Genomic DNA, 56,654 nt, shown 5'->3' on the forward strand with positions numbered 1-56,654 from the left:
GGTGTCGGATTGCGGGGTGTCAGCCGCATGGATGCGGCTGCCAAGCCTACAAGGACGTACTTGCGGCGTCCCCGCAATCCGACACCGCCCCGCCTCCCACGGAATGCCAGCTGTTGCTGTTGCTTCGGCCTCTGCGGGTGCCGGGCGCCGCCCGGCCGAACCCCCGTTACCTCAACAGCTGCGCGGTCATGCCCAGCGGCCGTGCATGCTCATCCATGTGCAGGGTGATGGCCTTGGCACCGAACATCTGTTCGGCAAGCTGATCGCTGGCACCCAGCGAATGGGCGATCTCCGCACGACTTGCGTCCTCGTGCGGGCCGCGCCGTTCCTTGCCGGAGAAGCGGTAGCGGTTGTACTCGGCCCAGGCGATCAGCAGCAGCGCACAGCACGCCAGGATCACCGGCAGGGCGATGATCACGAACGGGTCCAGATGCTGCTTGCGCTCGTACAGCTGCAGCCACGCCAGCTGCCCACCGAGCAACCAGGACACCAGCGTGACCAGCGGTGCCCACAGGTAGAAGTAGAACCCCCAGAATGCCAGGGTCACAAAGCCCCAGGCAGTGCGTTGCAGGCGGGGCTGCTTGCGCGGCTTCTGGATCAGGCGCGAGTCGAAGCGGTTGGACGGCGTCCTGGCAGTCGTCTGGCGATGTGCGTTCATCGGATACCTCTGTCTGGGCTGACCCAGGTGGCTCGCTTGCCACGCCGCCGGAGAAGGGTCTTCGGCAGCGCCACCAGCGTGGTGAACAGGCTGATCAACCAGTACGCCATCGGGTACCAGATGACCCAGAAATAGTTGCGGCCGATATGCGTTTCGTAACGCCTGTCGATGATCAGGCTGCTGGCGAACTGCAGCAGGCAGACCAGGGCCAGGATCACGCCATGCCATTGCGGCAGCAACGTGTCGATGTACAGCGACGGCGGCATCGGGATGAACTTGCCCACTGCCCACAGCAGGATGATCACCAGCATGGTGTAGGCCCACAGCACGCTGAGGATGTATTCCAGCAGCACGCCCCACATCCGCCGCTTGCGCCAGCTGAACAACGAGGAGCCGTGGCGCAGCAGGACTTCCACGCCGCCCTGTGCCCAGCGCAGTCGCTGCCGCCACAGGCCCTTCAGCGTTTCCGGCATCAGGATGAAGCACAGCGCATTGGGCTCGTAACGGATGTCCCAATGATCCAGCTGCAGCCGCCAGCTGATGTCGATGTCCTCGGTGACCATGTCATCGGCCCAGTAGCCGATGCGATGCAGGGCGGTGCGACGGAACGCGGCAATGACGCCGGACACGGTGAAGATGCGGCCGTACACGCGTTGGGCGCGCTTGATCATGCCGATGATCGAGGAGAACTCCGCCACCTGCAGGCGGCCGAGCAGGGTGGAGCGGTTGCGGATGCGCGGGTTGCCGGTCACCGCACCCACGCGTGGGCCGCTGGTCAGGTGCCAGACCATCCAGTGCATGGCGAACTCTTCCAGCATGGCATCACCATCGATGCACACCAGGTACTCCGATCTCGCGGCCAGCGCGCCCATGCGCAACGCGTTGGCCTTGCCCAGGTTGCGGTCCAGGTGGACCACGCGCAGGCGCGGATGAAGCGCTGCAAGCGCGTCCAGGCGGGTGCCGGTGTCGTCGGTGCTGCCATCGTTGATGGCGATCACCTCAAAGTCCGGATAGCGCTGGGCCAATGCCGCGCCGAGGGTGTCGTCCAGGTTCGCCGATTCGTTGTGGCACGGGATCAGCAGGCTGGCGAACGGATACTCCGCCATCGGTGGTGGGTCGTTGCGCGGCCGCGACTTCCGCTCACGGCGGAAGAAGTAGTACAGGCCCCCGGACATCCAGAAGAACGCCATCACCATGGGGTAGAAGAAGGCGAACTGGAACATGGCGTTGAGCCACGGATTCATGTCCACGTCACTTCTCCGGGTACGGGAAGTTGCGCGCGGACATCGCCGCGCGTGCATCCTGGGTCGACGGCTTGTCGGCGATGAAATCGTCCGGGTACCACGCGAAATGGCGCACGCCCTGTGCCTGCAGGCGGCGGATCTGCGCGCGCAGCTGTTCGCCGCTGATCGGCCGCTGCGTGCGCCAGTCCACGGTCTGCAGCTCGAACATCGTGTGCTTCAGCTCGGGGTCGTGCGCACGCACGGCCACCACCAGCTTGTCCAGCCAACGCTGCGGGCGGCGGCTGCCTTCCATCCATGGCATCGCCATCAGCGCGGTGCGGTCGTAGGCCTTGTTGAACAGGTCCAGGCGCTGGGCGAACCACGCCGCGCTCTGCGGCTCCAGCACCGGCTGCGCGTACAGGTTGCGCACGGTGCCCAGCTTGGGGCGCCAGCGTTGTGCGCTGTCACGCAGTTCCAGGGTGAAATCAATCAGCGCCTGGGTGCGGCCGCCGTCGCTGCCTTCCTGCGGCAGCTGGGCCAGTTCGGTATCGCGCACGTAGCCGTCATCGTGGAACAGCAGGCCTTCGAAATACGAATTGATCGCCAGGTCTTCGTAGATGTCCTTGATGATCTGCCGTGCCTGCGGCTTGGTGAAATCCAGGCGGTACATGCCATCGCGTTCCGGGCTCTGGATGCCCAGCGCCGCACGCTGCGCGGCGTCGGGCAGTTCATAGCCCAGCACCGGCAACCACGCATACACCTTCACCCCGGCACGGGTTTTCAGCTGCCAGGCGACGCGGTTGAACAGGTCCGCGCGCATCGGCAGGTGGCGGTTCGGGAAGTACAGGGCATCGGCGGTGTTGTTGCCGTCCGGATCGGCGAAGGCCTGCAGGTAGACATGGGTCGGGCCGATCCGCTTCACCCGCTCGATCAGCGCATCCAGGTTGCGCGCCTGCTGTGCAGGGTCACTGTCGTAGACCGAGTCCATATCGATCTGCAGTGCACGGGTGCCGTCCAGATTGACGTTGCGGCGCAGCTCGAAGGCCAGCGAGGTGATGTTCGGATTGCTGGTCACCAGCAGGCGTGCCAGGCCATGCAGGTCGGCCGTCACCGGCGTGCTGCGACCTTCCAGGTCGAAGGACACCGGCATGCCCAGCTGCTCGGCGATGTCGTTGCTCAACTGGTTGTAGGCGGCATACGGCCAGACGATCGCTTTCGGGCGTACACCCAGTTCCTTCTCGATGCGCTGCACGCTGCGGCCGAGATCGTCGCGCAGGCGCTTCTCGTACTCCTGCGCGCTTTCATAGCGCTGCGCCTTGGGGTCGTAGATGCGGGTGATCACCGCCGGGGTCTGGTTGCCCTGTGGGTTGGACTGCACGCCGTGGTGCAGGTTGTCGGTATGGCTGGCTAGTTCGATCAGGCCGCTGGCCTGCATCTCGCGCAGCTGGTCCCAGGTCAGGAAGTCGTCATGGCCGAAGGGACGGTAGCCGTAGTCGATGGTGCGGCCCGGTGCCATGTCGACGTAGTCGGTGATCACCGCCACCAGCGCCGGATAGTTGTACGCGCGCAGCAGCGGATAGACGCGGCTGTACACGCTGCGCAGGCCGTCGTCGAAGGTCAGCAGCACCGGCCGCGGCGGCAGCGTTGCTTCACCGCGCGAGGCCTTGATCAGCTGTGACAGCGAGACCGGGTGATAGCCATGCGCGGACAGCCAGTCCAGGTGCGCGGCGAAGTTCTGCGTGCTGACCGCGTAGGCATCGCCGTCGGATTTTTCCAGCACATCATCGCGCACGTCGTGGTAGCTGAGGACCAGCAGGCCGTTGTCGGCCGCGTCCAGTTCCGCGGCCGAGCTGGCGCGCTGGGCTGCGGCAGGCAGGGCGAGGGCCAGCAGCGCCAGCAGCAGTACGGTCGTCAGGTTGCGAAGCATCCGTTCCATCTCATTCTCCCCAGCGCAGCGCGGCATCGAAGCCGAAATGTCGTTCACGTTGGCCGTCGTAGACCGGCCGCGACCAACTCACGCCGTACTCGAGGATCCGCCCTTGATCGAACTGCCATTCGTGGCGATAGGCCACGGTCGGAATGATTGAACTGCCAAAACCTTCCTGCCAGTAGTTGCCCACCGACACCGTCAGGCGATGGCGGAAGTGGCGCTCGTAATGGCGCCACAGCTGTTGGTCGATGCGCAGGCCCACTTCCACCGAGCGATCCCGCGAGGGGTTGAAGTAGGGCGCATCGTCGCGGCTGCCACGGCTGGTGTAGACGCTGCCCAGGCCATCGATCAACAGGCGCGGGCGGGTCAACAGCCGTTGTTCGATCGCACTGTTCAGCGTATCGCGGCGGTTGCCATCGTCGTAACGGAACTGGCTGCCACCGAAGCTCCAGTGGGTGCGCTCGTTGCGCGTGTAGTCCACTGCAACCGCAACGCTGTCGGCGGTGATGCCGGCCACGCGTGCCTGCATCGAGGCTTCCGGATCATTGCGGGCAGCGGTCACGCCGGCGTGCCAGCGATCATTGAACTGCCAGCCGAAGCCGCCGCGCAGGCCGGTGTCGCCGATGCTGTCGTTGGGGCGCATCACCGCTGCCTCGGCATCGAGGCGGTCGAAGCGGTAGCGCACGCCGGCGCCGATCCACAGCGGATCGATGTCCTGGTCCTGGAAGCTGACCGAACGGCGGTCGGCGAAGGCAAACAGGCGCCAGCGGTCGTTGAGAACCGGCGAGGCCACTTCCACGCCGTAGTGCAGGTCGTCGTTGCCCAGCGGCGAGGTGCCGCCACCGCCGGAACTGCGGCCACCCTCGACCTTGGCCAGCAGCTGCCAGCCGCGATGGGCGCGCCAGTCGCGGTCCATGCGTTGCACCGCCGGCTGGCTTGGATAGCGTGCCAGCAGGTCGTCATGCAGCGGCCGCGCCAGGTCGTCGCGTTGCAGCTGCACGTAGGATTCGTACATGCCCAGGCGCGGCGCGATGTCACGCGGGTCCAGGGTATAGGCCATCTGGTGGCGCTCAAGCGCCCGCCGTGGCCAGCCGCGCATCTGGTAGACGCTGCCCAGTGAAGTCTGCAGGCTGCCATTGCCCGGGCCGACCTCGACCAGGGCTTCCAGTTCGCGCTGGGCCGTGGGCAGGTCGCCGCTGTAGGCCCGCACCATCCCCAGGTTCAGGTCGGCCTCGTAACGCGCCCAGTTCTGGAAGGGGGTCTTGCCGCCGCCCCAGCGCCAGGCCGGTTCGTCCTTCTGCCAGGCCTGCAGGTAGCCCACCGCCTTCTCCGCCTGCTCGGTTTCCAGATAGGCATAGGCCAGCTCCGAGCGTGTCTCGAAGCGTGAGGGATCGTTCTTTGCGGCGGCCTCCAGCAAGGGAATGGCCTCCTCCGGGTTCTGCGTGGCCATCAGCGAGTCGCCTACGGCTGGCAGCACGTAATCGGGCAGGGCATGGCCTTCGCGCTGCAGCGCCCGCGCCTCGTCGCGCACCTGCGCGTGGCGGGCCAGGCGGTTGAGCAGGATCAGCCGGTCCATGCGGATACGCAGCGGCGCCTGCGCCTGCGCGGTGCCATCGCGCTCGACGTACTGCTCCATTTCCGCCAGCGAAGCCTCGGCCTCGACCAGCCGGGTGTCTTCGCTTTCCCCGTAGGCCAGGCTCCAGTTGACCAGCTTGGCCACGTAGTTGGCCTCCAGCCGCGCTTTCTGGTCCTGGTCGAACAGGTTGGGCCGGGCCTGGTAAAGCCGCCAGGCGCGATGGGCGTTGCCGATGTCGCCCAGGGTCAGGACCTGCAGCTTGTACAGCAGGTCGTCGTTGGGCTCGCGCAGCTGCGCCCGCTCGATCGCTGCCAGTGCATCGACCCAGCGTGCCTGGTCACGGTAGTGCCCGATCTCGGCGAGCCGGTCGGCGCGCGTGATGACGGTGGGCGGCGAGGCCGCGTGGGCCCAGCACGCCAGAGTGGCGCAGGCCAGGCCGACGCACAGCGCCAGCGGACGATGAACAACCATGAGACCCCCTAAGCATCCATTGCTGAACGATGTGCTCAAAAGTGTGACGCACATCACATGCCAACTATAGCTGACGCTCTGCCAAAGCGCCTACTTCCTATCCGTACCTTGTTGACGGAGAGTCCTTGGATGACCGGCCAGCCCTGTCGCAACGCGTTGTCGCGCATACACTTTTCTGCTGTCCACTGTGGAACGGCGCGGGGCAGCCCGGGGCCGCCCTGTGGGGGCGTACCACGCTGGCAGGGCCGGTTCTGGACACGAAACGGGTCAGCTTTGGACACGCTACGTCACCCGCTGCGGTGGCGGTGTGTAGATCGCGGTAGTGGGGTGTGTGGGTCCAGCTTCACGGCGGCGGGCGTCAGCCCGCCGGTCCGGTCACCACAGGTCTTCCAGCTTGCGCGGCTTGCAGGCCACCCACGAGGCGCACAGCATCAGCAGCGCGCAGCCGAACAGGAAGGCGAAGGGCAGGGTCCAGCCCTCGCTGACGGTATGCAGCCAGCCGACCAGGAACGGGCCCAGGCAGCTGAAGCTGTAGCCCACGCCCTGCATGAAGCCGGACAGGGCCGCCGAACCGGTGGGGGTGCGCGTGCGCAGATTGATCAGGGTCAGCGCCAGCGGGAACGTGGACGGCCCGACGCCCAGCAGGCAGGCCCACAGCAACGGCGCCTTCATCGGGGCGAACAGCAGGCCGGCGAAGGCGATGACGAAGGCGGAGAAGCCGATCAGCACCAGCGGGAAGGGATTCTGCAGGCGCACCGCCAGCGATGGGATCACCAGCGATGGCAGCAGGCCCAGTGCCGAAAACACCGCAACCATCACCCCGCCGAAGGCGGGCGTGGCGCCGGCTTCGACCACGATGCGCGGCAGCCAGGTGAACATCGAATAGGTCATCAGCGAGGTCATGCCGAACATCAGCGTCATGCTCCAGCCCAACGACGTACGCCAGACCTTGCCGTGCGGCTGCGCGGTGGGGTCGTTGCTGTCCAGTACCGGCCTGGGCGCACTGCGTGCCAGCAGCATCCATGGCAGGGTCGCAGCCAGTGCCAGCAGCGCCCACATGCCCAGCGACACCCGCCAGCCTGCGGCGTTGGCCACCGGCACCGCCAACAGTGCCGGCATCATCGTGCCCAGCTGCAGCACGCTGATGTACAGCGTGCTCATGGTGCCGACCTTGTTGGCGAAGTAGCGCTTCACCAACGGCGGCACCACCACGTTGCCGATGCCCATGCCCGCCAGTGCGATCACCGAGCCCAGCAGCAGGGTGCCGACATTGCCGGCGCTGGAGCGCAGCAGCAGGCCGGCGGCAGCCATCAGCATCGCCAGCAGGGTGGTGCGCTCAAGGCCCAGGCGTCGTGCCAGCGCCGGGGTGGCGACGCCGAACAGAGCGAACGACGCGGTCGGCAGCATGCCCAGTACGCCGGTCATGGTGGTGCCGAAGCCGAACTGCTGGCCCAGCACGTCCAGCAACGGGGTGATGGAGGTGACGGCGGTACGCAGGTTGACCGCCGCCAGCAGGATCGCGGCGAACGCCAGCACGCGCCCGTGCAGCAGTGATGGCGAAGGGGAGGTGGGCGAGGTCATGCGGTGTTCCTTGCAGGTGGCGCACGCCATGCAGAATGACGTGCAGCGCCCGCACCGGGCGCGGCCGGTGTGGCAGGTGGGGGAGTGGCGGCCATTGTACGTGGCCGGGCCGGGTCAGGTCCCCGGCGGCATCTGCTGATGGCGGCGTAGCCGGGTGTCCCGGATTCCAGGTACAAAAAAACCCGGAGGACACTGATGTCTTCCAGGCTTCTTGGTGACCACCGGAGTGGTCGGGGAGACAGGATTCGAACCTGCGACCTCTACGTCCCGAACGTAGCGCTCTACCAGACTGAGCTACACCCCGAAGGGAGCCGCCTATTCTAGCCATTTCCCCCGGTGGCGGCAAGGGGGAAGACCGTTCTGCTTCGCTGCCGTGGCAGCGACTCCTGCGGGAACAAAAAAGCCTGGAAGACTTCACCAGGCTTCAATGCGACCACCGAAGTGGTCGGGGAGACAGGATTCGAACCTGCGACCTCTACGTCCCGAACGTAGCGCTCTACCAGACTGAGCTACACCCCGAAGGAGCCGCCAAGAATACGGTGTGAAGGCCGTATCGGCAACCCTTTTTTTACAGTTTCAACGCACTTCCTTGTCGGCGCGGGCGCTTTCGCGCGCTTCGAACCACATCCCGTTGAGGATGGCCACGACCGAAGCCAGGCCGGCGCCGAGAATCCAAGCGAAATACCACATGGTCAATCTCCTGTGTGCGAGGGGTGTGCCGACCCTGGGCCGGCACACGGGCAATCAGTACGCGTTGGGGTTGTCGTCCATGTCCTCGACCGTCGTCTTGCCCTTCAGCACGCGGTACACCCACGTGGTGTAGGCGAGGATGATCGGCAGGAAGATGGCCGTGGCCAGCAGCATGACCCACAGCGTGAGGTGGCTGGACGAACTGTCCCAGACGGTCAGGCTGGAGGTGGGCTGGCTGGAGGACGGCAGCAGGAACGGGAAGATCGCAAAGCCGACGGTGAGGATGATGCCGGCAATGGACGCGCCCGAGGCGATGAAGGCCAGGCCGCCACGACGCGCGCGAAGCAGCACCGCGCTGGCAAGCGCACCCAGCAGGCCCAGCACCGGGAACACCAGCGTTGCCGGCATGCTGCTGTAGTTGCGCAGCCAGCCACCTGCGGCGGACCCCAGTTCGGCGGTCTTCAGCAGCGGATTGGTCGGCCCGTCGGTCACCACCTGCGAAGTGATCTGGTAGCCCGGCAGGCCGAAGGCCACCCAGGCGCCGGCAGCGGCGAACAGCACGAAGCTGATGATGGCGGCGATGCTGCCATAGCGCGCCGCACGTTCGGCCACCGGGCCGTCGGTCTTCAGCACCAGCATGGCCGCACCGTGCGACACCAGCATGGCCACGCTGATCAGGCCGGCGATGAGCGCGAACGGTGTCAGCAGGCCGAAGAACGAACCGGTGTAGGTCACGCGCAGGGTGTCATCGAAGTGGAACGGCACACCCAGCAGTACGTTGCCCACGGCGACGCCGGCAATCAGGCCCGGCAGCAGGCCACCGACGAACAGCACGCGGTCCCAGTTGTCGCGCCAGCGCTTGGACGGCAACTTGCTGCGGTACTTGAAGCCGACCGGGCGCAGGATCAGCCCGAACAGCATCGCAAACACCGCCAGGTAGAAGCCGGAGAAGCTGACCGCATACAGCGGCGGCCATGCGGCGAAGATCGCGCCGCCACCCAGCACCAACCAGACCTGGTTGCCTTCCCAGACCGGGCCGACGGTGTTGATCACCAGCCGGCGTTCTTCATCGGTCTTTGCCACGAACGGCAGCAGCGTGCCGACGCCAAGGTCGAAACCATCCATGACGGCCCAGCCGACCAGCAGGATGCCGAGCAGCAGCCACCAGATCACGCGGAGCGTGGTGTAATCAAGTGCAATGAATTCCATCTGGATTCTCCTGCCTCAGGCCTGGCCGGGGGCAACGGCATTGGGGGAAACAGGGCGGATGTCGGCCTGCAGCGTCGGCAGGATGTCGTCCGGGCCCTTGCGGACCGCCTTCAGCATCAGCTTGATTTCGATGATCAGCAGCACCGTGTACAGGCTGGTGAACACCGCCAGCGTGGTCAGGATTTCATGCAGTGCCAGGCCCGATGCCGCGTAGAAAGTGGGCAGCACGCCATCCACCGCCCACGGCTGGCGGCCGTACTCGGCCACGAACCAACCGCATTCGATCGCGATCCACGGCGCCGGCAGGCTCCACACCGCCAGCTTCAGGAACCAGCGCTTGTCCTGGAAGTTGTTGCGGCACGAGAAGTAGAAGGCCAGCGCGAAGAAGGCGATCAGGTAGAAGCCCAACCCGGCCATGATGCGGAAGGTCCAGAACAGCGGCGCCACGCGCGGTACGGTATCCATCGCGGCCTTGGAGATTTCCTCCGGCGTCGCGTTGAGGATGTCCTCGCGGTAACGCTTCAGCAGCAGGCCATGGCCGAGGTCCTGCCAATGGCGATCGAACATCTCGCGTGCTTCGAGATCGTTCTTGTCCTTCTTCACCCGTTCCAGCGCACCGTATGCGATCTGGCCACCGCGGATGCGGTGCTCCGCGCGCTCCACCAGTTCCAGGATGCCCGGAATCGGCTGGTCCAGCGAACGGGTGGCGATCAGGCCCATCAGGTACGGGATCTTGATCGCGTAGTCGTTGGTGTGGGTGTCCTGGTTGGGAATGCCGAAGGCGGTGAAGTCGGCCGGCGCACGCTCGGTCTCCCACATCGCTTCGATCGCCGCCAGCTTCATCTTCTGGTGCTCGCTGGCGGCATAGCCGCTCTCGTCACCCAGCACCACCACCGACAGCGAGGACAGCAGGCCGAAGGCTGCGGCGACCGCGAACGAACGGCGGGCCATGTCCCTGTGCTTGTTGCGCAGCAGGTACAGGGCGCTGATGGACATCACGAAGATCGCACCGGTCACGTAACCGGCACTGACGGTGTGCACGAACTTGGCCTGCGCCACCGGGTTCAGCAGCACCGCGGCGAAGTCCACCACTTCCATGCGCATGGTTTCGGGGTTGAACACCGCACCGGTCGGGTTCTGCATCCAGCCGTTGGCGATCAGGATCCACACCGCCGACAGGTTGGTGCCCAGCGCCATCAGCCAGGTCACGGTGAGGTGCTTGACCGGGCTCAGGCGCTTCCAGCCGAAGAAGAACAGGCCGATGAAGGTCGCTTCCAGGAAGAACGCCATCAGGCCTTCGATGGCCAGCGGCGCACCGAAGATGTCACCCACGTAGTGGCTGTAGTACGACCAGTTCATGCCGAACTGGAACTCCATCACCAGGCCGGTGGCCACGCCGATGGCGAAGTTGATGCCGAACAGGGTGCCCCAGAACAGGGTCATCTGCCGCCAGACCTGCTTGCGGGTCATGACGTACACGCTTTCCATGATGGCCACCATGAAGGACAGGCCAAGCGTGAGCGGTACGAATAGGAAGTGGTACATCGCGGTCAGAGCGAATTGCAGCCGCGACAGTTCTACGACTGTCTGATCAATCATGGCCTGGCTACCTCGTTGGATAGTGCCGTTGCAGGTGGCGGGAAGGGTGGTCTACGGGGTGAATGATGTGACCGACTACTTCAAACAGCCTTGATCCAGATCAATGTATGAACAGGTATTCAGGAGGATCGTATGCCAACCCGATGAAGACTGCGACCGCCGGCCGCAGGGGAAGGCTGTTGCCTGCGCCTACAATGCCGTCCATCCCCCTGCTGCCTGTGAAGAGCCTTGAGCGCTGCCGAACCGACCGCTGACGCCCCTGATCGGGATGAAGAATCGACCCACCTGCGGCGTGTGCGTACCGCCTGGCTGGCCGATCTGGCCCGTGCCGCGAAGGGGCGGCAGCGGCTGGCGTCGCTGTGCATCAGCGTGTCCGGTGCGCTGTTGATCGCTCAAGCTGCCGCCATCGCCTGGCTGGTGCAGCAGGTGCTGGTCGAGCGCGTGCCGCTGGCCCAGGGCCTGCCGGTGCTGGCCGCGTTGGCGGTGATCCTTGTCGTGCGCACCCTGCTGGGCAGTGCCACCCAGGCCGCGGCCGGTGACGTTGCCGATGCCGCACGCCTGTCCCTGCGCGAGCGTGTCTTCGCGCGTCTGCTCGGGCACGGCCCATTGTGGCTGCGGCAGCGCCGTACCGGTGAACTGGGCGAGTTGATGCTGCATCACGGCGATGCGATCGAGAATTACTACAGTGGTTTCCTGCCGGTGCGCACCGAAGTGGTGGTGGTGCCGTTGTTGATCCTGGCAGCTGTGGCCTGGGTCGATTGGGTGGTTGCACTGATCCTGCTGTTCACTGCACCGCTGGTGCCGTTTTTCATGATGCTGGTGGGCTGGGGCGCCGAAGCCGCCGGGCGCGCGCAGCTGGGCGAGCTGGCGCGGATGAGCGGGCACTTCGCCGATCGCATCAAGGGCCTGGGCCTGCTGCGCCTGTATGGCCGTGGGGAAGCCGAACTGGCCGGCATCGAGGCCGCGGCAGAAGGTGTGCGCGTGCGCACGATGAAGGTGCTGCGCATCGCCTTCCTGTCGTCCACCGTGCTGGAATTCTTTGCCTCGGTCAGCGTGGCGATGGTCGCCTTGTATCTGGGCCTGAGCTATCTGGGCCTGATGTCGCTGCATGCGACCGTGCCGACGCTGGGGGCGGGCCTGTTCTGCCTGCTGCTGGCACCGGAGTTCTACGCACCGTTGCGGCGCTTGGCCGCGCACTATCACGACCGCGCCAATGCACTGGCCGCCGCCGCCGAGGTGGAGCGCCTGCTGCAGGCGCTGCCGGAAGAGGAGGCCAGCACAATCGACGGCACTGTGCCGCTGACGCCGGAGCCTGCCGAGGCCGCGTTGCCGCCACTGCAGGCGCACGGTCTGGTATTGCGTCCGTTGGGCGCTGCGCACGATGTGCTGCAGAACCTGGACCTGCAGCTGGAACCGGGCCAGCGTCTGGCCCTGGTCGGCCCCAGTGGCAGCGGCAAGAGCACGTTGCTGGAAGCGCTGGCCGGTTGGCTGCCGCCGCGTGCGGGCCGGGTGCAGCTGCGGCCGGGGCTGCAGGTGGCCTATGCCAGCCAGCGTCCCTATCTGTTCCACGGCACCATCGCCGAGAACCTGCGCCTGGCCGATCCCGGTGCCAGCGACGCGCGCCTGCGCGCCGTTGCCGAAGCCGCCCAGGTGCTGCAGTTCGCACAGCGCCTGCCGCAGGGGCTGGATACGCTGATCGGCGAGCGCGGCTTTGGCCTGTCCGGTGGCGAAGCACGTCGCATCGGCCTGGCGCGCCTGCTGCTGCGCGATCCGCAGGTGCTGCTGCTGGACGAGCCGACCGCGTTTCTCGATGCCGAAACCGAAGCAGCGCTGCTGCGCAGCCTGGCCGCCTATGCGCGCGGACGCAGCGTGGTGGTGGCCACCCACAGCCCGGCGGTGATCGCCTGGGCCGACCGCTGCCTGCTGTTGCCCGAAGGACGCCTGGTTGAGCCGGCGCAGGCGGTACGCGCATGAGCCGCTCTGCCGATTCGCTGCGCACGGTATTCCTGCGTCATCGCCCGCGCCTGCTGCTGGCGGTGCTGCTGCTGTGGACCACGATGCTGGCCGGCACCGCCCTGTTGGGCCTGTCTGGTGGCTTCCTCACTGCTGCAGCGCTGGCCGGTGCAGCGGGCCTTGGCCAGGGCTTCAATTTCTTCACTCCGTCGGCCGGCATCCGCGGCCTGACCATGGCGCGCATCGCATCGCGCTACTTCGAAAAGCTGGTGGGGCATGACGCCACCCTGCGCATCGCCCGCGACCTGCGCGTATGGTTCTTCCGCCGCGCGCTGCCACTGGCCCCGGCACGGCTGGGTGCAACCCGCACCGGCGATCTGCTGGCGCGGCTGCTGGGTGACATCGGCGAAATCGATGGCCTGCTGGTGCGTGCCATCGGCCCGTTGCTGGCGCTGGGCGCGTTGACGTTGGTGGGCGTGGGCTCGGCAGCGTTGATCCTGCCATCGGCAGCGGTGCTGCTGGCGGTACTGGCGTTGCTGATCGGCATTGGCGTGCCGTGGCTGGGCGTGAGGGGCCATGACAGCGAAGAGGCCGACCGCGCCGCACATCGCGCAGCGTTGCGCACGGCGGCATTCGAGGGGCTGGAAGGGGCGGCTGATCTGGCCGCGCTCAACGCTGGCAATGCCTGGCAGTTGAAGGTGCGGGTGGCGGCCAAGCAGGTGGCCTCGCGCGATCGTCGTCGACGCCTGCGGCTGATCGCTGCATCAACGCTGCATGGTGTGCTGGCCGGGCTCGGCCTGGTGGCGATGCTGGCACTGGCGCTGCATGCGGCCGAACAACAGCGCATCGCGCCGGAAATGGCCGCCGGGCTGGTGTTCCTGACCGTTGCGATGATCGAACTGTGGGCGGGCATGGGCCTGGCCTGGCAGTCGCTGCAATCGGGCCGCATTGCGGCCGCGCGCCTGCAGGGCATCGTCGAGCAGGCACCTTCGGTGCAGGAGCCGGTGTCGCCGCAGCCGCTGGCGCCGGCGGCGACCGTGCATTGGGACGATGTGCACTTCCAGTGGCCGGGCGCCGCACGGCCGGTGCTGCGTGGCCTGCAGCTGACGCTGGCACCGGGCGAGCGCATCGCCATCCGTGGCGACAGCGGCAGCGGCAAGACCACCTTGTCGAGCCTGCTGCTGCGGCTGTGGGATCCGCAGCAGGGGCGGCTGACCTACGGTGGCCAGGACCTGCGCGATGTCGCCCAGGCCGACTGGCACCGGCACCTTGCGTGGCTGCCGCAGAACGCGCCGGTGTTTGCCGGCAGCGTGGCCGCGAACCTGCGGCTGGGCGATCCCGAGGCCAGCGACGAAGCGTTGTGGGCGGTGCTGCAACGGGTACGGCTGGGTGAATGGGCCGAGCGCAACGGCGGCCTGCAGGCGTGGGTGGGCGAGAACGGTGCAACGATGTCGGCCGGCCAGGCGCGTCGCCTGGCGCTGGCCCGTGCGCTGCTGCGCAATGCGCCGATCCTGCTGGTGGATGAGCCCACCGAAGGCCTGGACGTGGATACCGCGCGCGCGCTGCTGCAGGACCTGCCAGCACTGCTGGAAGGGCGCAGCCTGCTGATGATCACCCACGATGACCTGCCCGCGGGTGTGGTGGATGTGCAGTACCGGTTGGTGGACGGGGTGCTGGTCCGCGAACCGCTTCGGTAGATGCCGACCTTGGTCGGCATATCCACGCGTGGCGTGGATCTACAGGGCAGCTACCGCGAAAACGCGCGCAGCATCACCGCGATCGAGGCCACGTTGGCCAGCACGCATAACCAGAACACCCACTGGAACGGCGCCTTGCGATGTTTATGGCGGAACAGCGCCTGGCCGAGCAGCGCGCCGGGCCAGCCGCCGGCAAAGGCCAGCAGCTGCAGCGTGCGTTCGGGCGTCCTCTGCTGTTTTCGCTGCGCGGCGCGCTTGTCGTGCCCATACAGGCCGAACGACACCGCACTGGCCAGCACGCACCATGCGCCCAGCCAGAGCGGAAACACGCCGGTTGCGGTCAAGCCGATCAACGCACCGAACGCGGCCAGTGCGAAATTGCGCCGCCACGCCACTACAGTTCGTCGAGGAAGCCGCGCACGGCCGGGCCGAAACGTTCGAAGTCGACCAGGAACGCGTCATGACCCTGGGGCGATTCCAGGCCGATGAAACGCGCGTCCGCGCCACCAGCGCGCAGGCCATCGGCGACCTGTTGCTGCTGCTGTACAGGGAACAGGATGTCGGTGTTGGCGCCGATCGCCAGTGCCTTGCCGACGCGGATGCTGGCCAGTCCGGCCAGCACATCGCCATCGCCATACTCGGCCAGATCGAACCAGTCCATCGAGCGGCTCAGGTACAGATAGCAGTTGGGGTCGAAGAAGCGCACGAACCGGCGTGCATGGCCTTCCAGATAGCTCTCGACCTGGAATTCCAGGCCGAATGGATCATCGTCGGTCTGGTCTGAATCCAGCCGCACGCGACCGAAGCGGCCATCCCATTCCAGCGCCGAGCGGTAGGTGATCACGCCCAGCTTGCGTGCCATGCGCATGCCCGATTCCGGGTACGCCTCATCGTCGTAGTGGCCACCGTTCCAGCGCGGGTCCAAGCGGATCGCTTCGCGCTGCAGCGAACGGATGGCGATCGAGAACGGCAGGGCCTGCGCGCTGCCGGAAATGTTGATATGGCTGCGGGCGATGCCCGGGTGCAGCAGCAACACCGCCAGCGCCGTCATCCCGCCCATCGAATTGCCGATCACGCAGGCGAGTTGTCCGATGCCCAGTGCGCGCACCACGTCGATCGCCGCGCGTGCGCCGTCTTCGATGGACAGTTCCGGGAAATCCAGGCGATACAGCTCGCCGTTGGCCGGATTGATCGAGGCCGGGCCGGTGGAACCCTTGCAGCTGCCCAGCGAGTTCACGCAGACCACGAACCAGCGGTCGGTATCGATCGGTTTGCCGGGGCCGAGCATGGCCTCCCACCAGCCTGGCGCAGGGTTGGCTTCGTTGGCCGCGGCATGCGCATCCGGCGACAGGCCGGTGACGATCAGGATCGCGTTGCTGGCCTCTTCGTCCAGCGCGCCCCAGGTCTCGTAGGCCACGTGCGCGCCGTGCAGGACACCGCCGCGTTTGCACGGAAAGGGCGAGGGCAGGGCATGGAAGCGGGTGCCCGGAGGAATGAATTCGGTCATGCGGCCATTCTAGCGGGGCGGCGTGTACAGCTGGCGACACGCTGGTTTCCGTCAACGGGCTGAGCGTGAATCCGCCGGGCATGGCCCGGCGCTACCGGTGGTGCGCGTGGATAGCGCCGGGCCATGCCCGGCGAGCGCAGCGGCGCGTGTACGTTACGGGAACTGCAGCTCAACCACACCGTCATGCGGCAGGCTGACCTTGACCGGCGTGGTCTGCAGGTCGTCTTCGCTGCGGTTGGCGCTGCCGCTGCGCGAAATACGCGCCAGTACTTCCACTTCGCGATGTGCCGACAACGGTGCCGTCGGCATCGGGCTGTCGCCGTCGCCGAGGCCGACCGTTGCAGGAAAGCCGGCCAGGGGCAGCTTGCGTGCAGCCACCGGCATCGGCGGGCCGCCCACAGCGCGTGCCAGCACGAAGACCTGGGTGCTGGCCGGCCAGTCACCCGCCTTCAACGATGCGGGCAGCTGCACCCGTACCTGCAGCAGCGCGGGGGCGGCGGCCGGTGCGTGCGACGGCTGGCCGGCCGCCTCGCGGGCGATGGCGATCTGCGCCTGCAGCGCCTGCGCGGCACCCGGCTCCAGGCGTGGCAGCAGCGTGCTCCAGAGTTCGGCGGCCTCGGCATTGCGGCCCCGCTGGCGCAGGGCAATGCCAAGCAGCCAGCTTGCGCGTTCGGCGTCGGGCGACAAGGTACGTGCGCGCTGCAGCCATGCCAGCGCGGTGTCATCGAACTGCTTGCCAGGATCGGCCTGGGCGCGTGCCTGCGCGGCCTCGACCAGCACGCCCGGTTCGTCCGGTGCCAGTGCTGCGGCGCGGTTGAAGGCGTCGGCCGCGGCGGCGGCATTGCCAAGCTCGGCCTGCGAACGACCCAGCAGCGCCCAGCCATCGGCGCGTTGCGGGTCACGCTGCAGCGCCTGCTGCAGCGCCTCTACACCGTCACGCAACGTGGCGACCGAAGGCGCGGGCTGCACCTGTGCGGCGCGGGGATTGCCGACCAGCAGGTACAGGCAGGCACCGGCCACGCCCAGTGCCACCACCCCCAGCACGAAGCTGCGACGGCCATGCTGGCGCAGCGGCCACAGCACCACGGCCGCCAACAGCGCAGCGGCCACTGCGGCGACCATCGGCAACCAGTGCGTCACCAGTCCTCTCCCTCGGTTGGGTCCGCTGCAGCGGATGCATTCATCTGCCGACTACGGCGACGGACGATGCCCATCACCACCAGCGCGCCGCCACCCAGTACCAGCAGCGGGCCGCCCCACAGCAGCCAGGTGCCCGGTTGCAGTGGCGGTTGATAGAGCACGAACTCGCCATAGCGGGCGACCAGGAACTGCTTGATGGCCGCATCGTCGAGGCCCTGCTGCATCAACTGCAGCACTTCGCGCCGCAGGTCCTGCGCGATCTGCGCGTTGGAATCGGCCAGTGACTGGTTCTGGCACTGCACGCAGCGCAACTGCGCAGCCAGGTCGTGGAAGCGCGTCTCCTCGGCTGCATCGCGGAACATCAGCGGCCGCGCATCATGCACCGGTTGTTGGGCGAGGCCGGAGTTTGGCAGCGCCAGGGTCATCGCCAGCAGCAGCGGCAGCAGCCAGCGCATGCGCTTACGGCGAGGCGTGCAGGGTATTGCCAGCATCGCCCTGGGCCTTTTCAAGCTTTTCCAGCGCCGGAATCAACTTCTCATCGACCACCTGCTGGGTCATCGCGCCGCTGTACTTCCAGCGCACGATGCCACTGCCATCGACCAGGAAGGTCTCCGGTGCTGCCGTCACACCCCAGTCGATGGCGGTGCGGCCTTCGATGTCGCTCAACACGACCATGAACGGGTTGCCCAGCTGTTCCAGCCAGTGCAGCGCGTCGGTCGGTTCATCCTTCCAGTTGTAGCCGATCACGCGTACGCGCTTGCTCTCGGCGAAGCGGGTCAGCACCGGATGTTCTTCACGGCAGGCCGCGCACCAGCTGCCCCAGACGTTGAGCAGGTACGGCGCGCCACGCAGCTCCTCGCTGCGCACGATCATCTGCGGGTCATGCAGCACCGGCAGCGCGAACGCCGGCGCCGGCTTGTCGATCAATGCCGAGGGCAGCACGTCGCGCTGCGGATCGCCCGATTTCATCACCCCGTAGATCATCAGGCCAAGCAGGCCGAAGAAGAACAGGACGCCGATCACGATGGCTACCGGCGGCAGCGGGCGGGAAGGGCGTGGGGCGGGTGACTCGGACATGGGGGACTCCTACGGACGACGAAAGCGGCGATCGGCAGCGGTGATGAATCCGCCCAGGGCCATCAACAGCGCGCCCAGCCAGATCCAGCGCACGAAGGGCTTGATGTGCACCCGTACCGCCCATGCATTGTTGCCCAGCGGCTCGCCCAATGCCACGTAGACATCACCGCTGAGTCGTGCATCGATGCCCGCTTCGGTCATCACCTGGCCGCCGCTGGCGTACTGGCGCTTCTCTGGATGCAGCAGGGCCAGCTCGCGACCATCGCGCAGCACCCGCAGATGGCCGCGATCAGCGATGAAATTGGGGCCTTCGCGGTGGTCCACGCCCTCGAAGCGCACTTCGTGCCCGGCGACCACCACCTGCTGGCCCGGCGACAGCGCCACTTCGCGCTGCACGTTCAACGCTTCCACCAGCAGCGCGCCGGCCAGGAACACCGCGACACCGGCATGGGCGACGATCATGCCAAGCATTTCGGCAGTGAAGCGGCCATTGCCACGCAGGCGCTGCCAGACGAACCGGGCGGTGCCCAGCCCAACCCAGGCCGCAGCCGCAACGCCGATGCCGGCCTTCCAGCCATTCTGCGGCGCCTGCCACCAGGCCCAGGCGCCAAGCAGCACAGCCAGCCCCGCCCATGGCAACAGCAATGCCAGTGCGCGCGAGGGTTGGTCGCGCTGCCACTTCACCAGCGGACCGAACGGCAGCAGCATCACCATCGGTGCCATCAGCAGCAGGAACAGGCTGCCGAAGTACGGTGGGCCCACCGAGATCTTGCCCAGCGACAGCGCATCGGCCAGCAGTGGGTAGAGGGTGCCGAGCAGGACCATCGCGCAGGCGCTGGCCAGCAGCAGGTTGTTGGCAAGCAGCAGGGTTTCCCGCGAGGTCGCGGTGAAGCCACGGCGCGGATCACCGGCATCCACGGCCAGCCGTGGCGCACGCAGCGCATACAGCAGCAGGCTGCCCCCCACCAGCACCGACAGGAAGATCAGGATGAACAGCCCACGCGAGGGATCGGCCGCGAACGAATGCACGCTGGTCAGCACGCCGGAGCGGACCAGGAAGGTGCCCAGCAGCGACAGCGCGAACGCCGCGATGGCCAGCAGCAGCGTCCAGCTGCCGAAGGTGCCGCGCTTTTCGGTCACCGCCTGCGAATGGATCAGCGCCGCGCCGACCAGCCAGGGCATGAAGCTGGCGTTCTCGACCGGGTCCCAGAACCACCAGCCGCCCCAGCCCAGCTCGTAGTACGCCCACCAGCTGCCCAGTGCGATGCCCAGCGTGAGGAAGCCCCAAGCGACATTGGTCCAGGGCCGCGTCCAGCGTTGCCAGCGTGCATCGACACGGCCTTCCAGCAGTGCCGCCACGGCGAAGGCGAACGGCACCGCAAAGCCGACGTAGCCCAGGTACAGCATCGGCGGATGGATGATCAGCCCCGGATCCTGCAGCAACGGGTTGAGGTCACGGCCTTCCAGTGGCACCGGGTTCAAGCGCAGGAACGGATTGGAGGTGAAGATCAGGAAGGCGAGGAAGCCGACGCTGACCACGCCCATCACCGCCAGCACGCGCGCCTGTACCGGTGCCGGCAGGTGGCGCGAAAACAGCGCCACTGCACCGGTCCACAGCGCCAGCACCAGCGCCCACATCAGCAGCGAGCCTTCGTGCGCTCCCCACACCGCCGAATAGCGGTAGATCAACGGCAGCAGCGAATTGGAATTCTCGGCGACGTAGCGCACCGAGAAATCCTGTTGCACGAAGGCCGCCGTCAGTACGGCGAAGGCGCCGGCCAGCAGCACCAGCTGGGCAAAGGCCGCCGGGCGGGCAACGGCCATCCATGCGTCATTGCCGCGCTGCGCGCCCACCAGCGGCAGCACCGCCTGCAGCAGCGAGGCCAGCAGCGCGCACAGCAGGAGGATCTGACCGAATTCGGGAAGCACTCAGCGCGCCTCGGGCGCCGTGACCGGCACATCGTGCTTGCGATGCGCATCGCCCATCTTGTCGGCCACTTCCTTGGGCACGTAGTTCTCATCGTGCTTGGCCAGCACCTCGTCGGCGACGAAGGTACCGTCCTGCAGGCGACCGCTGGCGACCACGGCGGTCCCCTCGCGGAACATGTCCGGCAGGATGCGGTCGGTACTGACCGGGAGCGTTGCATCGCCGTCGGTGACCACGAAGTGGGCCTGCAGCGAGCCGCTGGGTCGATCGAAGGACCCCTTCACCACCATGCCGCCCAGGCGGAAGCGGGACTGCGCATCCACGTCCCCGCGCAGCACTTCCGAAGGCGTGTACAGGTAGGCGATGTTGCGCTGCAGGGCGAAGGCCACCAGCGTGGTGGCCAGCCCGGAGGCCAGCAACAGCAGGAGCACCCAGATCATGCGGCGTCGCTGTACCGGCGTCATCGGCTGAGCTCGGTGGCAAGCGGCGCCGGTGCCGACGCGTTGCCACGCGCCTGCAGCCGCTGCTGGCGGCGCTGCGCCAGCTGTCGGGCGCTGCGCAGGCGCAGCCACGAGCCCAGCGCATCGCAGGCCAGCACCAGCAGGAACACCGCGAAGGCGGCGATGAGGTAGGGCAGGTGGGTCATCGCCGTGCCTCCCCATCCGCGGTGCCGAAGCGCTCGCCGATCCAGGCCTTGCCGGCCTCGCGCGCGATGTTGTCGGCGCGCGCCTTGGCCAGCAGCGAGCCGACGAACCACAGTTTGGTGGCGACCACCATCCACCACAGCGGGGCGATCAGTTCCGGCCGCACGGCGTTCTCGCCGAACACGTTGATCGACTGGCGCTGGTGCAGCGCGCCCCACCAGTCCACCGAATAGCGGATGATCGGCAGCAGGCCCACGCCGACGATGGCCAGCAGGCCGGCCGCGCGTGCGGCACTGCGGCGGTCTTCGATGGCGTGGTACAGGCCGATCACGCCCAGGTACAGGAACAGCAGGATCAGCTCGCTGGTCATGCGCGGGTCCCAGTCCCACCAGGTGCCCCAGGTGCCCTTGCCCCAGATGCTGCCGGTCAGCAGGGTGATCAGGGTGAAGCCGGCGCCCATCGGCGCACAGGCCATCGCCAGGATCTCGCAGATCTTGATGCGCCAGATCAGCGCGATGGCGGCGTAGGCGGCCATCAGCGCGAACACGAACAGGCTCATCCAGGCGCTGGGTACATGGATGTAGATGATGCGGAAGGCGTCGTGCTGGTTCTGTTCCGGCGGTGCCACGAACAGGCCCTGCCACAGGCCGATCAGCAGCACCGGAACCGCCGCAGCGTAGAACACGCGGGACCAGCGTGCGGCGAAACGATCGAAGGTCGGGGGCGAACCGAGTTGATGGAACCAGCGGACGATCGGATTCATGCGTGGCGGCTATCCAGCAGGGGTGGATTGGCTCTCAGCTCGGTCAACTCAGAGAAATACGGATCGCAGCAGCGGTGGCCAGCGGTGCCAGCACCAGGGCGATCACCAGTCCAGCGCCCAGCATCAGCAGCGCACCGACCGGGTCCTGCCCGCGGCTGGCTGCCGCCAGGCTGCCGGCACCGAAGACAAGCACCGGTACGTACAACGGCAACGACAGCAACGCCACGAGAATACCAGAGCGCCGGATGCCGACGGTCAGTGCAGCGACCACGCCACCGATCAGGCTCAACAACGGTGTTCCCAGCAGCAACGATGCCAGCAACATCGGCAGCTGGTCATGCGGCAGATGCAGCATTTCCGCCAGCAACGGGCTCAGCAGGATCAGTGGCAGGGCGGTGGTCGCCCAATGCAGCAGCACCCGCACCAGCACCAGCCATGCCAGTGGCACCGGCGCCAGCAGCCATTGTTCGAGCGAACCGTCTTCGGCGTCGGAGCGGAACAGCGAATCCAGCGCCAGCTGCCCGGCCAGCAGTACCGCCAACCACAGCACCGCACCGGCGGTGGCGGCCAGCGGCTGCGGGTCCCGGCCCTGGGCCAGTGCGAACAGCACCACCACCAGCAGGGCGAACAGCACCGGCTGCAGGGCATCGCCGCGACGCCGCCAGAGCAGGCGCAGGTCGCGCGCAATCAGCGCGCGGGCGGTCTGCCACAGGCCTGGTTCGGTGCCTGGCGCGATCATGCTTCACCCCCCAGATCGAGCTGGCGGGTGCGTACCGGCGGGGCGGCATAGGCGCCATGCGTGGTGACCAGGGCGGCGCCACCACTGCGCAGGTGTGCGGAAATCATCCGGTTGACCAGGTTGATGCCTTCCAGGTCGAGGTTGGCATAGGGTTCGTCGAGCAGCCACAGCGGTGCCGGCGACAACCAGATGCGGGCCAGCGCCAGCCGCCGTTTCTGTCCGGCCGACAGATGCCGCACCAGGGTGTCCTCGTAGCCGGCCAGGCCGACGATGGCCAGCGCATTGCCCGGCATCTGCCGTGCGCGGCGGCCGTGCAGGCCGCACAGGAAATGCAGGTTCTCCAGCGTGTCCAGGTCCGGCTTCAGCGCCGGCAGGTGGCTGAGGTAGGCGACATAGCGCGCACGCTCGGCGTTGCTGGCCGGCCTGCCATCGATCAGCACCTGGCCCGCGCCCGGGCGCGCCAGGCCCGACAGCACGCGCAGCAGGGTGGTCTTGCCGGCACCGTTGCCGCCCTGCACCAGCAGCGCCTCGCCGGCATCCACATGGAAGTCCAGCGGGCCGAACACCGGCTCGTCATTGCGGGAGAAGCTCAGGCCGCTGGCGGCCAGCAATGCAGGGGTGTTCAAGGCGCAGGGGTCTTCATGCGGGAGTGCGGCAGCAATTGTAGCGGTGAATGTGACCCGGTAGCGCCGGGCCATGCCCGGCGAGCGCGCAGCGCGGCTTGCCATCGGTGCGGCATGTGCAAAGAGCCGCCGGGTATGACCCGGCGCTACCGTCGGCGCCGCAGGCCGGGTCGGGATTTCGTACACTTCCAGCCCTTGTTTCCCCACAGCCCAGGCCGATGCAACCGAACACCAAGCTGCCCAAGGTCGGTACCACGATCTTCACCGTGATGTCCCAGCTCGCCGCCGAACACGGCGCGGTCAACCTCGGCCAGGGGTTCCCGGATTTCTCCGCGCCGCAGCGCCTGATCGACGAGACCAGCAAGGCGATGGCCGCGGGCCTGAACCAGTACCCGCCGATGACCGGCGTGGCACCGCTGCGCCAGGCCATCGCGCAGAAGTCGCTGGACCTGTACGGCGCGACGATCGATCCGGACACCGAGATCACCGTCACCAGCGGCGCCACCGAGGCGATCTTCAACGCCATCCACGCCGTGGTGCGTGCCGGCGAGGAAGTGATCGTGCTCGACCCGGCCTACGACTGCTATGAACCGGCGATCGAACTGGCCGGCGCCACCGCCGTGCACGTGCCGCTGGACCCGCAGACCTTCGCGGTGGACTGGGACCGCGTGCGCGCGGCGATCACCCCGCGCACCCGCCTGCTGATGGTCAACACCCCGCACAACCCGTCCGGCGCGATGCTGGACGAGGCCGACATGCAGGCGCTGGCCGATGTGCTGCGCGGCACGCAGATCTACCTGATATCCGATGAAGTGTACGAGCACATCATCTACGACGGCCGTCGCCACGAATCGGCGCTGCGCTACCCGGAACTGCGCGAGCGCACCTTCGTCATCTCCAGCTTCGGCAAGACCTATCACTGCACCGGCTGGAAGATCGGTTATGCGGTGGCGCCAGCGGCGATGACCGCTGAGTTCCGCAAGGTGCACCAGTACAACACCTTCACCAGCTTCGGCCCGGCGCAGTACGGTTTCGCCGCGATGATCCGCGACGAGCCGCAGCATCATCTGCAACTGGGCGCGTTCTATGAAGCCAAGCGCGACCGGTTCCGCGAGCAGCTGGCCGGTACCCGCCTGAAGGCGCTGCCGGTGCCCGGCGGCTACTTCCAGCTGGTCGACTATTCGGCCATCAGTGACCTGCCGGACCATGAGTTCGTGAAGTGGCTGACCATCGAGAAGGGCGTCACCGCCATTCCGCTGTCGCCGTTCTACGAAACCGCGCCGGTCGGCCAGCGCCTGGTGCGCCTGTGCTTCGCCAAGAACGAGGCCACCCTGGACGCGGCGATCGAACGCCTGCGCCTGCTGTGAGCGGAGGAGACAGCATGCAGGACCTGCGCATTTCCCTCGTCCAGGGCGACACCCGCTGGCACGACCCGGCCGGCAACCGCGAATACTACGGCGCGCTGCTGGCGCCGCTGGCCGGCACCACCGATCTGGTGATCCTGCCGGAAACCTTCACCAGTGGTTTCTCCAATGAAGCGATCGCCCAGGCCGAAGGCATGGACGGCCCGACCGTGGCGTGGGTGCGCGCGCAGGCCAAAGCCTTGAATGCGGCAGTGATCGGCAGCGTGCAGCTGCGCGATGGTGAGGGCGTCTACAACCGCCTGCTGTTCGCCACCCCCGATGGTGGCCTGCAGTACTACGACAAGCGTCACCTGTTCCGTTACGGCGGCGAGCACGAGCGCTACGCCGCCGGCCGCGACCGGTTGTGCGTGGAATGGAAGGGCTGGCGGATCAATCCGCAGGTCTGCTACGACCTGCGTTTCCCGGTGTTCTGCCGCAACCGCTACAACGTCGAGCGAGCCGAACAGCTGGACTTCGACCTGCAGATCTTCGTCGCCAACTGGCCTTCCACGCGCGCCTACGCGTGGAAGACCCTGCTGCGCGCGCGGGCGATCGAGAACCTGTGCTTCGTCGCCGCAGTCAACCGCGTGGGCGTGGACGGCAACCAGCTGCTTTACGCCGGCGACAGCGCGGTCATCGACTTCCTCGGCCAGCCGCAGGTGGAGATCCGCGAGCGCGAGCAGGTGGTGACCACCACCATCTCCGCCGAAGCGCTGGCCTCGCATCGTGCACGCTTCCCGGCCATGCTCGATGCCGATGCCTTCCATCTGGATGTGCAGGCCTGATACGGCGGCTGAACGCTTCCCGCCCCACCGCGCGCGCCTGCATCCAACGTGCACGCGCGCGCTGCTAGATTCGCCCACATTCCGACCGATGTGGATGTTCTGCCGATGAATACCAAGCCGTTTGCCCTGCTGCTGGCGCTGGCCGCAGCGTCCCTGGCCCCGACCGCGCAGGCCGGTGGCAACCTTGACTGCCAGCTGCGCTACAACCTGTCCGGCTGGTCACTGATCTACAAGACCGCCTCGGGCAACGGCACCATCCACTGCACCAACGGTTCCAGCATGCCGGTGCGGATCCAGCTGAAGGGCGGCGGCCTGACCGTTGGCAAGTCGAAGATCACCGATGGCCGTGGCAGCTTCACCGGCGCCAGCAGCGTCGGCGAGCTGCTGGGCACCTACGCCTCGGTCGGCGCGCATGCCGGTGCGGTGAAGTCCAGCAACGCGCAGGTGATGACCAAGGGAGACATCTCGCTGGCCCTGTCCGGTACCGGCAAGGGCTGGGACCTGGGTGTGGACGGCGCGGCGTTCACCATCAGCCGGCGTTGAGGCGGGAGGGCTCCCCGGCTTCCCAGCTGATGCGGATGTAGTGCTGCTCGGCGTCGCTGGGCAGCCGTTCGACACTGAAGCGGTTCTGCAGCAGTTGCTCGACGACGCCGTCGACGAGGCGCTCGCTGGCCAGCGCCTTGTTGAAGCCGAACACGATGTAACGGCGGCCGTTTTCCGAGCCGACCTGGATCGATTTGTCCAGATCCCTGTAGTACTGCTCGATCGGTCGAGTGGCGGCGTCAGCGTTTGCGCGGGCCTGTTCTGCGGTGATGGTGATCATCGGCATCTGCGTGGTTGCGGAGTACACGCACCATAGCCAGCGCTGCCGCGCGGTTTCCGGCAGTGGCGCACAGTGCAGGGCGTTTGCAGCAATTCCTAGGCCAGCGCGCTCCGCGGACGCAGCAACCACAGCGCCAGCAGTGCACAGGCGATGATGGATGGCGCCAGCATCTGCAGTGCGCCGACAACGGCCATCGCCGCGCCGATCAGCAGGTAGTAGAGCAGGCCGAACAGGGCGCCGGCACTGCCCAGGCAGTGTGCATAGCTGCGTAGTGCCTGCCCGAGCACGTTGGGGATGGCCAGGCCGAATCCCGCAACGACCGGCAGCATCGCCATCACCATGACCGGTTGCCCGCGCAGCAGCGCTGCAAGGACACCACCGGCCAGTACCAGCGATGCCGCGATGCGGATGCGCGTCAATGCAGGGACGCCGGCACGCAACAGGCGGCCATTGGCCCAGGCGCCCAACGCCGAACCCAGCGCCAGCACCGCACCGCTGGCGCCGAACCAGCTGGCCGGCCAGTGCAGGCGTGCGAACACGAACGGCCCCAGCGCGTACCAGCTGTACATGGCCACGTTGAAGGCCATGACCAGCAGCGCGTGCGACCAGATCCAACGGTCGCCCAGCAGTTGCCGCAGCAGGGGCCGCAGCGGTACGGGCGCGATCTGCGCGGGCCGGCTTTCACGCAGCCCGGTTACGCAGCCCAGCATCAGCAATGCAGCGATCAGCAGCAGGCCGGCCTGCACGCCGGCATAGCCATCGGCAGCGACCAGCAGCGAGCCCAGTGCCAGCCCGATCGCCGGGCTCAGCGCCAGCGCCATGCCAATCCAGGAGAACGCCTGCGCCAGCGCGGGCCCTTCAAGGTGGTCGCGCAGCACGGTCTGGGTCACCACCGAGGCGGCGGCGGCGCCCAGGGCGGCCAGCATCTGCGCAGCCAGCACCTGGCCGAACGTGCCGGCCGCCAATCCGCCCAGTGCCGCCAGCACGAAAACGGACAGGCCACCCAGCAGGGCGGGGCGACGGCCAACGCGGTCGGCCAGCCTTCCCCACAGCAGGACGCCCAGCGCGAACCCCAGCAGGTACAGGCTCATCGCCTGGCTGGCAGCGCTGGCCGGCAGGGTGAAGCGTTGCGCCAGATCCGCCAGCGCCGGGCTGTACAGGGTCTGCGCCAGCTGCGGAAACATCAGCAGCGCAATGGTGAGGGACAGCAGGCGAGGTGACATCGGCGCGCTCCGGAAACAGGGGCGCGCATTGTCGTGGCCGTGCTGATGGCGCACTCTAGTGATTACGACAGTAGATGGATGAAATCGGACATGGCATGGCTGCAGCCCGACGCTCGCTTCGATGCCGATGCCTGGAGCGCCCCGGTGATCGGTATCGCTGCCACGCTGGCCGAGCATGACTCCGGTTGGCACCAGCACGCACGTTCGCAACTGCTGTACACGCGCGCCGGTTGCACGCGGCTGACGTTCGGGGATCGCATCAGCCTGTTGCCGCCATCGCGCGCGGCGTGGATTCCGGGTGGTCTGCTGCACCGCGCGCAGATGCGACAGGCGGTGGACTATCGGTCGCTGTACTTCGATGCCACGCTGTCGGCGCAGTTGCCGCAGCAGCCGGCAATCATTGGTGTCGGTCCCCTGCTGCAGGCGCTGCTGGAGCCGATCGCGCAGGCGCCGTTCGCACATGACTGGCAAGCGCCGCGAGCGGGGCATCAACTGGCGCTGTGCGTGCTTGAGATTGCCGCTGCGCCGGTGGAGCCGATGGAGCTGCCATTACCGCGCGACCCGCGCATCGCCCGCTGCCTGCCGGTGGCCGAGCAGCTGCCGCCCGAACTGGGCGAGCTGGCCCAGCGCAGCGGACTGAGCGTGCGTACGATCGGGCGCCTGATGCAACGCGATACCGGCATGGGCTACCAGGCGTGGCGTCAGCAATGGCGGTTGATGCGGGCCATGGAACTGCTGCTGCTCGGCCATCGTGTCGCGCACGTGGCGCTGGAACTTGGATTCTCGGCAGAGAGTCCGTTCATCGCCTTCTTCCGCAGCATGGTCGCGACCACGCCTGCGGCGTTCCAGCGCGCCGAAAGCGCTCGAGCGGCAGGGTGAGAGTGGAGTGGTCGCGGCCGAACGCGGGGAAGCAGGCGCGTGGGCCCGGCTTCCGTCGCCGTGTCTACTGCTGGGCCATCAGCCAGGCCAATGTGCCGCGATGTGGTTCGGGCACGGTGCTGGACGCGGCATCGAGCAGCATCAGCGATGCCCAGCAGACGTCGGCAGCCGGTGCGGTGTCCATCCGCGGCAGTACCGCCATGGCCCGCGCTCGCGTGCTTTCGTCAGCCATCGAGGCGAGCAGGGCCTCGGTCGCCTCGGCAATCTGCTGTTCAGTGGCAGGGGTTGCGGGTCGCTGTTCGAGCTCGGCGAGGCTGGCCTGGTAGCTCATCTCGAACCAGAAATCGATGTCCTGCGACGGACGCTTCTCCAGTTCGTTGAACAAGGTCCTGCCTACCTGCGCAATGTCCGACGCCGTGGTGGCGCGGGCGATCAGTGCGCATTTCTCTACCGGCATTCCGCGCAGCATTGCGGCCAGCAGCTGCGCACGCCGCTCCAGCATGGGGCGGGGCAGGCGGCCGATGCCATCCAGTGCAAGCTGTGCACCGGCGACAGCAGCCTTGTCCTTGCTACCGGCCTGCTTGATGCGGGTGAGATAGCGCTCATCGACAATCAGCCGACGCAGCATGCGGTCGGCCGGATCGTGCAGGGCCGAAGATTTCGGCCAGGGATTCTGCGTGGCGGCGATTTCCTGCTTGAGCCGGTCGGCAGCGCGTTCGCAGCCGCCGACCAGCAACAGAGCCACCAGCACGGCGCCGATGCGGGCGCCGAGGGACAACATCCGTGTCATCGCTGTGTCCTTCATTGAAGGTGGAGATCAGCCGCCGCGCGGGCCGCTGCGACGCGGGCCACCCGGGCCACGGTTGCCGCCGGGGCCACCCGGGCCGCGGTTGCCACCCGGGCCGCCGGGACCACGGTTGCCGCCGGGGCCACCCGGGCCGCGATTGCCGCCCGGAGCACCCGGACCACGGTTGCCGCCCGGACGTGCATTCGCATTGCCGCCCGGACGACCGTTGCCGGCCGGACGCGAGCTGCCATACGGACTGAAGCCCGGATTGGCGTGGTCGGACGGGAAGCTGGGGGCATTGCCCGGATGGCCGTACGGGTGCTTGTTGCCCTGGCCCTGCGAGCGGTTGCCCGCACCGGCCGGACGACCCTGGCCGCCTGCGCCACCGGCGCCACCGCGTCCTTCACCACCGTAGCCACCACGACCCTGGCTGCCACCGGCGCCTGCGCCCGGACCCTTCGGCTTGCCGTACGGACGGCCCTGGCCGCCTGCACCTGCGCCCGGACCACGGGCACCCGGGCCACGAGCGCCCGGACCGGCATTGCGGTGGCCGCTCGGGCCGGTGCTCACGCCATCCGGCACGTACCAGGTACGGAATGCGGCCGGATTGCCTTCCGGCAGCGAGCGGTCGTTCTTCGGCGCGCGCTGCTTGAACGGGCGCTGCGACTGCTTGGCAGCAGCTTCACCGCTGACGGTCAGGCCGCCCTTGAAACCACCACCACCCTTGCCGCCGCGACCGCGGCCGCGGTCTTCGCGCACGTTGTCGAAGCGACGCAGTTCGCGACCTTCATCGGCGGTGTTGTGACCATTGACGTAAGCGTTGCCGCGGCCACCTTCGCGCACGCGCACGGTGGTCTTGGCGGCGCGACGCTGGCCGATCACCGGCTGCAGGGTCAGGGCCGACGGCGCGCCTTCTTCCAGCTTCAGTTCGGCGCGCAGTGCTTCGACCTGGCTGCCCGGCAGTTCGACGGACTGGCCGCGGGCCAGTTCGCGCGGCAGGCTGACCTTGCCGTAGCGGGTGCGCTTGAGGCGGCTGACCTGGCAGCCCTGCGATTCCCACAGGCGGCGCACTTCGCGGTTGCGGCCTTCCTTCACCACGACGCGGAACCAGTCGTGCGAATCGGTACCGCCGATGCGTTCGATCTCATCGAACTTGGCCGGGCCATCTTCCAGCGCGACACCACGGGTGAGGCGGTCGACGACGGCATCGGGCACTTTGTCCTCGCCTTCCGGGGCACGCACGCGCACCACGTACTCGCGTTCGACCTCGAAGGAGGGGTGCATCATGGCGTTGGCCAGCTCACCGTCGGTGGTCGCCAGCAGCAGGCCGGTGGTGTTGATGTCCAGGCGGCCGACGGCGATCCAGCGGGCACCCTTCAGCGCCGGCAGGGATTCGAACACGGTCGGGCGACCTTCAGGGTCTTCACGCGTGGTCACTTCGCCTTCCGGCTTGTTGTAGACCAGCACGCGCGACGGCTCGGCCAGCGCAGTGGCGACGAAGCCGCGGCCGTCGAGTTCGATCCTGTCGCCGCTCTTGACCGACATTCCGGTCTGGGCGACTTCACCGTTGACCTTGACCAGGCCTTCGGCAATGCGCTGTTCCAGCGCACGACGCGAGCCGAGGCCGGCCTGGGCCAGGACCTTGTGCAGGCGTTCTTCCAGCTTGAACTGTTCGGACGTGGCTTCGCGCTTGAGCGAAAGCTTGTTCAACGAGGGCTTGCGGGGGGTGTCACTCATCAGTTTTGCTCCGGCCGACGGTTTCGAGGTCGGCCTCTGGTTCGGAATCGGCTTGGTCAACAGCCACGGTCGTCTTCGCGACGGCGTTGTCTTCGCGTTCGTTCACTGTCACCGCGCGCTCGCCCGGCGCGGAATCGGGGTGCCCATCATCGGAGGGCGAAGGTGCTTGCTCATCGTCGGCCGCCGCAGGAAATGCGTCGGCAGAATCGGGGGTGTCGCCGGCGGTGGTGCCGGTGTCGTCATTTGCAGCGGCGTCCGGGTCGGCGCTCACGTCCGGGCCGTCGGCACTGGCGGCGAGGGGTGCGTCGCGATCCAGCGCCAGCTGCGGTTCCAGGTCGCCCAGGTCCTTCAGCTCGGAAAGGGGCGGCAGTTCGTCCAGGCGCTTCAGCCCGAAGTAGTCCAGGAAGCCCTTGGTGGTGCCAAATAGCGCAGGCTTGCCGGGTACGTCGCGGTGGCCGACCACGCGGATCCACTCGCGCTCTTCCAGTGCCTGGATGATGTTACTGCTGACCGCCACGCCGCGCACCTGCTCGATCTCGCCACGGGTGATCGGCTGCCGGTAGGCGATCAGGGCCAGTGTTTCCAGGGTGGCGCGGGTATAGCGGGTCTTGCGTTCGGTCCACAGCCGGCTGATCCAGCCATGTACTTCGGCGGTCACCTGGTAGCGGAAGCCCGAAGCCACCTCCACCAGTTCCACGCCACGGTCCTGGCAGCCCTCGCGCAGCCGTTCCAGCGCACGTTCGATGCTGCCCGGTGGTGCCGGCTCATCTTCCGGGAACAGGTCCTTCAGCTGGGCCAGGGTGAGCGGCTGGCTGGAGGCCAGCAGCGCACCTTCGACAATGCGGTTGATCAGCGTTTGATCCATCGGCAGTCAGCGCTCACTCGTTTTCATTGGCGGCGTCGTTGTCGTCGAACTCGCTGCTGAACTGCAGCGGGGCATTGGTATTGCCGGCGGCCAGGGACTTCACGTAGATCGGCGCCAGCGGTTCTTCCTGCACCAGGTCCAGCAGCTGCTCCTTGGCCAGTTCCAGCACTGCCAGGAACGTGACCAGCACGCCCAGCTTGCCTTCTTCGGCGGTGAACAGGTTTTCAAAACGATAGAACCTGCCGTCTTCAAGCCGCCCCAGCACTTCACCCATGCGCTGCCGGACACTCAGCGCCTCGCGCTTGATGGCGTGGCCGGTGAACAGCTCGGCGCGCTTGAGTACGTCGTGCAGCGCCATCAGCATTTCCTTCAGGTCCACCGGCGGCGGCAGCTTCACTGCGGCGCGCTCGGGCATGAAGGCATGTGCCACGGTGGTGTCACGGTCCTGCCGGGGCAGGGCGTCGATATCCTCGGCGGCCTGCTTGAAGCGTTCGTACTCCTGCAGCCGTCGCACCAGCTCCGCACGCGGATCGGCCTCCTCGCCCTCCACGCTGGGGGGGCGGGGCAGCAGCATGCGCGACTTAACTTCCGCCAGGATCGCCGCCATCACCAGGTACTCGGCGGCAAGCTCGAAGCGCAGCTCGCGCATCACGGTGATGTATTCCACGTACTGCCGGGTGATCTCGGCCACGGGAATGTCCAGTACGTCCAGGTTCTGCCGGCGGATCAGGTACAGCAGCAGGTCCAGCGGTCCTTCAAAGGCGTCCAGGATGACTTCCAGCGCATCCGGCGGGATGTACAGGTCCTGCGGAATCTGCAGGACCGGTTGCCCATGCACCACGGCCAGCGGCATTTCCTGCTGCTGGGGGGCGGGCGGCCGGGTTGGCGTGTTCGCGTCGAGCGCGAGTTCGGAAGTCATCTAATGGAGATCAGGATTGCAACGGACCAGTCGCGGTAGCTGGCACACCGGGCAACTGCCACGGACCGCCAGGACACCAGGCGCGCCTGTCTCGGCGCGGTTCCACACATCAAACAACAGGACGCTCCGCAGGACACGGCAGCGACAGGACTACGGGGAGGTCGTCTACGGGGCCCGGTCGGGTGGACCGGTTCGAAGCAGCGGGTCGGTCGTCGGGGGCTGCGTTGGCCGCAAAAACCGACGGGCTGCTGCATCCAGCCACGTGCAATGGTTCCTAGGGTAAGCCTTTGCCGCGCCAGTGTCCAGCCGAGGCCGGGCGCGGGGCTGGATTGGCTAGAATTGCTTCACCAGCAACGCAAGCGAGGAAATGCCGGTGTGGTATGTGATTGAAGGATATGACGGCCAGGATGTACTGGCCCAGCGGCTGCAGGCGCGGCCTGAGCACCTGGCACGGTTGACCGCGTTGCGCGATGAAGGCCGCCTGCTTCTGGCCGGACCGTGTCCGGCGATCGACAGCGAAGACCCGGGCCCGGCAGGGTTCAGTGGCTCGGTGGTGATTGCCGGCTTCGACTCGTTGCAGCAGGCCCAGGCCTGGGCCGATGCCGACCCGTACGTCGCGGCGGGCGTCTACGTGCGGGTGCAGGTGCGTCCGTTCCGCAAGGTGCTGCCGTGAACGCGAAACGGATCGAGCAGATTCGTGATGCGCTGCAGCACGCGCTGGCCCCCAGCGTGCTTGAGATCGAAGACGACAGCCATCGCCATGCAGGCCATGCCGGAGCGCGCGATGGTCGCGGCCATTTCAACCTGCACGTGGTCAGCGAGCGCTTCGCGGGAATGGCCCCGCTGGCGCGCCATCGCGCGGTCTACGCCGCCTTGGGCACGTTGATGGAAACCGACATCCACGCGTTGTCCATCCGCGCGCATACCCCGTCAGAACAGGGCTGAGGCCTTGTCCCGCGCTGTCCTGGCAGGTCCGTTGATGGGCCTGCCAGGGACAGGTTTCCGTGTCCGTTTGGGGACATTCGTCTAACGGACTGTTTACAAGCGCAGATGGAAACGCTTACATTCCGCGCCAATGCTGGTAGGTCCAAGCCGTGGAGGGCGGCTTCGTGAACAAGGCAGCCATAACAATCAAAGACGTCGCCCGTGAAGCCAAGGTCTCTGTGGCCACCGTTTCGCGCGCGCTCAACGGGCATGAAAATGTCGCCGAACCGGTCCGCCAGCTTGTGCTGGAGGTGGCCGCACGGCTGCGTTACACCCCGCACGCCGCCGCCCGCAGCCTGAGCAGCCGCCGCACCAATACGGTGGGCGTGGTGCTTCCGGACCTGTACGGCGAATTCTTTTCCGAACTGATGCGTGGCATCGACAACGTCGCCCGCAGCCGGCGCCAGCACCTGCTGGTGTCGAGCTATCACGGCGACCAGGAGCAGCAGGGTGCAGCCCTGCGTGCCATGCGCGGCCGGGTCGACGGTCTGCTGGTGCTCTCGCCCTATGCGGAGAGCCCGGGGTTCCTGACCGACAACCTGCCGCAGGCATTGCCGACGGTACTCATCAACACCTACCTGCCTGGGCAGGACCATCCGGTGTTGAGCATCGATGACCATGCAGGGGCAATGGCGATGACCCGCCACCTGCTCGATGCTGGCCATCGGCGCATTGCATTCATTTCTGGCCCGGACCTCAACTTCGACGCGCGCGAGCGCCTGCGCGGCTTCCGTGACGCGCTGGCGGCGTTTGGCAGCGGCGCCGAAGGCATCGAGCTGCCCGGTGATTTCGACGAAGCTTCCGGCCATCGCGCCGGTCAGGAGTTGCTGGCAGCCGGCACGCTGCCCGATGCCGTATTCGCCGCCAACGACATGATGGCCCTGGGTTGCCTGTATGCCTTCGCGCAGGCAGGTGTCCATGTCCCGACCGATGTCGCCCTGGCCGGCTTCGATGACATTCCGCTTGCGCGTTTCGTTCACCCGTCGCTGACCACCATGCAGGTCAGCATTGCCGAACTGGGCGATCGGGCGATGTCGCGTTTGTTGCAGTTGATGGACGGCACCTCCACGGAAGGGGCAGGGGACAAGCAGACCCTGGTCCCGCGCCTGATTGTTCGCGATTCCACCACTCCGCCATCCGGCCATTGAAGCCAGAGGCGTTCCTTCTTTTTTGATTGATCGCAGGTGCCGCGCAAGCGGTCACCGCCACCCGGAGATTGAGTTGATGATGCATTCCACTATCCGCACCCCGGCGCGCCGGCTGCTGAGCACCGCACTGGTCAGCTGCCTGATGCTGGCCGCCGCCCCGAACGTCATGGCGCAGTCGGCCAACGCCAGCCTGCGCGGCCAGGTCTCCGGCGCCCAGGCCGGTGCCGAAGTCACCGCCACCAACGTCGCCACCGGCACCGTCCGTCGCGGCACCGTGCGTGCCGACGGCAGCTACTCGCTGATGGGCCTGGATCCGGGCACCTACAACGTGGTCGCCAACGGCCAGACCCAGAAGGTCACCGTCACCGTCGCCTCGACCGCGACGCTGAACTTCAGCGAGGCGGCTGCCGGTGGTACCGGCTCGACCGCCGCCACCAACCTGGACACCGTCAACGTCGTCGCGCCGACCCTGCTGCAGGAAGTGCGTACCTCCGAAGTCGGCAAGACCGTCAGCCTGCAGCAGATCCAGACCACCCCGCAGGTGTCGCGCAACTTCCTGGAGTTCGCCGACGCGGTGCCGGGCCTGATCTTCACCCGTGATGCCAAGGGCAACACCTCGCTGCGCGGCGGTGCCACCAATTCCGACGGTACCAACGTCTACATCGACGGCGTGGGCCAGAAGAGCTACGTCAAGGGCGGCGGCGTGGCCGGCCAGTCCGGCAGCGCCGGCAACCCGTTCCCGCAGCTGGCCATCGGCGAATACAAGGTCATCAGCGGCAACTACAAGGCCGAGTACGGCCAGGTGTCGAGCGCCGCAGTGACCGCTGCCACCAAGTCCGGTACCAATGAATTCAAGGGTGAGGCGTTCTACCGCTACACCGATGAGGACATGCGCGCCAAGACCCCGGCCGAGCGCCAGGGCGGCAAGGACAAGATGGTCTCGGCCGAGAAGGAATACGGCTTCGCCCTGGGCGGCCCGATCATCCAGGACAAGGCGCACTTCTTCGTGACCTACGAAGCCAAGCGCTTCGACCTGCCGGTCACCATCGCGCCGGACGGCGCGGTCACCGGTGCTGCCGGCCTGCTGCCGCCCGCAGGCGCCGCCGGCCTGGGCCCGGCCAGCCAGCCGTTCCAGCAGGATCTGATCTTCGGCAAGATCGACTTCGAGCCGACCGACAACGATCGCATCGAGCTGACCTTCCAGGACCGCGACGAAACCCAGTCGCAGTTCAGTGGCCAGACCTCGCCGGAAGCCGGTCGTGAAGTGGTCAACACCGACCGTCGTTACGCCCTGCGCTGGAACCACAGCGGCGAGCGTTACTACAACGAAATGATGGTCACCCATGAAGATTCGTTCAACAACCCGACCCCGCTGACCCTGGCCAACGGCATCACCTACACCGCACCGGACGGTACCGAAGACCGCACCGTGGTGAAGATCGGTGGCGCATCGGCACTGGATTCGCAGGTGAAGGGCCAGAAGGGCTGGTCGATCGAAGACAACCTGACCCTGGACGGCATCCAGTGGGCCGGCGACCACACCATCAAGATGGGCGTGAAGTACAAGGCGATCGACCTGTACGCCTCCGATGCGGCGCAGATCAACCCGACCTTCACCTACAGCCTGGGCGATCCGGACTTCCCCGATTCCATTCCGTACAAGGCGCAGTTCGTCAAGCCGGTGACCGGCGTGGACGGCGTGTCCGGTGAAGTGCGTTCGAAGTCCAAGCAGTACGGCGTGTTCATCCAGGACGACTGGCAGGTCAACGACCACCTGCAGATCAACCTCGGCCTGCGCTGGGACTACGAAAAGACCCCGTCCTACCTGGACTTCGTCACCCCGCAGGCCGTGGTCGACGCGATCTATTCGCAGGATCCGCGTGCTGCCGCCGGCCAGACCTACGCCGATTCGCTGGCGCTGGGCGGCCTGGACATCAGCGACTACATCAGCAACGGCCACAACCGCAAGGCATTCAAGGATGCCTGGCAGCCGCGCCTGGGCTTCTCGTATGACATCAACGCCGACGAGCAGCACGTGATTCACGGTGGTGCCGGCCGTTCGTACGACCGCGACCTGTTCGACAACCTGCAGCTGGAAACCACCAAGCTGGCCCTGCCGCAGCCGACCATCTACTTCCGCAACCCGGCCACCGGCACCTGCATCAACGGCCAGGCCGCCTGCTATGACTGGAACCCGAACCTGCTCAACGGCATCGGCAACCTGCAGAGCCTGGTCGGTGCGACCAGCAATGCCGGCCTGGAAGTGGATCTGCTGAACAACAAGCTGAAGGCTCCGTACTCCGATCAGTTCAGCCTGGGCATGAGCAACCAGATCGGTGACTGGCTGACCGACGCCACCATCGCCCGTACCCTGAGCTACGACGGCTTCGCCTTCACCCTGGGCAACCGTTACCCGACCGGCCAGTTCTTCGATGACCCGCGCCTGTGCGGTGGCACCGAGCCGGGCCTGAGCCAGGCCTGGAGCTGCAACGTGCCGGGCTTCGGCAGCCTGATCATCGGCCAGCAGGGCATCAAGACCCGTGCGACCCAGATCCTGCTGTCGGCGCAGAAGCCGTTCACCCAGGAAAGCGGCTGGGGTACCTCGATCGCCTACACCTGGACGACCGCGCGCCACAACCGCGACATCAACGAGAAGTACGCCTTCGACCGCGGCCTGATCGAGGATTACCCGACCATCCGTTCCAACGGCGCGCCGCGCCACCGCCTGGTGGTCACCGGTTCGTACGCGGGCTTCTGGGGCATCACCTTCGGCGGCAAGATCACCCTGGCTACCCCGACCGCCGTCAATGACTGGTACCCGGTGCCGCAGGCCAGTGGCTACAACCTGCCGACGCCGCAGGCGGCTGTGCCCAACGCCAATGGCAAGTTCCTGGTGGGTGGCAAGATCTTCGGCTACCGTTCGGTCGACCTGCAGGCGACGAAGACGTTCAAGCTGGCGGGCGATACCGAGCTGTACGCGCGTATCGACATCATCAACGTGTTCAACTTCGACAACTTCTCCACCTACAACTACGTCAAGACCAACGGCAAGCTGCAGGCCAGCTACAACGAGACCGGCGACATCATCGGTACTCCGCGTCAGGTCAAGGCCGAAGTGGGCTTCCGCTTCTGATCGCGGGAAGTTGATGCAGTACGGAGCCATCGGTTCGCCGATGGCTCCGGTTTCAACGGCAATGGCCGGCCTCCGGGCCGGTCCATTGCCCACGCCATTGCCGGGCAGGGGGCAATGGCGTGGGCAATGACCGCGGTGTCATCAACCACGTTTTCGTGGTTTTTTAAGACCGCACTTTGTAAACGATTTCAGGTCATTGGACGTTATGCTCTTTCATCGATCAGCCCACCGGAGGAACCGCGCCATGCAGGCACGCCACCTGATGACCGCCGCTGCGATGACCCTGGCCATCGCCGCCTGCAAACCGGCCCAGCAGGAGCCTGCCAAGCCGCGCCCGCCGGTGATCCTGATCGAGGCCGACGCACCGCCGCGGCCGATGAAGCCGGAGCTGCCGCCGCTGTTCGATGACATCGAGCGCCGCACCTTCCAGTTCTTCTGGGATACCACCAACGAGATCAACGGCCTGACCCCGGACCGCTATCCGTCGCGGCCGTTCGCCAGCATCGCCTCGGTCGGCTTCGCCCTGACCGCTTATCCGATCGGCATCGAGAACGGCTGGGTCAGCCGCAACCAGGCGATCGACCGCACCCTGACCACCCTGAAGTTCTTCCGCGACGTGCCGATGGGCCCGCAGCGCACCGGCAAGGCCGGCTACAAGGGCTTCTATTACCACTTCCTGGACATGCAGGAAGGGCGCCGCTACGACAGCTGGGTGGAACTGTCCTCGGTGGATACCGCGCTGCTGATGATGGGCGTGCTGTTCGCCCAGTCGTACTACGACGGCGACGATCCGCGCGAGAAGGAAATCCGGCAGATCGCCGACACCCTGTACAAGCAGGTCGACTGGCCGTGGCTGCAGCAGCGTGCGCCGCTGATCTCGATGGGCTGGTTCCCGGAGAACGGCTTCATCGACCATGACTGGATGGGCTACAACGAAGCGATGATGGTCTACATCCTCGCCCTGGGCTCGCCCAGCCACCCGGTCAGCCCGGATGCGTGGACGGTATGGACGCGCACCTACGACAACGACTGGGGCGTCTACCAGGGCCAGGAATACCTGTCCTTCGGTCCGCTGTTCGGCCACCAGTACAGCCATGTCTGGATCGACTTCCGCGATATCCAGGATGCGTACATGCGCGAGCGTGGCAGCACCTACTTCCTCAACAGCCGTTCGGCGGCGCTGGCCCAGCGTGAGTACGCCATCGCCAACCCGATGAACTGGAAGGAATATGGCGAGAACGTCTGGGGCCTGACCGCCAGTGATGGTCCGCAGAACACCACCCAGGAATACCGGGGCGAGCAGCGCCAGTTCCGCCATTACTCGTCGCGCGGCGCAGGCCTGCGCGAGAATTTCGATGACGGTACGATCGCGCCGACCGCCGCGATCTCGTCGGTCGTGTTCGCGCCCGAGGAAGTGATTCCGGCCACGCTGGAGATGCACAAGCGCTACGGCGACTACATCTACTCCAGCTATGGCTTCCTGGATTCGTTCAATCCCAGCTTCAGCTACGACATCCCGATCAAGACCGGGCGGGTGGTACCCGATCGTGGCTGGGTCGCCAGCGACTACATCGCCATCGACCAGGGCCCGATCCTGACCATGATCGCCAACTACCGCAACGACTTCGTCTGGGATGTGATGAAGAAGAACCCGTACATCCGCAAGGGTCTGGAACGGGCGGGCTTCAGTGGTGGCTGGCTGGCACCGGAAGGTTCCTTCCAGCCGCTTGAGCTGCAGAAGGATGAAAAGGCCGCCGCAGCACGTGCGGTCGGTATCGCTGAATCACGTGCGGCCGCCGCGCAGGAACAGAAAAACAATGCCAACCGCAACACCGGCCAGGGGAAGTAACAAGGTGCACGACTGGAAACACCGCCTGCGACGCTGGGCATTGCCTGCACTGGCCGCGCTGGTCATGGCAGGCTGCGCGCGCCCCGAGCAGGGCACCACCACCGTGCGCTTCTGGGCGATGGGGCGCGAGGCCGAAGTGGTCAGCGAGCTGATCCACGAATTCGAAGCGGAGAACCCCGGCATCAAGGTCGATGTGCAGAACATCCCGTGGACGGCCGCGCACGAAAAGCTGCTGACCGCCTTTGCCGCCGACGGCCTGCCCGATGTGTGCCAGCTGGGCAACACCTGGGTACCCGAGTTCGCCGAGCTCAACGCGCTGACCCCGCTGCAGCCGTTCGTGCAGCATTCCACCGTTGTCGATCCGAAGGACTACTTCCAGGGCATCTGGGATACCAACGTGATCCACAACGAGCTGGTCGGGGTGCCGTGGTACGTCGATACCCGCCTGATCTATTACCGCAAGGACCTGCTGGCCAAGGCCGGCTTCGACCATCCGCCGCGCACCTGGGCCGAATGGGACGAGCAGATGGCCGCGATCAAGCGCATGCAGGGCCCGAACCGCTATGCGGTGCTGATGCCGATCAACGAGTTCGAGCAGCAGCTGTCGCTGGCCCTGCAGCAGCCCGATCCGCTGCTGCGCGACGACGACACCCGTGGCAATTTCTCCAGCCCCGGCTTCCGCCGCACGCTGGGGTTCTACGCCAACATGTTCGAGCAGGGCTGGGCGCCGAAGATGTCCGAGACGCAGATCTCCAACGTCTGGGATGAATTCTTCCGCGGCTTCAACGTGTTCTACATTTCCGGCCCCTGGAACATCCGCGAGTTCAAGAAGCTGCAGCCGAAGGAACTGGAAGGGCAGTGGGGCACGGCCGCGCTGCCGGGTCCGGACGGTCCGGGCGCGGGCATCGCCGGTGGTACCAGCCTGGTGATCTTCCGCAAGTCGCAGCAGAAGGAAGCGTCCTGGAAGCTGATCGAATTCCTGTCGCGGCCGGCAATCCAGGCGCGCTTCCACGCGATCATCGGCGACCTGCCGCCGCGTCGCAGCACCTGGAATGCGTCGTCGCTGGCCAACGATCCACTTGCCGCCGCCTTCAGAGACCAGCTGGAGCGGGTCAAGCCGACCCCGAAGGTGCTCGAATGGGAGCGCATCGTGCAGGAAATGCGCATCGTCACCGAACAGGTGGTGCGTGGTGGCCTGCCGCAGGACAAGGCCGTGGCCGAACTGGACCAGCGCGTGGACAAGGTGCTGGCCAAGCGTCGCTGGATGCATGAACAACAACGCCTGCAGCGCAGCGCACCCCCCTCGGGTTCGACCAGTGCAGTCGCGGCCGGGAGCCCGCAATGAAACGTACTTCGCTTGCCGGCTGGATCTTCGCCGGCCCCTCGCTGATCGTGCTTGGTGTGTTCTTCGGCCTGCCGGTGGCTTCGGCGCTGGCGCTGAGCGTGACCGACTTCGACCTGTATGCGCTGGCCGACAGCAGCAACCTGCGCTTCGTGGGTCTGGGCAACTACATCGACCTGCTGCAGACCCCGATGTTCTGGAAGTCGCTGTGGAACACCACCTATTTCGTGGTGATCGGGGTGCCGTTGTCGATCGGCGTATCGCTGGGCGCGGCGATGCTGCTCAATGCCCCGGCCGCGCGCTTCAAGGCGCTGTTCCGCACCGCGCTGTTCGCCCCGGTGGTGACCACGCTGGTGGCGGTAGCGGTGATCTGGCGCTACCTGTTCCACACCAGCTATGGCCTGGTGAACTACGGTCTGGGCCATCTTGGCATCAGCCCGATCGACTGGCTGGGCGATCCCAACTGGGCGATGCCGACCATCATGCTGTTCGCGGTGTGGAAGAACTTCGGCTACAACATGGTGATCTTCCTGGCCGGCCTGCAGGCGATCCCGCATGACCTCTACGAGGCCGCGCGCATCGACGGCGCCTCGCGCTGGAAGCAGTTCCTGCACATCACCCTGCCGATGCTCGGTCCGGTGCTGCTGGTGGTCGGGGTGATCACCGTATCCGGGTACTTCCAGCTGTTCGCCGAACCCTATGTGATGACCCGCGGCGACCCACTGCAGAGCACCGTCAGCGTGCTGTATTTCATGTTCGAGGAAGGCTTCAAGTGGTGGAACCTGGGACGCGCCTCGGCTGTGGCGTTCCTGCTGTTCCTGATCATCCTGGCGGTGACCACCGTGATGCTGCGCTTTGGCCGCAAGAGGCAGTTGGTATGAGTCGTGAAATCGGCCAGTCACGCTGGCACCCGTGGATGATCAATGGCGCGCTGCTGGTGCTGGCCCTGGTCAGCCTGGCACCGTTGCTGTGGATGCTGTCGGTGTCGTTCATGCCGCAGGGCGAGGCCACCCATTTCCCGCCGCCGCTGCTGCCGTCCAGCATCACCACGCACAATTACACCGAGCTGTTCGCGCGCACCGGCATGGGCGGCAACTTCGCCAACAGCCTGCTGGTGTCGCTGGCGATCACCCTCGGTTCGCTGCTGCTCAACACGATGGCCGGCTACGCTTTCGCCAAGCTGCAGTTCGCCGGTCGTGAGCGGCTGTTCCAGGTGCTGATGGCGGCGCTGGTGATCCCGGCACAGGTGGCGATGCTGCCGCTGTTCCTGTTGATGAAGCAGCTGGGCCTGGTCAACAGTTTCGGCGGCGTGATCGTGCCGGCGCTGGCCAGCGTGTTCGGCATCTTCCTGGTGCGCCAGTACGCCCGCTCCATTCCCGATGAGCTGCTGGAAGCGGCACGCATCGACGGGGCAGGGGAGCTGCGGATCTTCTTCCAGATCGTGCTGCCGATGCTGAAGCCGGTGCTGGTGACGCTGGCGATCTTCACCTTCATGGGCGCCTGGAACGATTTCATGTGGCCCTTGATCGTGTTGACCGACCAGGAGCACTACACTTTGCCGGTGGCCCTGGCCACCCTCTCGCGCGAACACATCATGGACGTGGAAATGATGATGGCCGGCGCAGTGGTCACCGTGGTTCCGGTGCTGGCGCTGTTCCTGGTGCTGCAGCGGTACTACATCCAAGGATTGTTGCTGGGGAGTGTGAAGGGATGATGCGTGCGATCGCCGTTGGACTGGGCCTGTTGTGGTCTTCCCTGGCGATCGCCGCACCACCGGCGCTGCCCGCGCCGAAGGTGCTGGATGATTTCGACGACATCAGCGCCTGGAAGCTGGTGTTGTCCGACCAGGTCAGCGGCTCGCTGCGGCCGGTCAGTGGCGCTGGCGGTGGCCGCGCGCTGTGCCTGGATTACGACTTCCATGAGGTCTCCGGCTATGTCGGCATCCGCCGCCCGCTGAACATCGAGTACCCGGCCAACTACCGCTTCGGCTTCCAGCTGCGCGGTGATTCGCCTGCCAACGACCTGCAGTTCAAGCTGATCGACGCCAGCGGCGACAACGTGTGGTGGGTCAACCGCCCCGGTTATGCCTTCCCCAAGGCGTGGACGCCGGTGGAGTACCGCCGCCGGCAGATCGACAAGGCCTGGGGGCCATCGCCAGAGAAGGACATGGCGCGCAGCGCGTCGATGGAATTCACGATCTACAGCAAGGTCGGCGGTCGCGGTACCGTGTGCTTCGACAAGCTGACCCTGCAGGGGCTGCCCGCGCAGGATGATTCGGCGCTGCGGCCCTCGGTGATCGCCGATACCGCAACCGCGCTGCAGGACCGGATGATCGACGGCAAGTCCGATACCTTCTGGATCAGTGGCGGGGTCAAGCAGCAGACCATCAGCCTGGACCTGCACAAGAACCGCGAGATCGGCGGTGCGGTAATCGACTGGCTGCCCGACCTGGAAGCCAATCGCTACACCGTGCGTACCTCCGAGGATGGCCGTGACTGGCGTACCGTGCGCGAAGTGACCGCAGGTGCCGGAGGCCGGGACTGGCTGGCACTGCCCGACACCGATGCGCGCTACGTGCGTTTCGACCTGCAGGGCGGGCCGAACTGGCGCTACGGCATCCGTGACATCACCCTGAAGCCGCTGGCGTTCGCCGCGACTCCCAATGCCTTCCTGTCCTCGGTGGCGGCCGACCTGCCGCGTGGCGCGTTGCCGCGCGCCTACGTTGGCGAGCAGCCGTACTGGACGCTGCTTGGCCTGGACGGCGGCCAGGAACAGGCGTTGATCAGCGAGGACGGTGCGCTGGAGCCGGCCAAGGGCAGCTTCAGCATCGAGCCGTTCATCCGCCTCGACGGCAAGCTGCTTGACTGGTCGAACGTTGCCATCAGCCAGTCACTGCAGGATCGTTACCTGCCGATCGCCACGGTCGACTGGGTGCACGAGAAGGCCGGCCTTTCGGTGACAAGCTTCGTGCAGGGCACGCCCGAACGCGCGCAGCTGATCGGGCGCTACCGCTTGAGCAATCCGGACAAGGTCGCGCACGAATACACCCTGGCCCTGGCGATCCGCCCGTGGCAGGTCAATCCCCCCACCCAGTTCCTCAACACCGTGGGCGGCTTCAGCCGCATCGACAGCCTGGACGTGGGCGAGCAGCTGGTGCGCATCAATGGCGAACCGCGGCTGTATCCACTGCAGGTACCGGATGCGCGCTTTGCCAGCAGCTTCGACGGCAAACTGGATGCGATGCACCTGGCCAGCGGCAAGCTGCCCGGCACTACTGCGGTGAAGGACCCGACCGGCATGGCGTCCGGCGCACTGTTGTACACGATCAAGCTCGAACCCGGGCAGAGCCGCGAGGTGGCGATCGTGCTGCCGCAGACCGGCAGCTGGGCGCCGCAGGCGCTGGACGTGGCCAAGGCACAGCAGCAGGTGGCGACGATGTGGCGCGACAAGCTGGGCGTGGTGACCCTGCAGGTGCCCGCCGCCGGCCAACCGCTGGTGGAAACCCTGCGCACCGCGGTGGCGCACATGCTGATCTCGCGGGTCGGCCCGCGCCTGCAGCCCGGTACGCGCTCCTATGCACGCAGCTGGATCCGCGATGGCGCGATGATCTCCGAAGGCCTGCTGCGGATGGGGCGCAGCGATGCCGTGCGTGACTACGTGACCTGGTATGCGCCCTATCAGTTTGAAAACGGCAAGGTGCCGTGCTGCGTCGATGCGCGTGGCAGCGACCCGGTGCCGGAGAACGACAGCCACGGCGAACTGATCTACAACATCGCCGAGTACGGCCGCTATACCGGCGACACGGCCTTCCTCGAGCAGATGTGGCCGCATGTGCTGGGCGCCTACAGCTACATGGAACAACTGCGGGGCAGCGAGCGCACCGAGGAGAACCGCGCGCGCAATCCTGCCTTCTACGGGATGATGCCGGCCTCGATCAGCCACGAGGGCTATTCGGCCAAGCCGATGCATTCGTACTGGGACAACTTCTGGGCGCTGCGTGGTTACAAGGACGCCGCGCAACTGGCGGCGCAGCTGGGCAAGGTCGAGGCGATGCAGATCAGCGAATCGCGTGATCAGTTCCGTGATGACCTGCAGGCCTCGCTGCTGGCGGCCATGCAGCAGCACCGCATTGATTACCTGCCGGGCTCGGCCGAGCTGGGTGACTTCGACGCCACTTCCACCACGATCGCGTTGGCGCCCGGCGGCGAGCAGGGGCGGTTGCCGCAGGAGGCGCTGGACGCGACCTTCCAGCGTTACTGGAACGAATTCGTCGGGCGCCGCGATGGCAAGCGCGAATGGAAGGACTACACGCCGTACGAATGGCGCAACGTCGCCGCGTTCGTGCGCCTGGGATGGCGTGATCGTGCCTGGCAGGCCACCGAGTTCTTCTTCAAGGATCGTGCACCGCAGGCCTGGAACCAGTGGGCCGAGGTCGTCTCGCGCACGCCGCGCAAGCCGTTCTTCGTGGGTGACCTGCCGCATGCCTGGGTGGCCTCGGACTTCGTCCGTTCGGCGCTGGACATGTTCGGCTACAACCGCGATGCGGATGAGGCGCTGGTGCTGGCCGCCGGTATCCCGGTGGCGTGGCTGCAGGGCGAGGGCATTGCCGTGCAGGGCCTGCGCACGCCGCAGGGGCAGCTCAACTATCGCCTGCAGCGCAGCGACAAGCAGCTGGTGCTGGAAGTGCAGCCCGGGCTGGTGCCGCCGGCCGGTGGCGTGGTGCTGCCATGGCCGTATGCAGGCGAGCCGGGCCAGGCGACGGTCAACGGCGAGGCGGCGGAATGGGTCAACAACGAGCTGCATGTGCACCAGTTGCCGGCATGCGTCGAGATCGATGTGCCCAGCGCGGTGCGCCGCGCCGAACGCAAGGAAAAGTAAGCATGCGAGGTCCGCTCGGAATCGGTCGCGGTTTGTGCGCGCTGGGGCTGGCGATCGCGCTGGCCCTGCCCGGGCTGGCGCCAGCCGCTGAGTTGGCCAGCGCGGCTGGCGCGGCCACAGCGGTCGGCGAGCCCGGCATGAGCATGGTCACATTCAACCTGCACCACGACCGCGAGGACTGGCCCAGCCGTCGTCGCACGATCGTGGCCGAGCTCAAGCGCCTGCAGCCCGATGCCGTCGCGCTGCAGGAGGTGATCCAGAAGCGCAACGTGCGCAACCAGGCGCAGTGGCTGGCCAGCCAGCTCGGCTACCGGTACGTATTCGTGTCCACCGATCCGGTGGGTGCACCCAAGCGTTATGGCAATGCGCTGCTGACCCGGCGCCCGATCCTGGCGCATGGCGAGCACCTGCTGCTGCCGCTGGATGACTACCGCACCGTGGCCCATCTGCGTATCGACGTGGACGGCAGGCCGGTCAATGTCTATGCCACCCATCTCAACGAGCGCAGTGACGACGCCGGCCAGCGCATCCGCCGCAACCAGGTCGAGGATCTGCTGCGTTTCATCGCCGGCAGTTCTGCGGGGGCACCGGTGGTGATTGCCGGCGACTTCAACGCCCTGGTCGATGCCGGCGATCTGAGCGAACTGCGCAGCCACTACGGCGACAGCTACGGCAGCGTGCACGTCAACACCGACCTGGCGGGTGTGAGCACGCTCAACCGCCATTACTACCAGGCGCCGTCGCGGATCGACCACATCTTCTTCCAGCAGGACGAGATGGTCGCGCGCGAAGCGAAGATCCTGTTCGACCAGCCTGATGACGGCGGCCGCTGGGCCTCCGATCACTACGGGGTGTGGACCCGGCTGCAGTTCGCGCCGAAGCCCTGATAACGGCATCGCGTGGCGACGCGGCAGGCGTTCGCTACGGCATCTGATACGTCACAAACAGAAACGGCGGGGATCATCGATCCCCGCCGTTTCGTTCTTGCCGATCAAGGATCGATCAGGCGACCGGTGGCGTGCGCTTGCCGGCGTCTTCGTCCTCTTCCGACGCCTGCGCGTCGGCGGCCTGTGCGGCAGCGTCGGCATGGCCATCGGCGATCGGGTCGACCTGCGCCGGCACGACCGCATCGGCGACCGGCGCAGCGGCGTCCACCGGTGCGGCTTCGACAGCCACTGGGGCTGCCGGCTGCTCGGCGACCGGGGCGACTTCAACCTCGGCCTTCGGTTCGACTGCCGGAGCAGCTTCAACCACCGGCGCAACATCGGCCACCACCGGCTTCGGCTCGGCCACCGGTGCGGCTTCGACCACCGCGGTCGGTTCAGCGACCGGAGCTGCTTCGATCGCAGCAGCGGTCTCGGTCACCGGCGGCTTCGCCTCGATCACCGGAGCCGCTTCAGGCGCCGGCTGCACCGGCGTCGCTGCATCGATGGCATCCAGCATGCTGGTCTGCACCGGCGACGGGGCCGGTTCGACCTTGGCGACTGCTTCCACCGGAGCCGGAGTCTGCACTGCGGCGGCCACTGGAGCGGCTGCCTCGACCACGGCACTGCTTACGGCAGCAACCGGGGCAACCGCGGCAGCCACTGCAACCGGCGCACGTGCCGGCTTGCCGGCATCAGCGGCGGCCGGCTCGACTTCGTCATCGAAATCGAATTCCGGCTGCGAACGCGACGGCTGCACGGCGGCTGCCGGTGCGCCGACCGAAGCCGGGGCGGTCTGCTCGACCGAATCGCCGTCGTTGTCCTCGCCTTCGGCATCATCGCCGTCGTCCAGGTCATCACCCAGTACGTCACTACCTGCAGCGTTCTCGGCGCCACCACGACGACGACGACGACCACCGCGACGGCCACGGCGGCGGCGGGTTGCGCCTTCGCCGGTCTGATCGCCTGCGGCATCGGCCGCAGCATCCTCGGCAGCCCCGGTCGCAACCACGACCTCGGCATCGGTCGTTGCGGCGGTGTCCACGGCCGCGACGGTGTCGACCACGTTTTCAGTGGCGACGGCCGGTGCCAGTGCCTTTTCTTCCTGCACCGCAACCGTGGCCGCAACCGCAGTCGTGGTAGCCACGGCAGCGGCAGCGGTCACGACATCGGCCGGGGCTTCGGCAGCGGCACGCTGCGGCTTCTCGGCCGGCTTGTCACCGTCCTGCGGGCGCGGCTGCCTCGGCTGCTTCAGCTTCGGCTGCTGCTGCCCCTGGCCCTGTTCGTTGCGCGGCTTGTTCTGCTGCTGCGGCTGCTGGGCATCCTTCGGCTTGCCCTGCTGCTGCGGCTGCTGGGCATCCTTCGGCTTGCCCTGCTGCTGCGGCTGCTGCTGGCCATTGCCATTGGCCTGGCTGCCGCCGTTGCGGCCATCCTTGCGCTGCTCACCGCGGTCCTTGCGGTTGCCGCCGTCCTTCTGCTGCTGCGCATTGCCATTGCCGCCGTTGCCACGGCTGTCCTCGCGACGGTCCTTGCGGTCCTTGTTGCGATCCTTGTTGCGGTCACGGCGACCGCCATCCTGCTGCTGGCGGGCGGCCGGTGCCGGCGCAGGAGCGGGAGCGGGCTCGCCGCCAAAGATGCGCTTGAGCCAACCAACCACGCCACCGCTGGCGGCGGCAGCGGGAGCCACTGCGGCCACCGGTGCCGGTGCAGGCGCAGCGGTCGGTTCCACTTCCTCCCGCACCGGGGCGGGGGAGTTGTGCTTGACCTGGGTCACCATCGGCGGCGGGATGTTCAGCTGGCCCTTGGTCAGTGCGTGCACCGGCAGCTTGCGCGGAGTACCGCGCTGGTAGCTCGGCTTGCCGCTTTCCTCGCCCAGCTCGTTGTCGCGCAGGCGGGTAACGGTGTAATGCGGGGTGTGCAGCTGCTCGTCGGCAACGATCACGATCGGCGCCTCGTGGCGCTTCTCGATTTCGCCCAGCGCGCCGCGCTTTTCATTCAGCAGGTAATTGGCGATCTCCACCGGGGCCTGTACCAGCACCTGCCCGGTGTTCTCCTTCATCGCATGCTCTTCGGCGACGCGGATGATCGACAGCGACAGCGACTCGACGCTGCGCATGCGGCCATGGCCGTCGCAACGCGGGCAGACGATCTGGCTGGATTCGCCCAGGCTCGGACGCAGGCGCTGGCGGCTCATTTCCAGCAGGCCGAAGCGCGAGATGCGGCCAACCTGCACGCGTGCACGGTCGTACTTGAGCGCGTTGGCCAGGCGGTTCTCGACTTCGCGCTGGTGCTTGTTGGAAGCCATGTCGATGAAGTCGATCACCACCAGGCCGCCGAGGTCGCGCAGGCGCAGCTGGCGGGCCACTTCCTCGGCCGCTTCCAGGTTGGTCTGGAACGCGGTGTCCTCGATGTCGCTGCCCTTGGTGGCGCGCGAGGAGTTGACGTCGACGGCAGTCAGCGCTTCGGTCTGGTCGACCACGATCGAGCCGCCCGACGGCAGGCGCACGTTGCGCTCGTAGGCGCCTTCGATCTGCGATTCGATCTGGAAGCGGTTGAACAGCGGGATGTCGTCCTTGTAATGCTTGAGCTTGCGCAGGGTCTGCGGCATCACCTGCTGCATGAACTCCTTGGCGTGCTCGTACATTTCCTCGGTGTCCACCAGGATCTCGCCGATGTCGGCGCGCAGGTAGTCACGCAGGGCGCGCACGATCAGGCGCGATTCCTGGTAGATCAGGAACGGGGCCGGCTTGCTCAGGGCGGCTTCGGCGATGGCGCGCCAGACGTTCAGCAGGTAATCCAGATCCCACTGCAGCTCTTCCGCATCGCGGCCGACGCCGGCGGTACGGATGATGACGCCCATTTCGTCGGGGATGTTCAGCTTGTCCAGAGCGTCCTTCAGGGCCGCCCGGTCTTCACCCTCGATGCGACGGGAAACACCGCCGGCACTGGGGGAGTTGGGCATCAGCACCATGTAACGGCCGGCCAGGGAGATGAACGTGGTCAGGGCGGCGCCCTTGTTGCCACGTTCTTCCTTGTCCACTTGGACGACGATTTCCTGGCCTTCCCTCAGCAGCTCGCGGATGCCGGCCTTGTTGTGGTCGACACCGGCCTGGAAGTAATCGCGGGAGATTTCCTTCAGCGGCAGGAAGCCATGGCGGCCACCACCGTATTCAACGAAGGCCGCTTCCAGCGAGGGCTCGATGCGGAAGATCCGGCCCTTGTAGATGTTGGACTTCTTCTGTTCCTTGGACGGCTGCTCGATGTCGATGTCATACAACGACTGGCCATCCACGATGGCAACACGCAGCTCTTCAGCCTGCGTGGCGTTGATCAGCATTCGCTTCATTGTTGCGTTCCTCGCAAGCGGCTACCGCGCGGAACGCCATGGAGTTTCGCCTCTGGACACGGCTCGCCGCCCATTCGCGCAAGCGCGGGGAGGGCGGCTTGGGTTTCCAGCGCTACGACACCACGGCAGGCCGCGGGAGCGCTTCAATTTTCTGGTTTTGGGTGTTGCAGGGCCGGAGGCAGCTGTCAGCCAGGCTGGAGCGCCGCACGGGACATGTTCAGCGCGACTGCGTGTCAGGCAATCGGCGATGGCCGGGAACGCCGGTGAGCCGCTAACATGGCCGCCCCGCGGGCGGTGGTCGCGCACTGTGCCGGATTCGTCGGAAGCGGGGCTTCTGGCCCTGAGTAACTTCCAACGAAATCAATCCCTTATCTCGCCCCCCGAGTGTAACAGAATAAACAGGCTGATGACTGCACAAGACCCCACCAAGCCGGCCGGCGACAAGCCTTCCGTGCGCATGATCACCGTTCCGGCCGACCGCGCCGGCCAGCGCCTGGACAATTTCCTGCTCGGCCAGCTCAAGGGTGCCCCGCGCAGCCTGGTCTACAAGCTGGTCCGCAGCGGCCAGGTGCGCGTCAATGGCGGCCGCGCCAAGGCCGAGCGCAAGCTGGAGGCCGGCGACGAAGTGCGGATACCGCCGGTTCGTCTCAGCGAAGAGGGAGACAAGGCGGGTCCGCCCGAGGCGTTCATGCGTCGGCTGGAGCAGGCCATCGTCTTCGAAGATGCCCGGCTGCTGGCGCTGAACAAGCCGACGGGCGTCGCCAGCCATGGTGGCAGCGGCATCAGCTTCGGCGCCATCGAGACCCTGCGCGCTCTGCGCCCCGGGCAGACCCTCGAACTGGTCCACCGGCTGGACCGTGACACGTCGGGCCTGTTGATCGTGGCCAAGAAGCGTTCGGCACTGAGCGAGCTGCAGGCACTGCTGCGTGAAGACCACGGCGCCGGTATCCGCAAGCGCTACCTGACCCTGTTGGCCGGGCGCATGCCGGACGGGGTGATGACGGTCGACGCGCCGTTGCACGTGGGCCTGCGCCAGGGCGGCGAGCGTCATGTGCAGGTCAACGCGATCGGCAAGGAATCCATCAGCCATTTCCGGGTGCTGGAGCGCAAGGGCGGCCATTCCTATTGCGAGGTGCGCATCGAAACCGGCCGCACCCACCAGATCCGCGTGCACGCCCAGCATCTGGGGCATCCGGTAGCCGGTGACGACAAATACGGCGATCCTGCGGTCAACAAGCGGCTTCGTGAGCAGATCGGGCTGAAGCGCCTGTTCCTGCATGCCGCGTCCCTGGAGTTCGCGCTGGACGACGGCAAGAGCCCGTATGTGCTGAACGCGCCGCTGGCCGATGAGCTGGTCGAGGCGCTGGATCGACTTCGCTAAGGGCGGTTCGGCGGCGCCGGGCGTTTGGCTGGAGCCGTCGTTTCCCTGCGATAAGTGGGCTTGTCACTTTCTTTGCTCGTGCAAAGAAAGTAACCAAAGAAACACGCCGCCATCCGCGAGCCAGCGCTGCGCGCCGGTGCCCTGTGCTCCTCGGTCCGCCGAGGGGCGGCGCGGAACTCGCTGCGCTCAAACACCCGCGCCTCTTCGCCCTCGCCGGACCTGCGGTGCTCGGCTCGCTACAAGGCGGACCCGACAGCCGCAGCGTAGACCCCAGGCTGCACGCAGCCTTTGTAGAGTCGAGCAACGCTCGACTCACGCGCGCAGCGCGGGCTTCGCTTTTAATCCTTTCATCGCGCGGCTGGCACGCACGGAAAAATGAGGGGCACGGGCGGGGTCAGTTCGCGGGGGTGTCCGCGGCATGGATGCCGCGGCCAAGCCTCCAGGGACGGATTAACGGCGTCCCCCGCGAACTGACCCCGCCCGGGACCATTCAGAAAGGTTCGGGTGCCAGCCGCGAGGGGGCTCAGCCCGTTGGCCGGAAATCCCTCACCACTTGAACAGCACCAGGCTGATCGCCAGCGTACCCATGCCGGCCACCAGGCCATACACGGTTTCGTGGCCCTTGGCGTAGCGCTTGGCCGCCGGCAGCAGCTCGTCCAGCGCCAGGAACACCATCACACCGGCAATCAGGCCGAACACCCAGCCGAACGTGGCGTGGGACAGCGAGCCGGACAGCAGGACATAGCCGATTGCCGCGCCCACAGGCTCGGCCAGGCCTGACAGCAGGCTGGCGGCGAACGCATAGAACTTGTTCTGCGTGGCGAAGTAAACCGGCACCGCAATGGCGATGCCCTCGGGAATGTTGTGGATGGCGATGGCGAAGGCCAGCGGCATGCCCACCGACGGGCTCTCCAGCGTCGCGAAGAACGTCGCCAGCCCCTCCGGGAAGTTGTGCGCGGTGATCGCCACCGACGTCAGCAGGGCGACCCGCTTCAGGTATTCGCGGCTGTTCTCGCGGAAGGCCGGGTCCTGCTTGTCCAGGCTGTCATGCGGGTTGGGAATGAAGTGGTCGATCAGCACGATCACCACCACGCCCAGCAGGAAGGCGAGGGTGCCGTAGGTGAAGCCGGTGCGTTCACCATAGGCCAGCGCGAACGAGGCGATGGATTTGTTGAGGATCTCCGACAGCGAGACGTACACCATCGCGCCGCCGGCAAAGGCCAGGCCGAAGGCCAGCAGGCGCGGATTGGGGCGACGCGAGAACAGCACCAGCAGGCTGCCGATGGCGGTGGCAAGGCCCGCAGCGAGGGTGACCGCCAGGGCGATCCAGATGTTTTCGGGGGGAATCTGCAGCATGTACCGACGCGTTCCTTGTCATCAAGCAATCGCCCCGGCACGGGCCGGGGCGGCAAAGGCGAGGCGGGCGTCGGCTGGCCTCGTCACCGGCAGGCGATCAGCCGCCGCGGCGCAGGCTTTCTTCGATGGCGAAGCACTGGTCCGGCTTGGGTTGCGGCGGGTTGAAGCTGACCGGCACCTGGATCGTAGCCGGTACGGCCTCGCCATTGCGGGTGGCTGCCTTGAACTGCCAGCCCTGCACGGCGGTCTTTGCCAGATCGTCCAGCTGCGGGTTGCCCGCGCCGGTCAGCAGGGTGACCTCGCTGGGTTTGCCGTCGGTGCCGATCACCACCTTGAAGGTGCTGGTGCCGCCCACGCCGGTGCAGGCCAGTTCCAGCGGGTATTGCGGCGGCGGGGTTTTCACCGCAGCCACTTCGGTGGGTGCCGCAGCCGGTGCTGCCGGCGGTTCGGAGGTGCCGCAGCCGGCCAGGCCGGTCACGGCAAGCAGGGACAGGCTCAGCAATCGCACGTTCATTTCAGTTGCTCCGTCAGGGCCGAAGTCTTCGCTGCGCAGATGAAGTCGTTCTCGCTCAGGCCGCCCACGTCGTGGGTGGAGTAGCGGACGACGGCACGGTCGTAGTGGACGCCGAGGTCCGGGTGATGGTCCTCGCCGTGGGCGATCCAGGCCAGCGCGTTCACGAAGGCCATGGTGGCGTAGTAATCCTTGAAGCGGAACGTGCGCACCAGCGCCTGGCCGGCCTCGGCCAGCTCCCAGCCGGGAACCTGCGGCAGCAGTTCGGCCAGCCGGGCCTCGCCCAGCTTGTGGTCGCTGCCTTTGCGCGGCACGCAACGGGCCTGTGCCAGCGGAATCAGGTCGGCCATGGGTTCCTCCACCTCGTGTTGACTGAACAATGCGCCGGCCGGTGTATAAAACGAATGAGCGGCTGACGCTTACTTGGCTAGAATAGCCTGATGATCCAGATCTCCGACACTGCCCAGACCCATTTCCGCAAGCTGATCGAACGCGAGGGCGTGCCCGGCATGGGCGTGCGCTTGAGTGCGGTCGATCCTGGCACCCCGCGTGCCGACGCCCGGCTGGAGTTCGCCGAGCCGACCGATCTGCTCGGCGACGAGTGGGCGGTGGACTGTGATGGCTTCACGCTCTATGTGGACGCCACCAGCGTTGGCTGGCTCGATGGCGCGGAGATCGACATCGTGCCCGGTACCGCTGGTACCCAGCAGCTGACGATCAAGGCGCCGCGGATCAAGGGCGAAGCGCCCGGCGATGCCGCCTCGCTGGTCGAGCGCGTGCATTGGGTGGTGGAAAACGAAGTCAATCCGCAGCTCGCTTCGCACGGTGGCAAGGTCGCCGTGCAGGAAGTCTCGGCCGACGGCGTGGTGCTGCTGCGCTTCGGCGGTGGCTGCCAGGGCTGCGGCATGGCCGACGTCACCCTCAAGCAGGGCATCGAGAAGACCTTGATGGGCCGTGTGCCTGGGGTGACTGCGGTGCGTGACGCTACCGATCACGACAGCGGCCACGCTCCGTATATTCCGCGCGGCAACGCCGCCTGATCGCCAACGCGTGCCTCTGCCCAGAGCCGAGCAACTCATCGACCTGCTGCTGGCGCGCCAGCAGCGACCGCCCATCCTCGAGAAGAGCACCGGCCTGCCGTACGGCTGGGCGATCTGGCTGCGGACGCTGGCGCCGCTGCCGCGGCCGCTGCCCGGGCCTCCGGGGCGCTTGCCGGGGCTGGGGCCATGGGCGTCCCTGCGTCGCCTGTTCTGGCAGGACTGGGATCCGGCGCCACGCGACCAGCGCTGGATGCGCTGGACCTCGGCGCTGCTCAGCGCGTTGCTGCATCTGTTGTTCTTCCTGCTGCTGCTCTGGGTGGCGGTGATCCGCACGTCTTCGCCGGACGAGCAGGGCAGCGAGGGTGAGCGCGTGCAGATTGAATTCGTCGGCCGTGCTGCACAGGAAGGCGGCGGCGACCAACCCGGTGCCGAGGCGGCTGCCGCCGCAGAGGCCGGTGCCGCAGCCGCAGGCCAGGATGCCGGAGCGGCGACAGCGCCCCGGCCGCAACCGTCTGCACCTGCGCCGTCTTCTGCTGCCGCTGCCACGGCACCGACCGCAAGCGTGCCGCCGCCGCCCGAGGTGGAGCCGGCGCCGGTGGCCGCACCGCCGCCCTCGCCGGTACAGGCCACCGAAGTTGCAGAGGCGACCGCCGAATTCGTGGTGCCGCCGGTCGCACTGCCGCGCACCGAGGTCAGCGTCGTGCCTCGCGACACCATTCTGACGGTGCGCGAGCGCAGCGTGCAGCCGGTACAGTCTGTGCCGATAGCAACGCCGGTACGCACGCCCGAGGTGGCAGTGCAGGCGCCGCGCGTGCGCGATGTACAGGTGCAGGAGCGCGAAATCAGCACGGTTGAAGCGCCGGTGGCGCCGCAGCCGATGCGCACCACCGACATCCAGGTACGCGTGCCGCAGCGCGACGTGCAGGTGCGCGAGCGCGAAGTGCAGGCGATGACCGATCCGCAGGTGCGCATGGCCACCGTCGCAGGGCGCGAGCCCACGGTGCGTGCGCCTGCCGGGCGCGAGGTGCAGGTGCGCGAACGGGAGGTTGCTGCCGCTCCGCAACCTGCCGCGTCGACTGCGGCAGGCAGCGCGACCACGCCGACGCCGGCATCCGCCGGCAGTTCGGCCCAGAACAGCGCCAGCGTGGCGCGCCCTGCGACGACCAGTACCGCCGCCGCACAGGCGGGCGCCCGTCCGGCACCGGCCCCGGGCAACTGGGCAACGCCCGCCCGCGGTGACGACTGGGGCGCCTCCAGCCGCAATCGCGACGGTGCCAACCAGGGCGCCGCGCAAACCAGTGCGGGCAAGGGCGATGGTCTGTTCAACGCTGACGGCAGCGTACGCGTGGCCGGCCAGGACGGGGCCGGCAAGGCCGAGCGCGGCGCACCCGGTGGGGTCAACGACGGCTGGAGCAAGGAGCGCATCGCCGAGTCCGGCAAATGGCTGAAGCGGCCGCCGTACGACTACACGCCTACCTCGTTCGACAAGTATTGGGTGCCGCAGGAATCGCTGCTTGCCGAATGGGTGCGCAAGGGTGTCAAGGCAATGGAGATTCCGTTGCCGGGTACCAGCACGAAGATTTCCTGCGTGATCTCGATCCTGCAGGCCGGTGGCGGCTGTGGCCTCACCGATCCGAACATGCAGGACCAGCCGGCAGTGGCGCGTCCGCCGCCGGATATCCCGTTCAAGAAAGAGCTGCAGGAAGATAACGGCAGCCGGTAGGGTGCCGCATCCACGCATGGCGTGGATCTACTGTGCATCCAGCTGCGCCGGGTAGATCCACGCCATGCGTGGATGATCCATGGGCTTCACGTGCATGCCGACCAAGGTCGGCCTCTACCAGGTCATTCGCTCTGCGACAGGAACACCCAGAAAGGGACGTCGCGGCCTACCCAGTCACGGCTGGCTTCATCCAGGATGTCCAGCAGCGTGTCGAACTCCTTGCCTGCACCGGCGCGCAGGGCATCGACGTCGGCCAGGAACAGCGCATAGCCATGGGCCGGCAGCCATTGCAGGTCGCGCAGGTTGTCAGACAGGGCGTCCCAGTTGCCGCCGAAGCCGGCAGGGAAATCAAGCTGGGCGGCCAGCCGCGCCAGCAGGGTGCGCTTGTCGCCCACGCCATCCAGGTCGATCCGGATCACCTTCAGGTCGGCATCGCGCATCGCTGCCGACAGCGCGCTGATATCGGAGCTGTCGATCGCGTAGACGCCGGCATTGTTGATGTCATGCAGGCCGAGGCCGAAATCATCGTGGCTCATGGGCGTTCTCCGGAGGGCGGTACGGTGAAGCTGCGGAACGATTCGTAGTGATCATCGGTGTAGTACCAGGCATCGG

50 protein-coding genes and 2 tRNA genes (1 of these 52 running past the window's edge) are annotated in these 56,654 nt (G+C 66.9%); 19 read left to right on the top strand and 33 right to left on the bottom strand.

Annotated elements, in window-relative coordinates; translation table 11 throughout:
- Nucleotides 1-166: 166 nt before the first annotated feature.
- The 10 genes from pgaD to ABIA73_RS18555 form a co-directional block, all read right to left on the bottom strand.
- Entirely contained in the window at nt 167-658 is a 492-nt protein-coding gene (gene pgaD, locus ABIA73_RS18510; protein ID WP_025876441.1) for a poly-beta-1,6-N-acetyl-D-glucosamine biosynthesis protein PgaD, read from the bottom strand.
- Entirely contained in the window at nt 655-1,902 is a 1,248-nt protein-coding gene (gene pgaC / locus ABIA73_RS18515) for a poly-beta-1,6-N-acetyl-D-glucosamine synthase (RefSeq protein ID WP_189914630.1), read from the bottom strand. Before pgaC ends, pgaD begins: the two co-directional genes overlap by 4 nt.
- Before the next feature lie 7 nt (nt 1,903-1,909).
- The gene (gene pgaB / locus ABIA73_RS18520; RefSeq protein WP_025876446.1) at nt 1,910-3,817 is read right to left on the bottom strand and encodes a poly-beta-1,6-N-acetyl-D-glucosamine N-deacetylase PgaB; all 1,908 of its coding nucleotides are present in this window, start codon (nt 3,815-3,817) and stop codon (nt 1,910-1,912) included.
- A gap of 1 nt (nt 3,818) precedes the next feature.
- Complete coding sequence (gene pgaA / locus ABIA73_RS18525) at nt 3,819-5,858, bottom strand: poly-beta-1,6 N-acetyl-D-glucosamine export porin PgaA (protein WP_354276145.1); 2,040 nt, start codon at nt 5,856-5,858, stop codon at nt 3,819-3,821.
- Nucleotides 5,859-6,233: 375 nt separating this feature from the next.
- Nucleotides 6,234-7,439 carry a CynX/NimT family MFS transporter gene (locus ABIA73_RS18530; RefSeq protein WP_088101727.1) on the bottom strand — a complete coding sequence of 402 codons (1,206 nt, stop codon included), beginning with the start codon at nt 7,437-7,439 and terminating at the stop codon, nt 6,234-6,236.
- A 227-nt stretch (nt 7,440-7,666) separates the two neighbouring features.
- Nucleotides 7,667-7,743 (bottom strand) — tRNA-Pro (locus ABIA73_RS18535).
- 138 nt (nt 7,744-7,881) lie between these two features.
- Nucleotides 7,882-7,958 (bottom strand) — tRNA-Pro (locus tag ABIA73_RS18540).
- Nucleotides 7,959-8,015: 57 nt separating this feature from the next.
- Nucleotides 8,016-8,129: a cytochrome bd-I oxidase subunit CydX gene (cydX, locus tag ABIA73_RS18545; RefSeq protein WP_025876452.1), complete on the bottom strand. Its 114-nt coding sequence runs from the start codon at nt 8,127-8,129 to the stop codon at nt 8,016-8,018.
- Between the two features lie 54 nt (nt 8,130-8,183).
- On the bottom strand, nt 8,184-9,338 hold the full coding sequence (gene cydB / locus ABIA73_RS18550; RefSeq protein WP_025876453.1) for a cytochrome d ubiquinol oxidase subunit II: 1,155 nt from the start codon (nt 9,336-9,338) through the stop codon (nt 8,184-8,186).
- Nucleotides 9,339-9,353: 15 nt separating this feature from the next.
- Entirely contained in the window at nt 9,354-10,937 is a 1,584-nt protein-coding gene (locus tag ABIA73_RS18555) for a cytochrome ubiquinol oxidase subunit I (RefSeq protein WP_025876455.1), read from the bottom strand.
- Between the two features lie 228 nt (nt 10,938-11,165).
- Between ABIA73_RS18555 and cydD the strand changes: the two genes are divergently transcribed.
- Complete coding sequence (gene cydD, locus ABIA73_RS18560; RefSeq protein WP_354276146.1) at nt 11,166-12,911, top strand: thiol reductant ABC exporter subunit CydD; 1,746 nt, start codon at nt 11,166-11,168, stop codon at nt 12,909-12,911.
- Complete coding sequence (gene cydC / locus ABIA73_RS18565; protein WP_032978757.1) at nt 12,908-14,587, top strand: thiol reductant ABC exporter subunit CydC; 1,680 nt, start codon at nt 12,908-12,910, stop codon at nt 14,585-14,587. The genes cydD and cydC overlap by 4 nt, the downstream gene beginning before the upstream one ends.
- Nucleotides 14,588-14,637: 50 nt before the next feature.
- Here the strand turns inward: cydC and ABIA73_RS18570 are convergent, their stop codons facing one another.
- From ABIA73_RS18570 to ccmA, 11 genes are all read right to left on the bottom strand, one after another.
- Nucleotides 14,638-14,982 carry a DUF1294 domain-containing protein gene (locus ABIA73_RS18570; protein WP_059064663.1) on the bottom strand — a complete coding sequence of 115 codons (345 nt, stop codon included), beginning with the start codon at nt 14,980-14,982 and terminating at the stop codon, nt 14,638-14,640.
- Nucleotides 14,982-16,094, bottom strand: coding sequence for a homoserine O-acetyltransferase MetX (metX, locus tag ABIA73_RS18575; protein WP_032978763.1), 1,113 nt, complete (start codon nt 16,092-16,094; stop codon nt 14,982-14,984). Before metX ends, ABIA73_RS18570 begins: the two co-directional genes overlap by 1 nt.
- A gap of 153 nt (nt 16,095-16,247) precedes the next feature.
- The gene (locus ABIA73_RS18580; RefSeq protein WP_025876465.1) at nt 16,248-17,237 is read right to left on the bottom strand and encodes a tetratricopeptide repeat protein; all 990 of its coding nucleotides are present in this window, start codon (nt 17,235-17,237) and stop codon (nt 16,248-16,250) included.
- Entirely contained in the window at nt 17,231-17,689 is a 459-nt protein-coding gene (locus tag ABIA73_RS18585) for a cytochrome c-type biogenesis protein (protein WP_428701884.1), read from the bottom strand. Before ABIA73_RS18585 ends, ABIA73_RS18580 begins: the two co-directional genes overlap by 7 nt.
- Before the next feature lie 4 nt (nt 17,690-17,693).
- Nucleotides 17,694-18,311: a DsbE family thiol:disulfide interchange protein gene (locus ABIA73_RS18590; protein WP_025876469.1), complete on the bottom strand. Its 618-nt coding sequence runs from the start codon at nt 18,309-18,311 to the stop codon at nt 17,694-17,696.
- Nucleotides 18,312-18,320: 9 nt separating this feature from the next.
- Nucleotides 18,321-20,240 carry a heme lyase CcmF/NrfE family subunit gene (locus ABIA73_RS18595; protein WP_025876472.1) on the bottom strand — a complete coding sequence of 640 codons (1,920 nt, stop codon included), beginning with the start codon at nt 20,238-20,240 and terminating at the stop codon, nt 18,321-18,323.
- Complete coding sequence (gene ccmE, locus ABIA73_RS18600; protein ID WP_025876474.1) at nt 20,241-20,702, bottom strand: cytochrome c maturation protein CcmE; 462 nt, start codon at nt 20,700-20,702, stop codon at nt 20,241-20,243. It abuts the gene before it with no gap.
- Nucleotides 20,699-20,884, bottom strand: coding sequence for a heme exporter protein CcmD (gene ccmD / locus ABIA73_RS18605; protein WP_025876476.1), 186 nt, complete (start codon nt 20,882-20,884; stop codon nt 20,699-20,701). The genes ccmE and ccmD overlap by 4 nt, the downstream gene beginning before the upstream one ends.
- Nucleotides 20,881-21,645 carry a heme ABC transporter permease CcmC gene (ccmC, locus tag ABIA73_RS18610; RefSeq protein ID WP_025876477.1) on the bottom strand — a complete coding sequence of 255 codons (765 nt, stop codon included), beginning with the start codon at nt 21,643-21,645 and terminating at the stop codon, nt 20,881-20,883. The genes ccmD and ccmC overlap by 4 nt, the downstream gene beginning before the upstream one ends.
- Nucleotides 21,646-21,688: 43 nt before the next feature.
- Entirely contained in the window at nt 21,689-22,384 is a 696-nt protein-coding gene (gene ccmB / locus ABIA73_RS18615; protein ID WP_025876478.1) for a heme exporter protein CcmB, read from the bottom strand.
- A complete protein-coding gene (ccmA, locus tag ABIA73_RS18620; RefSeq protein ID WP_415847018.1) occupies nt 22,381-23,112 on the bottom strand; it encodes a heme ABC exporter ATP-binding protein CcmA in 732 nt (243 codons plus the stop codon). Before ccmA ends, ccmB begins: the two co-directional genes overlap by 4 nt.
- A gap of 113 nt (nt 23,113-23,225) precedes the next feature.
- On the opposite strand from ccmA, the gene ABIA73_RS18625 reads away from it, so the two are divergent.
- The 3 genes from ABIA73_RS18625 (at nt 23,226) to ABIA73_RS18635 (ending at nt 25,738) form a co-directional block, all read left to right on the top strand.
- Nucleotides 23,226-24,374, top strand: coding sequence for a pyridoxal phosphate-dependent aminotransferase (locus tag ABIA73_RS18625; RefSeq protein ID WP_032978768.1), 1,149 nt, complete (start codon nt 23,226-23,228; stop codon nt 24,372-24,374).
- A 14-nt stretch (nt 24,375-24,388) separates the two neighbouring features.
- On the top strand, nt 24,389-25,195 hold the full coding sequence (locus ABIA73_RS18630; protein ID WP_354276147.1) for an amidohydrolase: 807 nt from the start codon (nt 24,389-24,391) through the stop codon (nt 25,193-25,195).
- A 105-nt stretch (nt 25,196-25,300) separates the two neighbouring features.
- The gene (locus ABIA73_RS18635; RefSeq protein WP_025876484.1) at nt 25,301-25,738 is read left to right on the top strand and encodes a hypothetical protein; all 438 of its coding nucleotides are present in this window, start codon (nt 25,301-25,303) and stop codon (nt 25,736-25,738) included.
- On the opposite strand, the gene ABIA73_RS18640 is transcribed toward ABIA73_RS18635, so the two are convergent.
- Both ABIA73_RS18640 and ABIA73_RS18645 read right to left on the bottom strand, forming a co-directional pair.
- Nucleotides 25,725-26,018 carry a hypothetical protein gene (locus ABIA73_RS18640; RefSeq protein ID WP_059064786.1) on the bottom strand — a complete coding sequence of 98 codons (294 nt, stop codon included), beginning with the start codon at nt 26,016-26,018 and terminating at the stop codon, nt 25,725-25,727. The genes ABIA73_RS18635 and ABIA73_RS18640 overlap by 14 nt on opposite strands.
- A gap of 95 nt (nt 26,019-26,113) precedes the next feature.
- Nucleotides 26,114-27,241 (bottom strand): MFS transporter, encoded by a 1,128-nt coding sequence (locus tag ABIA73_RS18645; RefSeq protein WP_223482859.1) that lies wholly within the window; start codon nt 27,239-27,241, stop codon nt 26,114-26,116.
- Between the two features lie 90 nt (nt 27,242-27,331).
- On the opposite strand from ABIA73_RS18645, the gene ABIA73_RS18650 reads away from it, so the two are divergent.
- Nucleotides 27,332-28,120 carry an AraC family transcriptional regulator gene (locus ABIA73_RS18650; protein ID WP_025876489.1) on the top strand — a complete coding sequence of 263 codons (789 nt, stop codon included), beginning with the start codon at nt 27,332-27,334 and terminating at the stop codon, nt 28,118-28,120.
- A 64-nt stretch (nt 28,121-28,184) separates the two neighbouring features.
- Here ABIA73_RS18650 and ABIA73_RS18655 read toward each other — a convergent pair whose 3' ends face one another.
- Genes ABIA73_RS18655 through ABIA73_RS18670 form a run of 4 tightly spaced genes read right to left on the bottom strand, consistent with a single transcriptional unit; the run spans nt 28,185 to nt 32,428 of the window.
- Nucleotides 28,185-28,910: a hypothetical protein gene (locus ABIA73_RS18655; RefSeq protein WP_133119351.1), complete on the bottom strand. Its 726-nt coding sequence runs from the start codon at nt 28,908-28,910 to the stop codon at nt 28,185-28,187.
- Between the two features lie 27 nt (nt 28,911-28,937).
- On the bottom strand, nt 28,938-30,644 hold the full coding sequence (locus ABIA73_RS18660) for a pseudouridine synthase (protein ID WP_059064658.1): 1,707 nt from the start codon (nt 30,642-30,644) through the stop codon (nt 28,938-28,940).
- Nucleotides 30,637-31,509 carry an SMC-Scp complex subunit ScpB gene (gene scpB, locus ABIA73_RS18665; RefSeq protein WP_025876496.1) on the bottom strand — a complete coding sequence of 291 codons (873 nt, stop codon included), beginning with the start codon at nt 31,507-31,509 and terminating at the stop codon, nt 30,637-30,639. Before scpB ends, ABIA73_RS18660 begins: the two co-directional genes overlap by 8 nt.
- A 13-nt stretch (nt 31,510-31,522) precedes the next feature.
- Nucleotides 31,523-32,428 carry a segregation and condensation protein A gene (locus ABIA73_RS18670; RefSeq protein WP_025876498.1) on the bottom strand — a complete coding sequence of 302 codons (906 nt, stop codon included), beginning with the start codon at nt 32,426-32,428 and terminating at the stop codon, nt 31,523-31,525.
- A gap of 373 nt (nt 32,429-32,801) precedes the next feature.
- Between ABIA73_RS18670 and ABIA73_RS18675 the strand changes: the two genes are divergently transcribed.
- The 10 genes from ABIA73_RS18675 to ABIA73_RS18720 all read left to right on the top strand — a co-directional run bounded on the left by ABIA73_RS18675 (nt 32,802) and on the right by ABIA73_RS18720 (nt 46,649).
- Complete coding sequence (locus ABIA73_RS18675) at nt 32,802-33,101, top strand: YciI family protein (RefSeq protein ID WP_025876500.1); 300 nt, start codon at nt 32,802-32,804, stop codon at nt 33,099-33,101.
- Entirely contained in the window at nt 33,098-33,373 is a 276-nt protein-coding gene (locus ABIA73_RS18680; RefSeq protein WP_354276148.1) for a BolA family protein, read from the top strand. Before ABIA73_RS18675 ends, ABIA73_RS18680 begins: the two co-directional genes overlap by 4 nt.
- Nucleotides 33,374-33,537: 164 nt before the next feature.
- The gene (locus ABIA73_RS18685; protein ID WP_025876505.1) at nt 33,538-34,560 is read left to right on the top strand and encodes a LacI family DNA-binding transcriptional regulator; all 1,023 of its coding nucleotides are present in this window, start codon (nt 33,538-33,540) and stop codon (nt 34,558-34,560) included.
- A 76-nt stretch (nt 34,561-34,636) separates the two neighbouring features.
- A complete protein-coding gene (locus tag ABIA73_RS18690) occupies nt 34,637-37,693 on the top strand; it encodes a TonB-dependent receptor (protein WP_059064656.1) in 3,057 nt (1,018 codons plus the stop codon).
- Nucleotides 37,694-37,937: 244 nt separating this feature from the next.
- Nucleotides 37,938-39,542 (top strand): glucoamylase family protein, encoded by a 1,605-nt coding sequence (locus ABIA73_RS18695; protein ID WP_025876509.1) that lies wholly within the window; start codon nt 37,938-37,940, stop codon nt 39,540-39,542.
- A 64-nt stretch (nt 39,543-39,606) separates the two neighbouring features.
- The gene (locus tag ABIA73_RS18700) at nt 39,607-40,887 is read left to right on the top strand and encodes a sugar ABC transporter substrate-binding protein (protein WP_502960554.1); all 1,281 of its coding nucleotides are present in this window, start codon (nt 39,607-39,609) and stop codon (nt 40,885-40,887) included.
- Nucleotides 40,884-41,765 (top strand): carbohydrate ABC transporter permease, encoded by an 882-nt coding sequence (locus ABIA73_RS18705; protein ID WP_025876513.1) that lies wholly within the window; start codon nt 40,884-40,886, stop codon nt 41,763-41,765. The genes ABIA73_RS18700 and ABIA73_RS18705 overlap by 4 nt, the downstream gene beginning before the upstream one ends.
- Complete coding sequence (locus ABIA73_RS18710; RefSeq protein WP_025876515.1) at nt 41,762-42,598, top strand: carbohydrate ABC transporter permease; 837 nt, start codon at nt 41,762-41,764, stop codon at nt 42,596-42,598. Before ABIA73_RS18705 ends, ABIA73_RS18710 begins: the two co-directional genes overlap by 4 nt.
- Entirely contained in the window at nt 42,595-45,762 is a 3,168-nt protein-coding gene (locus tag ABIA73_RS18715; RefSeq protein WP_354276150.1) for a discoidin domain-containing protein, read from the top strand. Before ABIA73_RS18710 ends, ABIA73_RS18715 begins: the two co-directional genes overlap by 4 nt.
- A 2-nt stretch (nt 45,763-45,764) precedes the next feature.
- Nucleotides 45,765-46,649, top strand: a complete 885-nt coding sequence (locus ABIA73_RS18720; RefSeq protein WP_312307908.1) for an endonuclease/exonuclease/phosphatase family protein — start codon at nt 45,765-45,767, stop codon at nt 46,647-46,649.
- A gap of 115 nt (nt 46,650-46,764) precedes the next feature.
- Here the strand turns inward: ABIA73_RS18720 and ABIA73_RS18725 are convergent, their stop codons facing one another.
- The gene (locus tag ABIA73_RS18725; RefSeq protein WP_354276151.1) at nt 46,765-50,031 is read right to left on the bottom strand and encodes an Rne/Rng family ribonuclease; all 3,267 of its coding nucleotides are present in this window, start codon (nt 50,029-50,031) and stop codon (nt 46,765-46,767) included.
- Between the two features lie 406 nt (nt 50,032-50,437).
- Here ABIA73_RS18725 and ABIA73_RS18730 point away from each other — a divergent pair, with 406 nt between their 5' ends.
- Nucleotides 50,438-51,412 (top strand): RluA family pseudouridine synthase, encoded by a 975-nt coding sequence (locus tag ABIA73_RS18730; protein WP_025876523.1) that lies wholly within the window; start codon nt 50,438-50,440, stop codon nt 51,410-51,412.
- Between the two features lie 546 nt (nt 51,413-51,958).
- Here ABIA73_RS18730 and zupT read toward each other — a convergent pair.
- The 3 genes from zupT to ABIA73_RS18745 all read right to left on the bottom strand — a co-directional run bounded on the left by zupT (nt 51,959) and on the right by ABIA73_RS18745 (nt 53,629).
- Nucleotides 51,959-52,768 (bottom strand): zinc transporter ZupT, encoded by an 810-nt coding sequence (zupT, locus tag ABIA73_RS18735; RefSeq protein WP_025876721.1) that lies wholly within the window; start codon nt 52,766-52,768, stop codon nt 51,959-51,961.
- A 97-nt stretch (nt 52,769-52,865) separates the two neighbouring features.
- On the bottom strand, nt 52,866-53,282 hold the full coding sequence (locus ABIA73_RS18740) for an energy transducer TonB (protein WP_025876723.1): 417 nt from the start codon (nt 53,280-53,282) through the stop codon (nt 52,866-52,868).
- Nucleotides 53,279-53,629: a 4a-hydroxytetrahydrobiopterin dehydratase gene (locus ABIA73_RS18745; RefSeq protein WP_025876725.1), complete on the bottom strand. Its 351-nt coding sequence runs from the start codon at nt 53,627-53,629 to the stop codon at nt 53,279-53,281. Before ABIA73_RS18745 ends, ABIA73_RS18740 begins: the two co-directional genes overlap by 4 nt.
- Before the next feature lie 90 nt (nt 53,630-53,719).
- Between ABIA73_RS18745 and ABIA73_RS18750 the strand changes: the two genes are divergently transcribed.
- Nucleotides 53,720-54,319: an NfuA family Fe-S biogenesis protein gene (locus tag ABIA73_RS18750; RefSeq protein ID WP_049466593.1), complete on the top strand. Its 600-nt coding sequence runs from the start codon at nt 53,720-53,722 to the stop codon at nt 54,317-54,319.
- A gap of 10 nt (nt 54,320-54,329) precedes the next feature.
- Nucleotides 54,330-56,042, top strand: coding sequence for a hypothetical protein (locus ABIA73_RS18755; RefSeq protein WP_354276152.1), 1,713 nt, complete (start codon nt 54,330-54,332; stop codon nt 56,040-56,042).
- A gap of 122 nt (nt 56,043-56,164) precedes the next feature.
- On the opposite strand, the gene ABIA73_RS18760 is transcribed toward ABIA73_RS18755, so the two are convergent.
- Together ABIA73_RS18760 and ABIA73_RS18765 are read right to left on the bottom strand one after the other, a co-directional pair.
- Nucleotides 56,165-56,578 (bottom strand): barstar family protein, encoded by a 414-nt coding sequence (locus tag ABIA73_RS18760; RefSeq protein ID WP_025876732.1) that lies wholly within the window; start codon nt 56,576-56,578, stop codon nt 56,165-56,167.
- Nucleotides 56,575-56,654, bottom strand: partial view of a guanyl-specific ribonuclease gene (locus ABIA73_RS18765; RefSeq protein WP_354276153.1) — the 3' end only. 373 nt of this gene lie beyond the right edge of the window; 80 of the gene's 453 nt are visible here — the last part of the coding sequence; the start codon falls outside the window, past its right edge; the stop codon is at nt 56,575-56,577. The genes ABIA73_RS18760 and ABIA73_RS18765 overlap by 4 nt, the downstream gene beginning before the upstream one ends.

This window comes from Stenotrophomonas sp. 2694, from assembly GCF_040548715.1.
In the GTDB taxonomy this organism is placed as follows: domain Bacteria; phylum Pseudomonadota; class Gammaproteobacteria; order Xanthomonadales; family Xanthomonadaceae; genus Stenotrophomonas; species Stenotrophomonas indicatrix.

What these genes read in the sequence shown, in the direction of transcription:
- ABIA73_RS18630 (WP_354276147.1), top strand. Translation starts at nt 24,389, where the DNA reads ATGCAGGACCTGCGCATTTCCCTCGTCCAGGGCGACACCCGCTGGCAC.
- ABIA73_RS18640 (WP_059064786.1), bottom strand. Translation starts at nt 26,018, where the DNA reads ATGATCACCATCACCGCAGAACAGGCCCGCGCAAACGCTGACGCCGCC.
- ABIA73_RS18720 (WP_312307908.1), top strand. Translation starts at nt 45,765, where the DNA reads ATGCGAGGTCCGCTCGGAATCGGTCGCGGTTTGTGCGCGCTGGGGCTG.
- ABIA73_RS18695 (WP_025876509.1), top strand. Translation starts at nt 37,938, where the DNA reads ATGCAGGCACGCCACCTGATGACCGCCGCTGCGATGACCCTGGCCATC.
- ABIA73_RS18625 (WP_032978768.1), top strand. Translation starts at nt 23,226, where the DNA reads ATGCAACCGAACACCAAGCTGCCCAAGGTCGGTACCACGATCTTCACC.
- cydB (WP_025876453.1), bottom strand. Translation starts at nt 9,338, where the DNA reads ATGGAATTCATTGCACTTGATTACACCACGCTCCGCGTGATCTGGTGG.
- ABIA73_RS18750 (WP_049466593.1), top strand. Translation starts at nt 53,720, where the DNA reads ATGATCCAGATCTCCGACACTGCCCAGACCCATTTCCGCAAGCTGATC.
- ABIA73_RS18530 (WP_088101727.1), bottom strand. Translation starts at nt 7,439, where the DNA reads ATGACCTCGCCCACCTCCCCTTCGCCATCACTGCTGCACGGGCGCGTG.
- ABIA73_RS18645 (WP_223482859.1), bottom strand. Translation starts at nt 27,241, where the DNA reads ATGTCACCTCGCCTGCTGTCCCTCACCATTGCGCTGCTGATGTTTCCG.
- ABIA73_RS18660 (WP_059064658.1), bottom strand. Translation starts at nt 30,644, where the DNA reads ATGAGTGACACCCCCCGCAAGCCCTCGTTGAACAAGCTTTCGCTCAAG.
- cydC (WP_032978757.1), top strand. Translation starts at nt 12,908, where the DNA reads ATGAGCCGCTCTGCCGATTCGCTGCGCACGGTATTCCTGCGTCATCGC.
- zupT (WP_025876721.1), bottom strand. Translation starts at nt 52,768, where the DNA reads ATGCTGCAGATTCCCCCCGAAAACATCTGGATCGCCCTGGCGGTCACC.
- ccmB (WP_025876478.1), bottom strand. Translation starts at nt 22,384, where the DNA reads ATGATCGCGCCAGGCACCGAACCAGGCCTGTGGCAGACCGCCCGCGCG.
- scpB (WP_025876496.1), bottom strand. Translation starts at nt 31,509, where the DNA reads ATGGATCAAACGCTGATCAACCGCATTGTCGAAGGTGCGCTGCTGGCC.
- ccmA (WP_415847018.1), bottom strand. Translation starts at nt 23,112, where the DNA reads ATGGCAAGCCGCGCTGCGCGCTCGCCGGGCATGGCCCGGCGCTACCGG.
- ABIA73_RS18690 (WP_059064656.1), top strand. Translation starts at nt 34,637, where the DNA reads ATGATGCATTCCACTATCCGCACCCCGGCGCGCCGGCTGCTGAGCACC.
- ABIA73_RS18700 (WP_502960554.1), top strand. Translation starts at nt 39,607, where the DNA reads ATGGCAGGCTGCGCGCGCCCCGAGCAGGGCACCACCACCGTGCGCTTC.
- ABIA73_RS18635 (WP_025876484.1), top strand. Translation starts at nt 25,301, where the DNA reads ATGAATACCAAGCCGTTTGCCCTGCTGCTGGCGCTGGCCGCAGCGTCC.
- ccmD (WP_025876476.1), bottom strand. Translation starts at nt 20,884, where the DNA reads ATGACCCACCTGCCCTACCTCATCGCCGCCTTCGCGGTGTTCCTGCTG.
- ABIA73_RS18740 (WP_025876723.1), bottom strand. Translation starts at nt 53,282, where the DNA reads ATGAACGTGCGATTGCTGAGCCTGTCCCTGCTTGCCGTGACCGGCCTG.
- ABIA73_RS18670 (WP_025876498.1), bottom strand. Translation starts at nt 32,428, where the DNA reads ATGACTTCCGAACTCGCGCTCGACGCGAACACGCCAACCCGGCCGCCC.
- metX (WP_032978763.1), bottom strand. Translation starts at nt 16,094, where the DNA reads ATGACCGAATTCATTCCTCCGGGCACCCGCTTCCATGCCCTGCCCTCG.
- cydX (WP_025876452.1), bottom strand. Translation starts at nt 8,129, where the DNA reads ATGTGGTATTTCGCTTGGATTCTCGGCGCCGGCCTGGCTTCGGTCGTG.
- ABIA73_RS18710 (WP_025876515.1), top strand. Translation starts at nt 41,762, where the DNA reads ATGAGTCGTGAAATCGGCCAGTCACGCTGGCACCCGTGGATGATCAAT.
- pgaC (WP_189914630.1), bottom strand. Translation starts at nt 1,902, where the DNA reads ATGAATCCGTGGCTCAACGCCATGTTCCAGTTCGCCTTCTTCTACCCC.
- ABIA73_RS18590 (WP_025876469.1), bottom strand. Translation starts at nt 18,311, where the DNA reads ATGTCCGAGTCACCCGCCCCACGCCCTTCCCGCCCGCTGCCGCCGGTA.
- ABIA73_RS18745 (WP_025876725.1), bottom strand. Translation starts at nt 53,629, where the DNA reads ATGGCCGACCTGATTCCGCTGGCACAGGCCCGTTGCGTGCCGCGCAAA.
- pgaB (WP_025876446.1), bottom strand. Translation starts at nt 3,817, where the DNA reads ATGGAACGGATGCTTCGCAACCTGACGACCGTACTGCTGCTGGCGCTG.
- ABIA73_RS18725 (WP_354276151.1), bottom strand. Translation starts at nt 50,031, where the DNA reads ATGAAGCGAATGCTGATCAACGCCACGCAGGCTGAAGAGCTGCGTGTT.
- ABIA73_RS18655 (WP_133119351.1), bottom strand. Translation starts at nt 28,910, where the DNA reads ATGACACGGATGTTGTCCCTCGGCGCCCGCATCGGCGCCGTGCTGGTG.
- ABIA73_RS18585 (WP_428701884.1), bottom strand. Translation starts at nt 17,689, where the DNA reads ATGCGCTGGCTGCTGCCGCTGCTGCTGGCGATGACCCTGGCGCTGCCA.
- ccmC (WP_025876477.1), bottom strand. Translation starts at nt 21,645, where the DNA reads ATGAATCCGATCGTCCGCTGGTTCCATCAACTCGGTTCGCCCCCGACC.
- ABIA73_RS18705 (WP_025876513.1), top strand. Translation starts at nt 40,884, where the DNA reads ATGAAACGTACTTCGCTTGCCGGCTGGATCTTCGCCGGCCCCTCGCTG.
- pgaD (WP_025876441.1), bottom strand. Translation starts at nt 658, where the DNA reads ATGAACGCACATCGCCAGACGACTGCCAGGACGCCGTCCAACCGCTTC.
- ABIA73_RS18650 (WP_025876489.1), top strand. Translation starts at nt 27,332, where the DNA reads ATGGCATGGCTGCAGCCCGACGCTCGCTTCGATGCCGATGCCTGGAGC.
- ABIA73_RS18715 (WP_354276150.1), top strand. Translation starts at nt 42,595, where the DNA reads ATGATGCGTGCGATCGCCGTTGGACTGGGCCTGTTGTGGTCTTCCCTG.
- ABIA73_RS18730 (WP_025876523.1), top strand. Translation starts at nt 50,438, where the DNA reads ATGACTGCACAAGACCCCACCAAGCCGGCCGGCGACAAGCCTTCCGTG.
- ccmE (WP_025876474.1), bottom strand. Translation starts at nt 20,702, where the DNA reads ATGACGCCGGTACAGCGACGCCGCATGATCTGGGTGCTCCTGCTGTTG.
- ABIA73_RS18555 (WP_025876455.1), bottom strand. Translation starts at nt 10,937, where the DNA reads ATGATTGATCAGACAGTCGTAGAACTGTCGCGGCTGCAATTCGCTCTG.
- ABIA73_RS18760 (WP_025876732.1), bottom strand. Translation starts at nt 56,578, where the DNA reads ATGAGCCACGATGATTTCGGCCTCGGCCTGCATGACATCAACAATGCC.
- pgaA (WP_354276145.1), bottom strand. Translation starts at nt 5,858, where the DNA reads ATGGTTGTTCATCGTCCGCTGGCGCTGTGCGTCGGCCTGGCCTGCGCC.